Raw genomic sequence first — 56,497 nt, 5'->3', positions numbered from 1 at the left:
GGGCGCGATGCTCCAGGACGCCGGCTGGGCGTCCAGCGCGACCGTCCGCGAGGTCGTCGACCTGGCTCGGGCGCTCTACCCGCGAACGATGGCCACCGACCAGGTGCTGGCGCTGGCCGGGCTGACCGAGCGTGCCGGCCGCCGCCTCGACAAACTCTCCGGCGGCGAGGCGCAGCGCGCCCGGTTCGCGTTCGCGCTGGCCGGCGACCCGGACCTGCTGGTCCTCGACGAACCCACCGCCGCGCTGGACGTTGCCGCCCGGCAGGCGTTCTGGGCGGCCATCGACCGGTACACCACCGACGGGCACACCGTCCTGTTCAGCACCCACCACCTGCACGAGGCGGACGAGTTCGCCGACCGGGTCGTGGTACTCGCCGCGGGGCGGGTCGTGGCCGACGGGCCGCCCGCCCAGATCCGCGCGCTGGCCGGCGGCCGTACCGTCTCCTTCGACCTCGACGGCGGTCCGGTCGACGGCCTCGACGCGCTTCCCGGGGTCCGGTCGGTGCAGGTCCGGGGCGGCCGGGTCGCGCTCACCACCGACGACGCCGACGCCACCGTCCTCGCCCTGGCCGGCACGCGTGGCTTCCAGGGCCTGGAGGTCACCACCGCCGCCCTGGACGCCGCCTTCCTCGCCCTCACCGCGACACCGACGACCCGCACCGCGACACCGACGGAGCACTGACATGCGCGCGTACCTGCGATTCGAACTGCGCCGACTGGCCCGCGACCCACGGCTGCTGCTGTTCACCGTCCTCGCGCCGGTGGTCACGTACCTCATCTTCTCCGGGGTTGGTCCGGACGGCGACCGGGTGGAGGGCGTCGACGCGGCGGTGGCCCTCATGGTCGGCCTGGCCGGCTACGGCGCGGTGGCGGGCGTGCTCTCGGTCGGGTCCGCGGTCTCGCAGGAGCGGGCGTCGGGCTGGCTGCGCCAGCTCCGCGTCACCCCGCTGCCCGCCTGGCGGGCGGTGACCGCGAAGGCCCTCGTCTGCACGCTCAGCGGGGTGCCGTCGGCGGTCGCCGTCGGCTGCGCCGGACGCCTCGCGCACCACGTCGAGCTGGGGGCCGCGCGGTGGGTCGCGCTGCTGCTGCTGATGTGGGTCGGCACGGTGCCGTTCGCGCTGCTCGGGCTCGCCATCGGGTACGGCCTCAGCCCGCAGCTCGCCCAGCCGGTCAACTTCCTCGCCTTCCTCGGCCTGTCGGTGCTGGGCGGCCTGCTGGTGCCCGTCGCCTACTTCCCCGCCGTGCTGCGTCACCTGGCACACGCCCTGCCGACGTACCGGTTCGCGGAACTCGGCTGGCGCTCGGCCGCCGGGCTGACGCCCACCCCGTCGGGACTCGCCGTGCTCGCCGGGTGGACGGTGGCGTTCACGGCCCTGGCGGCGTGGGCGTACCGGCGGTCCACCATTCACCGGTGACCCCCGATACGGTGTCCACCATGTCGTCCGGTACGGCTGCTCCCCGCCGGAGGCGGCAAGGGTTCGTGCTCGTCGCCGCGCACACTCTCTGGCTCTGGCTGCTGCTGACGCCCGCCGCCGCGATCGCACACGGGCAGGTGCGCCCCGCCCTGCCGGCGGCGGTGGGGCTGGTCGTCTTCGCGCTGCTCTACCTCGCCCTGGTGGCCGTACCCGTGGCCGACCTGACCGTCCGACCGGCCGTGCACCACGGCGGGCTCGTGGTGTTCGCGCTGCTCGCGGTCGGGCTCGCCGCCGCGTACGCCGGCGGGCCGGAGGGCTGGCTGGTCCTGTTCCTGTACGTCGCCACGGCCGGCGCGGTCGCCTTCGTACGTCCGGCCTGGGGGTTCGGGTGGGTCGGCGGATCGGTCGCCGCCATCGTGGTCATCGGTGCGGCGCATCGGCTGCCGGCCACCGAGACCGCCCAGATGGCGCTGATCACCGTGCTCGGGGGCACGCTGACGTTGGCGTTCGCCCGCACGGCCCGGCTGGTGGAGGAGCTGCGGCGTACCCAACGGGAGCTGGCCCGCACGGCGGTGGAGCAGGAGCGGCTGCGTTTCGCGCGGGACCTGCACGACCTGCTGGGCCATACGCTGTCGCTGGTGGTGGTCAAGGCGGAGGTGGTGCGCCGGCTCGCCCCGACCGATCCGCGGCGGGTCGTCGCCGAGGCGACGGACATCGAGCGGATCGGTCGTACGGCGCTCGCCGAGGTGCGCGAGGCGGTCACCGGCTACCGGGAACGCAGCTTCGCCCGGGAACTCGACGGCGTCCGTACGGTCCTGGCCGACGTCGGGATCACCGTCAGCGTCAGGGGCGCTGACCGGCAGCTCGGGGTGGAGGCCGACGACGCGTTCGGTTGGGTGCTGCGGGAAGGGGTGACGAACGTCGTGCGGCACAGCCGGGCGTCGCGGTGCGACATCGAGGTCACCGCCGACACCGACGAGGCGGTGCTGACCATCCGCGACGACGGGGTGGGTGGCCGGCCGCGGTACGGCAACGGCCTGCGTGGCCTCACCGAACGGTTGGCGCAGGCCGGCGGGACGCTGCACGTCGGCCCGGCGCGCGACGGCGGCCTGCTGCTCACCGCCCGACTCCCCCACGCCCCCACCGGACGGTGGGCGTCGTGATCCGGCTCCTGCTCGCCGAGGACCAGGGCATGATGCGCGGCGCGCTGGCCCTGCTGTTGAACCTCGAACCCGACATCGAGGTCGTGGCCGAGGCCGCGACCGGGGCGCAGGCCACGCGCGAGGCTCTTCGGGTACGCCCCGACGTGGCGCTGCTGGACATCGAGATGCCCGACGGCAGTGGCCTCGACACGGCCGCCGCGCTGCGCGACCAGTTACCGTCCTGCCGGGTGCTGATCCTGACCACCTTCGGCCGCCCCGGCTACCTGCGCCGGGCCATGGAGGCCGGCGCCCACGGCTTCCTGGTCAAGGACGGGCCGGTGCAGGAGCTGGCGGTGGCCGTCCGACGGGTGCTGGCCGGCGAGCGGGTGATCGACCCGACGCTGGCCGCCGCCGCCCTCGCGGCCGGCCCGAACCCGCTCACCGACCGGGAGCGCGAGGTGCTGGTCGCCGCCGTGGACGGCGCCACGGTCGCCGACATGGCCGCCGCGCTGCACCTGTCCGAGAGCACCGTGCGCAACTACCTGTCCGCGGCCATCGGCAAGACCGCCACCCGCAACCGCATCGAGGCGGCCCGCACCGCGCGCGCCAACGGCTGGCTCTGAGGCGGCACGGCCCGCGCGGTCCGCTCCGCACGGACCGGCCGGGTCAGCGCGGTGGGCGGGCGCTGTCGCGCACGACGAGTTCGGTGGCGAGTTCGATGCGCGGGCTCTCGGTCTTCTCGCCTCCGGCGAGCCGCAGTACCGTCCGGGCCGCCAGCATGCCCATCTCCGCGAGGGGTTGGCGGACGGTGGTCAGCGGTGGGGAGCACCAGCGGACCTCGGGCAGGTCGTCGAAGCCGATCACGCTGATGTCGTCGGGCACCCGCAGGCCACGTTTGCGGACCGCCTCGTAGACGCCGAGGGCCATCTGGTCGCTGGAGGCGAAGATGGCGGTGGGTGGGTCGGGCAGGGCCAGGAGCTGCGTACCCGAGGTGAAGCCGGACTCGTGGTAGAAGTTGCCGGGCCGGATGAGGGCGTCGTCGACGGCGATGCCGGCGGCCCCCAGAGCCGCGCGGTAGCCGTCCATCCGGGCTCGGCTGCACATCAGGTGCGGCGGCCCGGCGATGAAGCCGATACGGCGGTGACCGAGGCCGATCAGATACTGGTTGGCGCTCAGGCTGCCCGCCCAGTTGGTCGCGCCGATGGTGGGTGACTCCTGCGGGTCGACGCCAGCGGGGTCGATGATGACCACGGGAAGGTGCAGCCGGCGCAGCTCCGCCTGAAGTGGTGGGTTCACCATCGAGGTCACGAAGATGACGCCCTCGGTGGATCGGGTACGCATGTTGTCGAGCCACTGCTTGGCCGAGGAGATGCGCCAGTGGATGGCGGAGACGACGGTGCCGACGCCGCTGGCGCGGGCGACGTCCTCCACCCCGCGGATGATCTCCACCGCCCACGGGCTGTCCAGGTCGTTGAAGACCAGGTCGATCAGCGCGGCCTCGGTGCGCCTGGCCTGGGTGCGTCGGCGGTAGCCGTGCTGGTTGAGCAGGGCCTCGACGCGCTCCCGGGTATCGGGAGCGACGTCGGTGCGACCGTTGATGACCCGCGAGACCGTGGGCACGGAGACACCGGCCAGTCGCGCGATCATCGCGATGGTGACGTTTCGGCCGTTGTCGGAGCCCACGGTCCGCTCCTTCGTGTGGCGGGGCGTTTCAGGTCGGTCGGTGATCCGGTGTCGTCACCCCTTGACGCTGCCGGTGAGGCCGCCGATCAGTTGACGTTCGGCCACGGCGTAGAAGCCCAGCGCGGGAAGCATGGACAGCACGACGTAGGCGAGCACCCGGGCGGTGTCGTCGGCGTACTGCCCCTGGAACGCCTGGACCCCGACGGGCAGGGTCCACCAGCTCTGATCGCTGAAGACGACCAGCGGGAGCATGAAGTTGTTCCAGCTGGTGACGACGGCCAGGACCGAGACGGTGGCCAACGCGGGGCGGGCCATCGGCAGCAGGACCCGCCAGAAGAACCCGAAGGAGCTACAGCCGTCGAGGACGGCGGCCTCCTCCACCTCGGCGGGGATGGTCCGGAAGAACTGACGCAGGATGATGATGGTGATCGGCAGCCCGAAGGCGGCCTGGGGAAGGATGACGCCGAGCGGGTTGTCCAGCAGGCCGATGGAGCGCAGCAGGACGAACAGCGGCAGGATCGCCACCGCGAACGGGAACATCAGGCCGATCGCGAACAGGGTCACCAGGAACTCGCGGCCCCGGAAGGCGTACCGGGCGAAGACGAACGCGGCCATCGCCGCCGCGGCGACCACGATGAACGTGCTGCTGATGGCGATGAGCAGGCTGTTGCCGAGCTGCCGCCAGAACACGCCGGAGGCGAACAGATCGGTGTAGTTCGACGGCACCCAGGGGTCGGGCAGGCCCAGCGGGTTGGTCGACAGCTGGCCGTTGTCCTTGAAACCACCGATCACACCGAACCAGACCGGCACGACGATGAGCGCGCCGACGCCGATGCAGACGAGGTGCAGCACGATGCTGCGGGTCCGCTGGGCGCCACTGGTCTTGGCGGTCATCGCTGGCCTCCCTGGTTGGTGATCGCGCCCGCGGTGTCCCGACGCAGGACGACGCGCTGGTAGAACAGGGCGAAGACGAGGCTCAGCAGGAACATGACCATGCTGATCGCGCTGGCGTAGCCGACCTCGAACCGACGGAAACCGAACTGGTACATGGTGACGGCCATGGTCTCCGAGGAGTGGATCGGACCGCCGCCGGTGAGCACCCAGACCATGTCGAACAATTGGATGGTGCCGATGACCGACAGGAAGATGCTGATCCGGATCGTCGGCCCGAGCAGCGGCAGAGTGACGTGGCGGAAGGCCTGCCACGCGGTGGCGCCGTCGGTGACCGCGGCCTCGGACAGCTCCTTCGGGATGCCCTGCCGGGCCGCCAGGAAGAGCATCATGTAGAGGCCGAAGTACTTCCAGGACACCACCAGGAAGACGGCGTACAGCACGGTGGACGGGTCGGCGAAGACCGCGCCCGCCTCCGCGCCGAGGAACTTCGAGACCGACTCGCCCAGACCCCGGTTGGGCGAGAACACCAGGGTGAACAGGACCGCCGTGGTGACCTCGGAGAGCACGTACGGCGCGAAGAAGATCAGCCGGTAGGCGGCTCGGCCGCGCAGCGGCTGGTTGAGCAGCATCGCCAGGGCCAGCGCGGCGGGCAGCTGCACGGTCAGCGACAGCAGCACCAGCACGAGGCCGCGCCACAGGTCGCCGCGGAAGGTCGGGTCACCGAAGGCGCGGGTGTAGTTGTCCAGCCCGATGAAGTTCTCCGGCAGCCCGAAGCCGTTCCACTTGTAGAGACTGGCGTAGGCGGCCACCAGGATGGGCGTGATGACCAGCAGCAGGAACAGGGTCAGGGCGGGCGTCAGGAAGACGGCAAGGACGCCACCCCGCCCCGGCCGGGGCTGGCGGCCGCGCCGTCGCGCGGTGCCCGGCCCCGGTGCCGGCGGATCTGTCGCCGTGTCGCCGCGTCCTGGGTACGACACGGTCGATGGCCTGGTCATGCCTGCTCCACTCGGTTTCTATCGCCGGCTACGGATGGGTACGGGGTCACGATCAGACGGTCTTCGCCACCTGCGTGATGTCCTTGAGGATCGCGGCGGGCGCCTTCTTGCCCGCGATGATCTCGGCGACGCTGTCGTTGATCTGCTGCCCGAGCGCGGGCGCGTACGCCTGGTCGAGGTAGAGCTGGAAGCCGGTGTTCTTGGCCAGCGTCTCCGCGACGACCTTGTTGTTCGGGTCGCTGATGGCGTCGGTGGCGTCCTTGACCGTGGGCAGAACCGCGCCGGTCTTCGCGGACCGGCGCTGGTTGTCGACGCTGAGCAGGAACTTCAGGAAGTCGATGGTGGCGGGCGGGGCGTCCTTGCCGACGGCGAAGCCGTTGCCGCCGCCGAACACCTCGGTGGCGGTGCCCTTGCCGCCATCGACGGCGGGGAACGGGAAGAAGCCGAGCTTGTCGCCGATGCCCTTCTTGCTGGTCGAGCTGGATGCCTGTACCGCCGGCGCCCACTGACCCATCAGCTCCATGGCCGCGCCGCCGTTGCCCATGGTGGCGGCCTGCCCGTCCGGGGAGCCGTACTCGGCGCCGAGGAAGCCCTTCTGGAAGGGTTGCAGGTCGACGAGCTCCTTGAGCCGCTCACCCGCGGCGGTCAGGTCGGGGGTGTCGAAGTTCTTGTCGTCGACGGCCTTCTGCAGCGCGCCGACGCCGCCGATGCGCATCGCCAGGTACGACCAGTAGAAGTGGGCTGGCCACTTGTCCTTGCCGGCGATGGCGACCGGGGTGATGCCGGCGGTCTTGAGCTTGCGGACCGCGTCGAGCAGGGCGGTCCAGGTGGTGGGGGGCTCGGTGATGCCGGCGCGGGTGAAGAGGTCCTTGTTGTACCAGAACCCGACCATGCCGATGTCGAACGGGATGCCGTAGATCTTCCCGTCGATCGTGTACGGCCCCATGGCGGCCGGCAGGATGCCGCTGACCAGGTCCTTCACGTCGTCGGTGAGGTCCTTGACCAGACCCGCGTCGACCTGCTGCTTGAGCACGCCGCCGCCCCACGACTGGAAGAGGTCCGGCGGGTCGCCGGCCTGCGTGGCGGTGGTGAGCTTGGCCTTGAACGCCTCGTTCTCCAGCGGCTGGATGGTGAACGTGACGTTGCTGTGCGCGGTCTTGTACTCGTTGGCCATCGCGGCCCAGACCGGCAGCATCGGCTCGGTGTTCTGGATGTGCCACCAGTTGATCGTCTGCGCCGCGTTCGGGTCGCTGGACTTGTCGTCGCCGCTACAGGCGCTGAGCAGGTAGGCGCCGGCGCCGGCGCCGGCGATGCCGAGCAGCGATCGGCGGGAAAGGTGCGCTGTCATGATCCATCCCTTCGGGGACTCACGGTGTGCTCGGACGCCGGCCGAGCCGGCAAGGGTTCGAACCTGGATCTCCGGAACTTTCATTGCTTCGTCGGTATTACCGATCGATGGCCGGGACGCTACGAGCAGTTCCCCCAGCGGTCAAGACCCCTGTCCTATCGCGATAAGACCGGCTACCGTACGAGGGGCTTCCAGTGATCTGGTCCCGCAAGTTTCCGGAAGTTTCACAGCCGCACCGCACAGAGGAGCCCCCGTGTCGACCGACACCGCTGACGTGGCGACCGCTGCCTGGTCGATCCGCAACCCCGTCCTCGCCGGGTTCCACCCGGATCCGTCGATCCTGCGCGTCGGCGATGACTTCTACCTGGCCACCTCGACCTTCGAGTGGTATCCCGGGGTACGCGTGCACCACTCGCGCGACCTCGTGAACTGGCGCCCACTGGGTGGGATCATCACCGACCGCCGCCTGCTGGATCTGCGCGGCTGCGGCGACTCCAACGGGGTGTGGGCGCCCGACCTGACGTACCACGACGGGCAGTTCCACCTCGTCTACAGTGACGTGGCCAGCTTCGCCAGCGGTTACTGGGATCCGCAGAACTTCCTGATCACCGCGCCCGACATCGCCGGGCCCTGGTCCGACCCGGTGAAGCTGCACGGGCGTGGCTTCGATGCCGCCCTGTTCCACGACGACGACGGCACCAGCTGGCTGCTGAGCATGAGCGCGGACTGGCGTCCGGGCCGGGACCGCTTCGGCGGCATCGAGATCCAGCAGTACGACCGGGCGGCGCGGCGCCTCGTCGGCCGACCCCGCATCCTGTTCACCGGCACACCGGTCGGGGTGACCGAGGGGCCGCACCTGTACCGCCACGACGGCTGGTACTGGCTGATCACCGCCGAGGGCGGCACGAGCTGGGAGCACCAGGTCACCGTGGCGCGCTCGCGGGAGTTGTTCGGCCCGTACGAGGTGGACCCGGACGGGCCACTGCTCACCTCGGTGGGCCGCCCCGACCTGCGCCTGCAGAAGGCCGGGCACGGCAGTCTGGTCCAGACCCCCGACGGTGGGTGGTACCTGGCCCACCTGGTCGGTCGCCCCTACTCACCCCTGGGCAACTGTGTGCTCGGGCGGGAGACCGCGATCCAGCGGGTCGAGTGGCCGGACGGTGGCTGGCCCCGCATCCCCGGAGGGGTCCCGGCCGAGGAGGTCGTCGCTCCGGACCTGTCTCCGCACCCGTGGCCCGAGGAGCCCGCCACCGACGGCTTCGACGCCGCCGAGCTGGAATCCTGCTGGTCGACGCTGCGCCGGCCGGCCACCCCGGACTGGGTCGACCTGCGCTCCCGTCCCTCGCACCTGCGCGTGCACGGTGGACAGTCGCCGGTGGGTCGCCAGGCGCCGAGCCTGGTCGCGCGACGGGTCGGGGCGACGCACTGCTCGCTGGAGACGGTCGTCGAGTTCGACCCGATCGACCACCGGCAGCTCGCCGGGATCACCGCGTACTACAACACCCTGAACTGGCACCACCTCTACCTGACCCGTGCCGACGACGGCCGTACGGTGTTGGAGCTGCTCAGCTCCGACAACGGCCGGCGCACCCCGTACCCGGAGCTGACCGTCGACGCCAGTGGTGTCACCCGGGTCGGTCTGCGGGCGGTGTTCGACGGGCCGGTGGTCCGCTTCGACTACGACCTCGGGGCCGGGTGGCAGCGTCTGCCCGTCGACCTGGACGCGACCATCCTGTCCGACGAGCACGCCGCGTTGATCATCGACGGGGAGCCGGCGGCGTGGGGCTTCACCGGCGCCTTCGTCGGGTTGTGGGTGCAGGATCTCGGCGGTGACGGGGTGTACGCCGACTTCGACCACGCCACCTACCGGGAGCACTGACCTGGCGAGGCGCCTCACGGCCGTTGGGCGACCGCGCGCAACTCGCCGAGGGTGGTGCGCAAGCCGTTGCCCGACGCCGTCGCGTCCTCGGTGCGCAGGCCGGTGACGGCCATGGCCGGCGAGCGGGTGGCCGCGACGGCGTCGTCGCCGGACCCGGTGACGTCGAAGATGCCGAAGTCGCCGCTGAGCGTCCGGTACGTCGGCGTCGCGGTCCCCGCGTCCTGGGACAGGTAGAGGACCACGTGCTGACCCACGTCGAGGGTCGACATGTGGGCCATGTCGGCCACCCCGGCGTCGAGGCTGGCGAGCGTGATCGACGCTCCGGGGCGTACCCCGGAATCGGTCCTGGCCCGCAGCACCTCGTCCACCCGGAAGCCGGCGGACGTGACCTGGCCGCGTACCACCAGGTCGGCGGCCTCGGTGAGCTGCTGCACCGTGCCGTACCCGCGCAGCTTTCCGCGGGCCGGCGCGGGCGGCGCGCTCGCCGTCGGCGCGACCGCGCCGCCGGTGGTGGGCGCGGCGGCCGGCTCGGCGCCGTCGGCGCTGCCGCAGGCCGACAGCGCCGCGACGGCGAGCACGGCGGTCGCGGCGGCCCACCAGGGCAGGGTACGGCGGAGATCGACTGCCATGGAACGCTCCTCGCGGTCGGTGGCGCTGCTGACGAACCCGGGTCGGTGCGCTCGCAGGCACCCTCGGGGCCCGCGCGCGGGCTGACGATAGCGACCGACGCGCACGGCCGCGCAACGGCCGGATGAACAAATGATCTTCGTCTCCGACGTGTCGCATCGCGGTCTCACGGCCTGGCCGGACCGGTCACGCCGGATCGCTTGCCAAGCCGTCCAGGCGACGCAGCGCCCGCCGGGCGGTGTCCTGGTCGGCGGGCAGCAGCGGCAGTCGGACCGCCGGGGTCGGAATGCGTCCCCGCGCGTGCAGCACCGCCTTGATGACGGTCGGGTTGGGTCCGGCGAACAGCGCGGCCGACAGGCCCGCGAGTCGATGACCGAGCGACCGCCCACGGACGACGTCACCCGCCTGCCAGTGGGTGACCAACCGGACGAACTCGGCCGCCGCGACCTGGGCCGAGGCCGCGATGGCACCGTGCGCGCCGAGGGCCAGCAGCGGCGAGAGGAGCGGATCTTCACCACCGAGTACGGCGAAGCCGGGCGGAAGGTCGGCGAGGAGGTCGATCGCGTCCGCGTCGATCCCACCCGTGGCGTACTTGACGCCGACGACGCCCGGCACCTCGGCGAGCCGGCGGAGATCGTCGGCGTCGAGTTGCTGCCCGGTCCGGTACGGGACGTGGTAGACGACCAGCGGCACCGGGCTTTCCTCGGCGAGGTGGGCGAAGTGGGCGAGCACTCCGGCAGCGCCCGGCCGCAGGAACGGGGGTACCAGGCTCAGGGCCGCCGTCACCTCGGGCCGCTCCCTGAGGGCGCGTACCGCCGCGACGCTGTTGGCGCCGACGAGCAGGCGCGCGCCGCGTTCCCGGCACACCGCGGCCAGGACGTCGAGGACCACGCTCTGCTCCTCGTCGCTGAGGGCGGCCGGCTCGCCCGTCGTGCCCAACGCGACCACGCCGGCCGCGCCGGCGTCGAGCGCGTCGAAGGCCAGGGTGGTCAGCGCGTCGACGGCGACGGCTCCGGACCTGTCGAACGGGGTGATCAGGGGCACGTACAGGCCGGTCAGGGTCATGCCTTCACTCTCGACGGACCGAACCAGGTAGGTCCAGTTCCGATTACTCACGCAATACCTAAGCTGAGCTGATGCTTGACGTCCGTCGCCTCGTTCTGCTGCGGGACCTGGCCCGTCTCGGCACCATCGCCTCAGTCGCGCGGGCACACGCCTACACGCCGTCCGCCGTGTCGCAGCAACTGGCCGCTCTGCAACGGGAGGCCGGCACCCGGCTGCTGGAGCGCACCGGCCGCCGGGTCACCCTCACGCCGACGGCGACCGCGCTCGTACGGCACAGCGAGGTCATCCTGGCCGCGCTGGAAGCCGCCGACGCGACCCTCGCGGCCGCCCGAACGGGACTGCGCGGGAGCGTACGCATCGGCGCCTTTCCCAGCGCCGTCCGCACCCTGCTCCCGGCGGCGCTGGTCACCCTGGCCCGCGACCATCCGGCGCTCGACCTGATGATCACCGAGTTGGACCCGGTCGACGTGCCGGCCGCCCTGCGGGGCCGGCAGCTCGACGTCGCGCTGCTGCACGACTACGACATCGCGCCGGTCGCGCCCGATCCGGCGCTGGACTCCATCGCGCTGCTGGAGGAGACCGTCTACCTCGCCGTACCCCCTGGGGTCGTGCCGGACGGCGGCGGCGCCGATCCGGTCGGCGAGGCGCGCGACGCGCAGTGGATCGTCGGCACGCCCGGGACGCTCTGCCACTCGGTCGCGCTGCACGTCTGCCAGCTGGCGGGCTTCGCCCCGGCGGTACGGCACCACGTCGACGACTTCACCGCCATGCTCGCCCTGGTCGCGGCGGGTGAGGGGGTCGGGCTCGTGCCACAGCTCGCCATCACGCGGCCCTCCGCGCAGGTTCACCTCCTCCCGCTGGCCCTGCGCCGTCGCACGAGAGTCGCCTACCGCAGGGGTGCGGGTGAGCACCCCGCGGTGCTGGCGTGCGTCTCCGCGCTACACAGAGCCACCACCGCCCTGCCCAGCGGAGTTCCGATTGACAGTTGATCGACGTACTGCTATCTGTTAATACAGTTTCCTGATATTCGGGGTGCCCCGGCGCCCTCCCCCACGCCGGGCACCCGACCGGTCGGCGGCCTGCCGCCCCTTTCCCCCGAGGAACACCATGGTGCGTAAGAGAACAGCCGCCTACGCCGTGGGCACCCTGCTGATCGGCGTCGCGGCGGTCGGCTACGGCCTGCCGTCGGCCAGCGCCGCGACCGCCGGCCCGATCACCGGCCTGGCCGGCAAGTGCGTCGACGTGGCCGGCGCGAACTCGGCCAACGGCACAGCGGTGCAGCTCTACGACTGCAACGGCAGCGCGGCCCAGACCTGGACGGTGGGCAACAGCGACAGCTCGATCCGCGCGCTCGGCAAGTGCCTCGACGTCACCGCCGCGTCGACCACCAACGGCGCCAAGATCCAGCTGTACGACTGCAACAACACCGGCGCCCAGAAGTGGACCGCCGGCAGCGGTGGCGCCCTCGTCAACACCGCCTCCGGCAAGTGCCTCGACGTGACCGACCGGAGCACCGCGAACGGCGCCCGGCTACAGATCTGGACCTGCGGCGGCACCACCAACCAGCAGTGGACCCTGCCCGGCGGCGGCACCCCCACCCCCACGCCGACCGCCAGCGGCTCCACCGGCACCAACCTGGACGACCCGGCGAAGAAGGACGTCGCCATGCAGCTCGTCTCGGCGGCGGAGAACTCCTCGCTCGACTGGCGCGCCCAGTTCTCCTACATCGAGGACATCGGCGACGGTCGCGGCTACACCGCCGGCATCATCGGCTTCTGCTCCGGCACCGGCGACATGCTCGAACTCGTCCAGGCGTACACGAACACCAAGCCCGGCAACGTGCTCGCTGGCTACCTGCCGGCGCTGCGCGCCGTCAACGGCACCGCGTCGCACTCGGGCCTCGACCCGAACTTCACCCGCGACTGGCGCACCGCCGCCAACGACTCCGTGTTCCGGGCCGCGCAGGAGGCCGAGCGGGACCGGGTCTACTTCAACCCGTCGGTCCGCGACGGCAAGAACGACGGGGTACGCGCACTCGGCCAGTTCGCCTACTACGACGCGGCGGTCATGCACGGGTACGAGGGCATGCGTCAGATCCGCAGCCGCGCCCTCACCCGCGCGAAGCCCCCGGCGCAGGGCGGCGACGAGCGGACCTGGCTCAACTCGTTCCTTGACGAGCGGGTCATCGAGATGAAGAAGGAGGAGGCCCACTCGGACACCTCCCGCGTGGACACCGCCCAGCGGGTGTTCCTCAACAACGGCAACTTCAACCTGAACACGCCGTTGACCTTCGCCGTCTACGGCCAGCAGTTCCGCATCAACTGACCCGCCGGCGGCGCATCGCGCGGTGACGACATCGATCGCGCCGCCACCCCTGCCTCGAAGGGGCACGGGTGGCGGCGCGATCATCGTCCGGGCCGCCGGCCCCATGCAGCGCTACGGTGCCACGGTGGTGGTCAACACGGTGGAGAAGTTCGGCGCGGACGATCTCCTCGAACGTGCGTGGGATCTGCCGACAGCGGTCAGCGAATCGCTTCGTCCGCTCGTTCAGATGACGCCTGAGGGCTGGGTCGTGGACGCGTGGCCCATGACGGCGCAGCTTGCTGCGATCGTGCAACCGTGGGTGGACGAACCCGTCGATGTGGAGTCAGGCTGCTGGTTCGTCAGCTCCGCGCGGCATTGACGCGATGCCGGCAGCACGCCGCCAGCGGCCACTTGACGCTCCTGCGAGCCGTCCGTCGCCGGCTGCCGAGGATCGGCACCGTCCGGACATCCAATCGATCATGATTACTGGGGTTGTCGTACGTCTGTTCTAATGTCAGGTCATGGTCGAGGAGCTGACGCAGGCAGACGCGGCGGTCGCCGCCTGCCTCGACGCGTCCGCCTGGAGCCTCGCCGAGCACGAACTCGTCGCCGCGCTCGACGCCGCGCACCGCCTCGCGCAACGGCTCGCCGCGCTCCAACTGACCCTCGTTCGCGAGCTGGACGGTCGGGGCATCGCCCGCGCCCACGGCGCGTCCGGCACCGCCGTCTGGCTCCGCGAACGCCTACGCCTCACGATTCCGGCGGCCCGACGGCTCGTCGACCTCGCCGCCGCCCTCGACAACGGCCACAACGGCGGAGTCCGGCAGGCGTTGGCCGACGGGAACATCACCGCCGAGCAGGCCCGCGTCATCACCGACACCGTCACCACGGTGCACGACAGCGCCGGCTCGACAGCCGCCGACAAGGCCGTCGGCGTCCTCATCGAATGGGCCGGGCAGTTCGACCCGACCCTGCTGCGCAGGTTGAGCACGCGCATCCTCGACCACGTCGCCCCCGACGTCGCCGAGGCCGCCGCGAAGGCCGCGCTGGAGGCCGACGCCCGCCGCGCCGACCGCGATCGGCACCTGACCGTTTCCGAGCAGACCGACGGTCGGCTGAGACTCGCCGGCACCCTCGACGTCGAGACCGCCGGACTGCTCCGCGCCGCCATCGACCCGCTCAGCGGTCCCAGCGGCCCAGACGACACCCGTACGCCGGGCCAACGCCGCCACGACGCCCTCGCGGACGTCTGCCGACTCGCCCTCCGCACGGGCGACCTACCGGCGAACGGCGGTGAGCCCGCCCAGATCGTCGTCACCACCGGCTACGACGCCCTGAGTCAGCAGCTCGGCGCCGGCACGCTCGACACCGGGCTCTCCCTGACCCCGCAGACGGTACGTCGGCTCGCCTGCGACGCCGCCATCCTCCCCGCCGTTCTGGGCGGCAATGGCCAACCACTCGATGTCGGCCGGCAACGCCGCCTCATCACCGGTCCCCTGCGGCGCGCCCTCGTGCTTCGCGACCGTGGCTGCGCCTTCCCCGGCTGCGACCGGCCACCGCGCTGGTGCGACGCCCACCACGTCCGTCACTGGGCCGATGGCGGCGACACCTGTCTCACCAACGCCGTCCTGCTCTGCGGCCACCACCATCGCCACGTACACAAGGGAGAATGGACGGTCCGGCTCGGCAGCGACGGCCGACCGATGTTCGTTCCGCCAGCCTGGCTGGACCCCGACCAGCTACCCCGCCGCAACCGCTACCACCGACGCAACTAGACCCGTGTCTGATGATGATCGCTTTGCTGGTTGGCGGAGCGCCAGAGCAGCGTTCCACGACGTCGCCTGCTGGTCCGCCCGTGCGTCGAAGGCGGGCGGGCTGCCCCGCGCGGGAGCCCTGGCGGAGCCGGTTGGCCTGCTGGTCCCGCCGCGCGGCCGTCGACGGCCAGGTGGACCTTGGTCGTCGACAGGCGAAATGGGCGCCGTCTCAGAGCCCCGAAGATCATTTGTCAGATGCGGCCGAGGCCGACAGCGACATCCCCGGGGCCCTCTCAGCGGTGGCCAGGAACGGGGGGCGTGGGCTGGCCGAGGACCGCTTGCGACTCGTCGACGAGTCCGGTCAGGCGCGCGACCTCGGTGTCGGTCAATTGTTCGGCAACTTCGGAGGCTGCGATGTTGGACCGCAGGTGGTCGGTGCTGCTCGTGCCGGGGATGACGACGATGGAGGGCGAACGGCGCAGCAGCCAGGCCAGTGCGATCTGGGCCGGTGTGGCACCCAGGCGCTCTGCCGGGCCGGTCAGCTGCTGGTGGCCGCTGAGCCGTCCGGCGGCCAGCGGGAAGTAGGGGATGAAGAGGATGCCCTGGGTCTCGCAGTCGGCGAGGACCTGGACGCCGCTGCGGTCAAGCAGGTTGAAGCGGTTCTGCACCGCCGCGATGGGGGTCATCTGCTGGGCGCGGGCCAGCATCTGCGGGGACGCGCCGGACAGGCCGATGCGGCGGATCAGCCCCTGGTCTCGCAGCTGGACGAGTGCGCCGAGCGACTCCTCCAGCGGTACGTCCTGGTGCGCGCCGGGGGTGTCGCCGACGAGTCGGAGGTAGGTCAGCTCGCTCGCGTCCGTTCCCAGGTCGGCAAGGGACTCGTGAACCTGCCGCCGGACCGTCTCCGGGCGACCGTCGACGACCCAGGACTTGTCCGGGCCGCGCTCTGCGCCGACCTTGTTGCCCACGATCACGCCCTCGGGGATCGGTCCCAGCGCCTGCCCGATCAGCTGGTTCACCGTTCGTGGCCCGTAGGCGTTCGCGGTGTCGAAGAAGGTCACGCCCAGCTCGACAGCCAGGCGCAACAGCCGCCGTGCCGCCTCCGGGTCGTCCGGGAACCCCCAGACCTTAGGGCCCGCAAGCTGCATGGCGCCGTATCCCACACGATTCATCGACCTCTCCCGCCGTATCACTGATACGGTATATCCCGTATCGCTGACCGAACCAGTGATACGCCTTATGCCGTAGCATTGCAACCGTGGATGACGCGAAGACCCGCAGTCGCCGGCAGATCCTGGAAGTCGCAGCCGAGCTTCTGGAACGCGAGGGCGCCCACGCGCTCTCCACCCGCGCCGTCGCAGCGGCGGCAGGCATCCGTGCCGCCTCCTTGTACCAGCTCTTCGGCGACAAGGACGGGCTCCTTTCGGCGCTGGCCATCCACGGCTTCGACCTGTACCTGGCGCAGAAGCACACCTTGTCGTCGAGCGGCAACCCGGTCGACGACATGCGCCGCGGATGGGACATGCATGTCGACTTCGGCCTGAAACACCCCGCCTTCTACCTGCTGATGTACGGCACCGACCGCCCCGGCCGGCGCCCACCTGCCGCGCGGGAGGCTCAGGAACTCCTCATGACGTTCCTCGGCCGCGCCGCCTCCGACGGCCGCCTACGGGTGCCGCCCGTCCTGGCCGCCCACCTCACGCTGGCAGCGGTAACCGGCACCACGCTCTCCCTGATCGGCATCCCCGAGGGCGAACGCGACCCGGAGGTCTCACCGCGCATGCGGGAAGCACTCATCGAAGCCCTGACCACCGACACGAGCCCAGCCCCGGACTCCACCCTCGCCGCTCGCGCCCTCGCGCTCGATGCCACCCTCGGCGGGGCGGATCCAGCCATCGTCCCGCTCCGCCCCGTCGAGACCGCACTCCTGCGGGACTGGCTCCAGCATCTCGCCCACTAGGGGCTGTTTCATAAGGGCGGTCGAGCCGAGGCGGAGTCCGGGCGGCGATCCGGCAAGGCGCGGTTTCGTCCGGATACCGGTGTTGTATCCGGACGAAACCGCAACGCCGCCGGTCGTCGTCCGGGCCCGCCGCAGGCCGGCCAGTTCTTATGAAACAGGCCCTTAGCTACGCAGCGTCCACTGCTGGTTGGCGCCGCCGTTGCACGACCAGAGGATGATCTTCGTGCCGTTGGCGCTGGCCGCGCCGTTGGCATCGAGACAGAGCCCGGACTGGCCGTTCGTGATGGTGCCGTTGCTGTTGATGTTCCACTGCTGGTTCGCGCCGCCGTGGCAGTCCCAGATGATGACCTGGGTGCCGTTGGCCGTGCCCGCCCCGGACGCGTCCAGGCACTTGTTGCCGTACACCATCAGCTGCTTGCTGGACGTGGCGGTCCACCGCTGGTTGGTGCCGCTGCCGCAGTCCCAGAGCTGCGCCTGGGTGCCGTTGGTGGTCGAGGAGTTGGGGACCTCGACGCAGCGGCCGGACTGGCCGCCCACGAGCTGGCCGCCCTGCTGGGTGCCGCCGCCACTCTGCTGCCGGACGAGGGAGATCGACTCCGCCGACCGGTTGCCCTGGGCGTCGACGACGTAGAGGCGGTACTCGCCCTGGGTCGACGGCACGGCGATGGACGTGGCGTTACCGGCCGCCCGGGTCATCGTCGCCCCGGCCGTGAAGGTGGTCGTGCCCAACGGGGCCAGCCAGACCGACTTGCCGGCGTCGCCGGTGCTCCGGATCGGGATCGTCGCCGTGGCGCTGGTGACGTACGTGCTGGCCGGCAGCACGTAGTTGGACACCGAGAACCTGCTGGCCGGGATGATGTCCCGGTAGGCGTCCTCAAGACCGGAGCTGGCCGCGATGCCGTACGCCGCCGCCGGCCAGACGTAGTCGGAGGAGACGAGGATGTCGGCGACCGTGCTGTTCGGCAGGTTCTTGTTCGACACCTTGTTGATCGGGCCGTAGATCTGCGTGATGCTCAGATCGTGCTTCCGACCGAAGTCGTCGGAGTTGATCATCCAGGTGACGTTCTTGTCGATGCTCAGGACGTTGTCCCGGAAGGTGATGTACGCCGAGCCCTCGTCGGGGTGGAGTCCGTACTTGTGGCCCGAGGGCACACCCTGGAAATAGTTGTTGGTGATCGTGGTCCCGGGCTGGCTGCCCAGCGTGTAGATGGGCGCCGTGTCGCTGAGGCGCTGGACCGTGTCGATGATGTGGTTGTAGCTGATGGTGTTGTTCCGCGCCGTCGTGGTCGGCCGGTTGGGCGCGATCGAGCCGGATGACCCGTCGAAGTTCCACCAGCCCCAGCCCATCGTGATGCCCGACCAGGGGGCCTTCTCGATCCGGTTGCGCTGGATCGTCAGGGTGTCGACGAAGTACGCCGAGATGGGGCTGTGCCCGTTGAACAGCACCGCGCTGTCGTACAGGTAGTTGTTCTTGATCTCGATGTTCTTCGGCAACCCCTCGACCTGCGGGAGGTACTTCTCCCGGTTGCTCGACGTGCCGTCTCCGATGTAGACGTGCTGGGGATGGCCGACGTCGATGGCGGAGCCGGCGACGTCGTTCGTGTAGTTCCCGATCAACTGCGAGTTCTGCACGTCGTTGACCATGCTGATGCCGTCGGCGCCGGTGTGCTGGACCCGGTTGCGTTGCAGGAGGATCCCGTCGGCGTTCTGCACCTGGACGATGCCGGGCGTGACGTCCACGTTGCGGTAGTAGTAGACGTGGAAGTTGCCCTTCGCGTACGCCTGCGCGCCGAGGTTGCCCTGCTGCGCCTGCTTGAAGGACGAGCCGGCGACGTTGAACAGGTTCCAGTCGGAGTGCTGCACGGTCAGGCCGGAGAACGTGATGTTGCGCGCGTGGCTGGTGGTCGAGGTGCCGGCGACCCGCAGCACGGTGGTGACGTTGTTCGGCGCGTACACCGACGCGTTCGTCATGTCCTCGGAGCTGGCCTTGTAGTAGTAGACCGTCTTGGTGCCCTTGTCGAAGTAGAACTCACCGGGGGCGTCCAGGAACTCGTACGCGTTCATGAGTTTGTGGCTGCCGCCGACCTGGGCGTTGCCGTTGAACGCGCCCTGCGCGATGGCCGCGCCCGGCTGCTGGAACAGGGCGACCCGGTTCGAGCCGTCGGTGGTCACCTGGCGGACCCCGACGATGGCGGTGGTCCAGGTCGTGCCCGTCTCGATCTCGATGTCGTCCTGGTTGCGGGGGATGGCGGGGAAGTCGTTCTGGCTGTACTTCGCGCCGTCGCACTGGGAGCCCGACTCCCACGCCCAGGACGCCTGACCGGCGGTGACGTTGTACGTCCCGTAGCACCCGCCCGAGCTGACGGTCTTGGTCGCCATCTGCGCCCGCTTGTCGTTGACGTACAGCGTGCGCAGCTTGGTGCTGCGATCCAGCGGCGCCTTCCAGATGTTGCCGCTGTGCTGGGTCCAGCCGGTGACCGGGACGCCGCCGTCGAGGATGGGGGTCTCGCCGGGATAGGCGGCGTAGCTGATCCGGTACCCGTTGGTGCCGGAGTCGCTGGCGCCGAACTCGACGGTGCTGGTGACCGGGTATCTGCCGCCACGCAGGTAGACGTTGATGTCGCCGGACATGTTCGCGTTAACAGTACGGACGACGTCCCGCGCGCGTTGCACCGTCTTGAACGGTGACGCCTGCGTGCCTGCGTTGGAGTCGTTACCGTCCGGGGCGACGTAGTACGTCTCCTGAACCGCGGCCGAGGCGGGCGATTGACTGATCACCACGGCCGGCAGCGTGGCGGCGACGAGCGCCGCCGCGAGCAGTGCCGTGCGGGTGGTGGATGCGGCTGGTCTCACGTGCTGTCCTCTCTCACTTGTCGTCGACGTTGGTGCCTGGGACGTGCATCGAGCGACAAGCAGGGAACAGCGACGCCACCAAGGATCGGCGGGGGGCGCGTGGTGCGGCCCGACCACACTCTTTTGCCAATCGCTACGAAGTCTTGGGCGGAGCGTATGTCAGACGTGTGACGAATGCAATACGAGATTGGGTCCCATCTATGTCTAAATGCCTATCAAAAGCGCAAAGCAGACGAGCAGCACAATGCTTGATCGTCGATCATCCGATGAATTCGGAATCGGCTCGGGCCGAGGGACACCAACACCCCGGCCCGAGCCGTCCGGATCAGCGCAGCGAGAAGTCCGCCAGCCGCAGTGGAGAGTCGAACACCAGGTAGACGTCGTGGGTCCCGGCAACCCGGGCAACCTCGGCACTGACGCTGACGTACCGGTAGTCGTCGCCGGTGCTCGGCACGGTGGCCGTACCGAGCAGTCGACCGGTGGGCGAACCCAGCCGAACCTGGATCGTGCCGGTGCCCGCCGTGGCCTTGGCGACCCGCGCCGTGAAGGTGTGGCCGCCCGGGCGCAGGGCGGACTTCCCGAAGGAGATCCACTGACCGGCTGCGGTGGCGCCCACGGCCGTACCGCGTACCTTCGTCTCGTCGACGAGCCGGACCCCCGCGTACCCGTCGAAATTCTCGGCGCGGGTCGTCCGGGTCAGGTCCCGGGCCGGGATCGTCTCACCGCGGACCATGACCGCCGTGCGGCCCCGGACATCCGTGGCGCTCGCGCCGACCATCAGGTCGTACGCGGACGACTCGACCACCCACCGACTCCGGGTGACGTCCCAGTTCGCGAGGTCGGCGGCGCGCACCCGTAGCGTGACGGTGCGGGTCTGCCCGGGGGCGAGGTCCACCCGCTGGAACGACCTGAGCGCCCGGATCGGCGTCTTCACCCGCGAGGTGCGTTGGTGGCTGTAGAGCTGGACGACCTCGGAGCCGGCCCGGCTACCGGTGTTGGTCACGTCGACGCGGGCCGTGATGGTGCCGTCCGCCGCGACCGAACGGCCGTCCGCGCGGAGCTGGCCGTACCGGAACCCGGTGTACGACAGCCCGTGGCCGAACGGGTAGAGCGGCTTGGCGGCGCTGTACAGGTAGGTCTGCCCGGACGAGATGATGTCGTACTCCAGCAGGTCCGGCGGTAGTTGCCGGTCCGAGCGGTACCAGGTCTGGGTGAGCTTGCCGGACGGGTTGCGGTCGCCGAACAGGACGTCGGCAACGGCGTGACCCGTCTCCGCGCCCGCGTGGGTGGTCCACACGATCGCCGGCACGTGCTCCTGCTCCCACCCGATCGTGACCGGGTAGCTGGTCTGCAACACCAGCACCGTCCGCGGGTTGGCCTTGGTCACGGCCTTGACCAGCGCCTCCTGGCTGGCGCTCAACGCCATCGAGGTGCGGTCGTGCGCCTCTCGCCCGTTGATGAACGGGTTGCTGCCGACGACCAGGACGGCGGTGTCGGCCGCCTTCGCCGCCGCGACGGCACGGTCGACTCCGCTACTGATCACCTCACGCTGGAAGTGGGTCGCCTCCGCCGCGCTGGACGCCCCGAGCTTGAGCGCGCCGTCGTCGCCGACCGTGACGTACGTGTTGACGCCGAACCAGCTCTCCGTCGTCTCGTAGCCGGCGTAGCGCAACGCGACCGTCCCGTCGGCCTGCGGCTCCAGCGTGAACTGCTGCTGGACGTACCAACCGTTCGGCTGCTCGTCCCGGGTGACGAACGGCCCCCAGTTGTAGCCGAGGTAACGGCCGTTCGCGGCGTTGCGCAGGGTCACCACGTTCTGTCCCCAGTCGACGCTGTCGAACTGGGCCGCGAGCGACGCGTCGGCGCCGGTGGCGGCGACCGGGTCCGCGTCGGTGGTGCCGGTGGCCGTCACGTACCGGCCGGTGGACGGGTCCTTCAGGGCGATCCGGTCCGCCCCGTCGAGCCCGTCGACGCTCGCCGAACTGCCCAACCGCTCGCGGATGCCATCCAGCGCGGTCACCTGGTACGGCAGGTCGGCGCCGTACCAGTCGGTGTAGAGGGTGTCGGCGAGCGGGCCGAGCACGGCCACCTTGCGGGTCCGGGCCGGGTTCAGCGGTAGCGCCTGCCGCGAGTTCTTGAGCAGCACCATCGCCTCGCCGGCGGCCTGACGGGCCAGCCGTTGGTGTTCCGGGCTGTTGATGACGTCCGGGGTGATGCCGCCGTACCGGCCGCCGCCCGGGTCGAACTCACCGAGGCGAAAGCGCAGGTTCAGGATCTCGGCGATCCGGGCGTCGATGTCCGCCTCGGTGAGCAGGCCGTCGGCGAGGGCCTGCTTGATGGCGCTGACGGTCGGCTGGGCGTTGGTGTCGTCGGTGATGAAGCTGTTGAGGCCGGCCTTGACGATCGCGGCGTTCCCCTGCGCCTGGGTCGGGTAGTAGCCCTGCGAGGCGACGAGGTTGTTCGGCGCCCAGGCGTCCGTGACGTTCATCAGGGGCTGGTCGGTCCAGCTCCGTACCACCGTCGCCAGGTCCGGATCCACGGTCGCCGGGCGGCCGTTGACCAGGTTGTACGAGGCCATCACGCCGGTCGCCGCGTCGGCCGCGATGGCCGGCTTGAAGGCGGCCCGGTCGTACTCGTTGAGCACCCGCGGCGGGACGTTCGACGAGGTGACGTCGCGCCGGACCTCGTTGTTGTAGGCCAGGTAGTGCTTGAGGGTCGGCGCGCTCTTGAGGTGGTCCGGGTCGCCCCCGGTCATCCCCGAGCCGTACGCGGTGGAGATCTTCGCGGTGAGCAGCGGGTCCTCGGAGTAGCCCTCCTCGTTGCGACCCCAGCGCGGGTCGCGGAGCAGGTTGACCACCGGCGCCCAGAGGTTGAGACCCCAGACCCGCGGGTTCTGCGCGTGGTAGCCGCGCGCCTCGTCGCCCACGGCCGACCCGACCCGCTGGATCAGGTCGGGGTTCCAGGTGCTCGCCATGCCCACCGGCTGCGGGAAGGACGTGCCGCGGGCCTTGACCACCGCGCCGTTGTTGTCGATGTCGGTCGACCAGGCGACGCCGTGCAGCGCCTCGGTGCCGGTCTTGAACAGGCCGATGCCCAACCGGGGAACGGCCGGCTGGTACTGGTGCAGCCAGGAGATCTTCTCGTCCAGCGTGAGCCGGCCGAGCAGGTCGTCGACCCGGACCTGGACGGGCAGGCTGGGGTCACGGAACGGGTAGGTGGGGTCGGCGTGTGCCGCGCCGGGGACGGTCGGCAGGGCGAGCAGGGCGAGCGCGAGCGCGGTGATTCCGCGCCGAAGGCGCCACTTCCGCATGCGATTCTCCTCATGTCGTACGACAGGCGCGATTCAGCGCCAAGACCGGCGTGGCCAGGCTCGACACCCGGCTGACGGGCCTGAACGACGAATCGTCGAAGCGCTTCGACGACCCGGCCGCGTAACCACGGCCATGAATGTGGTGATCGCGCAACTATAGAAGCGCACCAATTGATGGGCAAGGCCGGACGCTCGCGCGCCGAGTCCACGACGATTCCGTACGGTCCGGTGCCGGGTAGGGTCGACCCCGAGACCCACGCGCCGATCCGGGGGGACGTCACCAGGTGAGCGCCCATTCGATGGTGTTGTTCGTGCTCGCCGCCGTGGCGGTCATCGTCGCCGTCCGGTGGGTGGCGTCCCGTACCGGCCTGCCGGCGGCCGCGCTGCTGCCGCTCATCGGGATCGTGTACGCGCTGCTACCCGGCCCCAACATCGGCCTCGACCCGGAGCTGGTGCTCATGGTCGTGCTGCCGCCGCTGCTCTACAGCGCGGCGTTGGACTCCTCACTGCTGGACATCCGCCGGAACCTGCGCATCGTGGTCAGCCTCTCGGTGATGCTGGTGCTCCTCACCGGGCTGCTCGTCGGCCTCGGGTTCCACCTGTTCGTCGCGGGCGCGACCCTGGCCGCCGGCATCGCGGTCGGCGCCGCCATCGCCCCGCCCGACCCGGTGGCCGCCCTCGCGGTGGGCCGCCGGGTCAACCTGCCGCCGAAGATGGTCACGATCATCCAGGGCGAGGGGCTGCTCAACGACGCGACAGCGCTGACGATGCTCAGCGTCGCGGTGGCCGCCGCCGTCGGTGGCACGTTCTCGTTCCCCGCCGCCGTGGCCCAGTTCGTGCTGGCGGCGGTCGGCGGGGTCGCCGTCGGCGTCGCCGTCGCCTGGGCGAAACGACTGGCCCGCCCGCTCACCGCGGACCCGCTGCTGTCCAACGCGATCTCGCTCGCGACACCGTTCGTGGCCTACCTGCTGGGCGAGGCGTTGCACGTCTCCGGCGTACTCGCCGTGGTGATCGCCGGGCTGATCGTCGGCCACCAGACGCCCCAGGTCGGGTCCGGGGCCGCCCGGCTCCAGACCAGCGCGGTGTGGCGGCTCGTCGACTTCCTCCTCGAAGGCTTCGTCTTCCTGCTGATCGGCCAGCAGCTCCCCGAGGTCGTCAAGGGACTGCGCCAGTACGACACGTCGACGATCGTCATCGCCGTCGCGGTTTCCGTGGGTGTGGTGCTGCTCCTGCGTCCCGGGTGGCTGGTGCTGACCCAGTCGCTCCCCCGGTCCCTGCACACCCGCCTCGGCGGCATCTCCGAGCAGGACGACGCCGACGAGCCGAACACCGCCCGACAGGTCGCGCGGGCGGACCGCAACGCCCGCCGACTCACCTCCCGCGAGGTGGTGGCGCTGAGCTGGTCCGGCACGCGCGGCGTCATCAGCCTGGCCGCGATCTTCACCCTGCCGCTGACCACCGACGACGGGTCGCCCTTTCCCGACCGCGACCTGCTGCTGTTCTGCACCTTCGTGGTCGTGCTCGTGACGCTGGTCGGTCAGGGTCTGACCTTCGCACCGCTCGTGCGGATGCTCGGCCTGCGCGCCAACGAAACCGACCAGGCCCGGGTACGCAACGAGGCCCGCTCCGCGGCGGTCGAGGCGGCTCTGGCCCGTCTCGACGAGGTCGCCGCCGCCGAACCGGACAGCGCGGTGGCCGTCAACACCACGCGTACCCAGTTGCTGGCCCGCCTCGCGCGTTACCGCGGCCGGCTCGACCTGCTCGAACAGAGTGGATCGTCGGAGATCCCCACGTCACCGCAGTACGAGACGGCGCTGCGGGTCCGCCGTACCGCGCTCGACGCCCAGCGCGAGGAGTTGGTGCGCTGGCGTGACTCCGGGCGGCTCCCGGACGAGGAGCTGCGGGTCCTGGAGCGGGAACTCGACCACGAGGAGTTGCTGCTCCCCAAGCGGCAGTAGGTTCGCACCGATGGGGGCGCACCGGTGGTCGGCCAACGGATCCGGACCTCGCCCGGCCGGTCCGACTACGAGCCGGCACCGACCGGTGGCATCGGCCGCACGGACGCCTCGGTGGCCAGCCGCGCGGCCAACCGCTCATCGAGGTACGCCGTCACCCGCGCGTCCTCAGCCGGCGTCAGTGTTGTCCGGCACAGGTAGCGGGGCTGCTGGTCTGCGCAGTCCAGACGGTACGCCTCCCGCATCCGAACGGCGTGCCTGATCGCCGTCCACGGCAACCGCAACGTCGCATGGGCGGCGTGCCACTCGATGGCCTCCGCGGTGAACACGTACCGCACCGGCGCGCTCAACTCGGCGTGGCCTCGCAGGTACGCCGAGCCGTTGATCAGCCCCACGACGAACCAGACCACCCCGAACGGGAGGCCGAACAGCCCGGCGAGGAGCCAGCCACCATCGGCCGAGAACGTACCGAGACTCGTGATCGACAACAGCAGCCCCGAGATGACGAACAGCAAACTCATCCGCCGCAGATCCCGTCGCCGCAACCGCGTGTACCGGACGTCGGGGGTGACCAGCAGGTCGAACCCGTCCCTGATGCCCGCATCGTCGAGCTTCTCGTCGCCCACCCCGTACCCCCGTCGTCGATACCAACCGGGAAGAACCTAGACCCGGGCCGCCCGAGGGGTCGATCGGTGGCTGCTCAGCAGCGCGCCGCCCGGCGTGTGGTGTCGCCCAGCCGCCACCGATCACCGCATCACCGCAGCGTCAACGTGACCTGCCCGGTCGCGACCCCGGACGGGTCCACCACCACCGTGTACGTGCCGGCGGCCGGCAGCGTCGTCCGGTCGATGTCACCAGCCCCATTGATCACACATCCGCTGGTGATCGGGCTGCCGTCGGGGGCGCGTAGCTCCAGCACACCGCACTGGTCGGGCAGGTCGGAGGCGGTCGCGGTCAGACTCACCGACGTCCCGGCGGCGGCGGTGAACCGGTAGCTCGTCACCGCCCCCGGCCGGTCCACGGTGGCGACGACCGGCGGACCGCCAACGGTGATCGTCGCCGCCCGGTCGCGGCTGCTGACCAGCCGCAGTGTGGTCGTGCCGGTGGTGCGTCCGGTCGGATCGACCACCACCGTGTACGTCCCGTCGGCGGGCAACAGCGTGCCGTCGATCTCGCCAACGCCGTTGATCACGCAGCCGCTGCTCAGCAGCCGGTCTTCGGTGTCGCGCAGTTCCAGCGGGGTGCACTGGTTGGGCAGTGTGCTCGTGGGCGCCTCGACGAAGACGCGCTCGCCCTGCTGCCCGGCGAACCGGTACCGGGCCCACGCGCCGGGCTGCTCCAGGGTCGCGGTGACCTCCGGGCCGTTCGCCTGCAGCGTGCCGTCGACGTCCCGGGCCACGTACACCCGGACGACGGCTCGTCCGGTGTCGCCGGCGGCGGCGGTGACCCGCACGGCGTACGTGCCGGTGGTGGTGAGGTCGACGCGGTCGATGTACCCGACGCCGCCGATGGCGCAGCCGGCTCCGATCAGCCGGTCGGTCGGGTCGGTGAGCACGTACGGCGAGCAGCGGTCGGCCATCCCCGGCGCGGTGACGTCGACGAAGACGGCGTCCCCGGTGCGCCCGTTGAACGTCAGCGGCTCGCCGCCCGGGGTGAGGCTGGCCGTGGCGATCGGCACGGCGCTGATCGGCGGGGCGATCGGCGGGGCGATCCGTTCGGTGGTGGCCCCGGCGACGGCGAACTCACCACGCCCGCTGACGGCGACGTCGAAGACGCAGTCAGCGAGCGGGCCCGCCGCGGTGACGCCGGCCCACCGGCAGATCCGTTCGGCGGCGGCACGCCGGGCCGGGTCGAGGTCGGCGACGGTCACCTCCCGCTCGGGGAAGGTCCGGTCGGTGAACGTGCCGGTGTCCTCGCCGTCGCCGTACGGGAACAGCGAACGGTCCTGGGTGAGCCGCCAACTGTCCGCGTACGACGGGTAGAGCGTGGCGAACGGCACGGGCTGGGCGAGGGCCGCGCTGCCGGCGGGGGCGATGTCGTCGGCCGGGTCGCCGTCGAAGTCGCCGAGCAGGCCGCGTACCTTCCCGGCCCGGCCGTCGGCGAGCCGGACGAGCACCCGGTAGCCGTAACGGCCGATCTGGTCCACCGCCGCCGCCGAGCCGTCCGGCCACGTCACGTCGTACCCGTCGGTCTCGCCGGTGTCGGACGGGCGGCGGGTGAGGTTGCCGCCGGCCAGGTCGGTCCGCTCCGGTGGCGCGGCGACCGGCGTGCCGTCGACGTGCACCCGGGTGGCGCCGTCGGTGAGGGTGAGCGCGACGCGGTGGACGCCGATCCGGAACGCGACCGCCGAGTTGACCGAGGCGGACCGGGAGCCCGTCATCGGCGACTGCCGGACCTGGACCTCCAGCGGGTCACCTTCGGTCGCGGCGACCAGGGTGAACTCGCCGACGGCCTGGAAGTCGTAGGCGACCCGGTCGAACGTGACCAGGTGCGGGTCGCCGTTGCTGCCGCCGCAGTCGGCGCCGTCCTCACACATCTTCACCGGCCCCTTCGGCGGGGGCGTCTTCTTCGGCGGCTTCTTGCACTCGTCCAGGCTCTTCGGCAGCGGCTTGCCCTTGTAGTCCTTGCGCGGCGGCAGGCCCTTCGCCGCCCGGTAACGGTTCTCCGCCAACGTCGCCCGCACCTCGGCGGTGGGAATGCCCGTGCTTCCGCACTCGCCCGGTGGCACCGCGTCGCGGGAGATGTCGTCGGCGTGGTTCAGCTCGTGGTAGAGCGCGGCGCACGGATCGCGGGCCACGCCGTCCTCGTACGGGTCGGTGGAGGTCGGATTCCAGGTGACGGTGGACGAGCCCTTGCCGTCGGGGCTGTCCGGCGTCTCGAACGCGCCGGAGCCGCCCGGGGTGGGGATGATCCGCACCTTCGGGCTCTTCTTGTCCTTCAGCCGGGGCAGGATGCCGGACGGGTCCCCGCCCGGCGCGGCGAACCCGCTCAGACAGCCGTCCACGGCGGCCTGGAAGTCGACGCCCTTGATCGGCACACCGGAGGTCGGGTCGACCGAGTAGTCGGCCCGCGCCGGGCGGGCCCCGCCGCCGACCAGCGCACCGACGGCCACCAGCAGCAGGACCACGGTCGCGGCGGTCGGCCGGCGGCGTACCCGCAGCAGGATCACCAGCGCGGCCAGGAGCAGCACCAGCAGCAGTACGCCGGCCGCCGGCCAGAGCCAGCGGCGACCGGACGCACCGCCGTCGCCGACCGTGAACGTGGTGCTCCGCAGGGCCGTCGCGCCCGTGCAGGGGTCGACCGCGCCGGTGACCGGCAGTGGCACGTAGCCGGCCGTCACCTCGTACCGGCCGGGAGCGCCGACCGGCCAGAGCGAGTCGAGACCGCCGCCGTCCCCGGTGGCCGCCACCGAGCGGAGCACGACCTCGCCGGGAGCGTCACCCAGCCGGATCCCGGTGAGCGTCACGGTCGCCGTCGCCGCGGGCTCGACAGTGGTCAGACCGGCGGTGGCCGCCGCGGCGATCCCGTCGTCGTGGAAGCTGCGGGCGAGCGTGGGCGTGAGATCGCGCCCGTCCCGGCGTACCCCGGTTATCTGGACGGTGCCGACGGCCGTGGTGGGCAGCGCGCACGCCGACCCGGTCGAGTTCGTGACGGTGAGGTCCAGGTGGACCTGGTCACCGGCGCGGTAGTCCGCCTGCCCGGGCCGCAGGGCCAGGCCGAGGCCGTCGCCGTCGGGCGCCGCGGCGGCGCTCGCCGCCCCGGCCACCAGGGCCGTCACGAGTACGGCGAGTCCGGTAGCCGATCGAAGCGTCCACCTCATGGTGGGGACTGTAGGGGCGCGGCGACGGGATTCCCGCGCTCTGTCGGGGACCGGTCGCCGCGGAGGTAGGGCCTGCCCCACCGGCGACAGTCCCGCTCACCGGCTGTCACCTGGACCGGCCGCCTCATAGCCTGCGAAAAGGTTCTCTGTCGCTTACGGGGGTAGTCGTGAAATTCTCCAGCAAAGACCCGCCAGTCGTGCTCGCCGAGCTGCCCGGGACGTCCTCCCGGATCGCCGACGTCGACGCCCTGCGCGCCGTGGCGCTGCTGCTCATCCTGCTCGTCAACATCGCCTTCTTCGCCTCCGGCTACCCCTTCCACCTGGTTCCCGATCCCGCCCACGACTCATGGGGTGACCAGGCGGCACTGTGGTCGGTCGAGCTGCTGTTCGCGATGAAGGCGTATCTGCTCTTCGCCTTCCTGTTCGGCTACAGCTTCACCCTCCAACTCGACTCCGCCGCCCGGCGCGGCGTCGACATCGTCCCCCGGTTCCGGCGACGGTTGGCCGGACTCTTCGTCCTCGGCGTCCTGCACGCGGTGCTGCTGTTCCAGGGCGACATCCTGACCACGTACGCGCTTCTCGGCCTGGTGCTGCTCGCCATGCGACGAGTCGCGGTCGGGACCGCGCTGCGCGCAGCCGTACTGCTGACCGCCGGGATCGGTTTCGTCCTCGCGCTCGCGGCCGTCGGCGGAACCGAACTGGTCACCGACCCGGCGGCGGCGCTCGCCGCGGGGCAGCGGTCCACCGAGGCGCTACAGGGCGGGCTCGGATCGGTGATCGCCGAGCACGTACGCCAACTGCCGGCGATGGTCGGCACGCTCCTCGTGCAGGGGCCGCTCGCCCTCTCGGCGTTCCTCTTCGGGTACGCGGCGGGGCGTCGCCGGCTCCTCACCGACATCGCCGGGAACCGGCAGCTCCTACGCCGGGTACAGCGCGTGGGCTATCCGGTCGGCCTGGCCGGCGCCGTGGTCTTCGCCTCGGGTGGAGGCACCGGCAACCTGACCGGAGTGACGGTGGGCGTCCTGACCGCGCCGCTGCTCGCGGCCGCGTACGCCGCCACGCTCCTGGAGTTCTTCGCGACCGACCGGGGACGACGGATCGTGACCGTGCTCGCGCCGGCCGGACGGATGTCCCTGTCCAACTACCTGGGTCAGTCGGTGCTCTGCGTACTGGTCTTCACCGGCGTCGGCCTGGGCCTCGCCGGTGCCGTCGCACCCCCGGTCGTGCTCCTCGTCGCGGTCGCGATCTATGGCGTGCAGGTCGCAGCCAGCGTGGCGTGGATGGCACGGTTCCGGTACGGGCCGGCGGAGTGGCTGTTGCGGGCCTGGACCGAGCAGCAGTGGCCACGGTTGCGAGTCGCCGACCACGTATGACGGACGGTACTCGCGCCTTGCTTGGTCACTTCGCAGCCGATCCGCGGGCGTCAAAGCGCGTCGCCGGCTCGCCGACCCGAGGTTGCGGAGGCGGCACCAGCAGATCGACCGCCGCCTGTCGCATCATCTCGACCGCAGACGTCATCCCGTAGCGGCGGTCGAGAATTTCCAAGATGTCCTCTTCGGCCTGAACCCGACCCAGTCTGCCGGAGCGTTTGGCTATGGCAGCCACGGCAGCGCAGGCTCTAACCGGATCAAGGGAGACGGTATTGGCTGCGAACTCTTTGGGCGAGAGCACCTGCAACCCGCGAGGCAACTTACCCGGAGGCAGGTCTCGCACGTTAAGCGTAATGACAGCGCCGGCGTTGGCGACAACCGCGGCAGCAACGAGATGCTCATCGTCGGGGTCGGGCAGGCCGTAGGTACCTTCCAGACCCTCCCACCCACCGACCTCCGCATCGTCGAAATGCTGTCTGATCTGCTCGATGAGGTGCTGTGCTCGCTTGGCGGCCTCGTCAGCTTCATGCCCTCGCTCGATCAACTTTGCTCTCTGCTCGTATTCCAACTCCTCGAGCACGACCGAATTCCACACAGGCCGATACAAGCCCTCGATCGCAAGGGATAGAAGAAAGTCGCGTTGCAGGTCTGGCCAGAGAACACAGGTGTCGAGAAGGGCCGTGAACACTGGCCTATTCTGTCAGGCCCTTGCGGCGTCGTGCGACTGCGCGACGCGTTTCGCGCAGTCGCCGCGTCAACGCGTCGAGGTCTTCCTCGTCATCAATGTCCACTGAGGTTGCTTCAAGCGCGGCGTACTGGTCAGCCCTGCGCTGCGCCCGGTACGCAAGCAGGTCGGGGAGAAGGATGCGTCGGTGAGTCCCCAATCGCTCAAACGGAACCTTGCCCTCGTCAAGCAACTTGACGACCGTCGGTCGACTGACTCCGAGCAGGTCGGCGGCTTGCTGGGTTGTCAGCTTCAGCGTCCGCGGAGCCACAGTCACCGCAAACCCCTGCTGGAGCGCCTCGACAACCTGGCGAAGCATCCCGTAGACCTCGGCTGGAAGCTCGACGCGGTCACCTGGGGTGGCTCCGGCCAGGAAGTAACGTGGTGCGACCGGCCCCCGTCCCGTCCGCTCGTGGGCCTGGATGAAGTCGTGGACCTGGGCAACCTGCCCATCAGCTTCTGGCAGGTACGTCTCTTCCTTCAGTGCAGCCGCAGTCATGACGCCTCCTAGTCGAAATCATCGTAACCACCTTCGTTTCTTTCGTCCACGAAACGGATGAGACAGGCCGAGGGCAACCCGCGATGGACTAGCGCCAGATCCGCCGAACATGAGACTGTCTATGTAACTCAGTGCGTTCCTATAGCTACATCTAGCGATGTAGGTGGTTTCGATGGAACAGCTTCCGTTGTGGGGACCGAGCACCGACGACGAGCCAAAGCCAGTCCTGGCACGACCAGCAAGACTTCGCCTCCTGATCACAGTGAAGGCGGCCCCCAACCCCTCCGCCCGGTACGGGGAGACGGTTTGCGTCGGGGCACTGGGCCTGGACCCGCCCTGGACGGGGTGGATCCGCCTCTATCCCGTGCACTACCGGGATCTCGACGACGACAGCAAGTTCCACAAGTACGACGTCATCCACGTTGAGGCGCTGCCAGCCAGGCAAGACCAGCGGCGCGAGAGCTGGAAGCCGATCGTGGACACGATCACGACCGAGCGGCATCTTGCCAGTCGGCAATCGCGTCGGAGTCTCCTCGATCCACTCGTCGAAGACTCCATGTGCCGGCTCAACAAGCAGATCCGTGAGGATCCGAGCGGACGATCGATCGCGTTGATTCGCGCGGTTGACATCTCAGCTCTACAGGTCAAGCGACATCCCGGCTGGTCAGCGGAGGACCGCAAGAAGATCGAGGGCTACCTCAACCAGCTCGATCTGCTGGAACCGACCAAGCGCAGCGCACTTCAAGCACCACGCTTCACTGGTGCGTACCGCTACCGTTGCGCGGACCGCCATTGCCGCGGCCACCAGCAGACCCTCTGGGACTGGGAGTTCGTCGCCCTACAACGCAGGCTGGACCGACTCACCGACGCGGAGGCTGCGGAGCAGCTGAGAGACAAGTTCCTCACCCAACTCTGCGGGGCTGACCGCGACGTCGCCTTCTACGTAGGCAACCAGGCGGCACGACCGCAATCCTTCAGCATCGGCGGTGTCTACGCACCGAGACGGCCCGCAGCTCGACACCGATCGCACGTCAACCGATGAGTTCGGCCAGCACGTCGGCATGGCACGGGTCCTCAGTGCGGCACCAGCACGCCAACTGCTTCCCCGTGAGTTCCCGCCGCGCTCGATCAACAAGAGCAGGCTGCCCCACAAGCCATTGCCGATAGAGGCGTAACGCCTCCGCCCGATCATGCTGCCGCAGGCTGAACGGATTGGCCCACGGAGAACGTCGCAACCCGAACCCCTGCCGTCCGACGTACACGGCGCCAGGCGGCACAACCGGGTGGTAGAGGTCTCCCCGCACGCGAACCCGCCGACGTCCCCCCACGCCACCACCGTAATCGTCGACACCCGGCCCTCGCGAGAATGCTCGAGGAAAGTCGGTCGCTCCGGTCCTTCGACTTTTCGACCCGTGCCCACCGCCCGTCGCACGCGAAAAAGGCCCCGACCCGGTAAATCAACCCGGTCAGGGCCTTGCTCGTTTGGTGCGCCGCCAGGGACTCGAACCCCGAACCCGCGGATTAAGAGTCCGCTGCTCTGCCAGTTGAGCTAGCGGCGCTCGTTCGGCAACGGAGAGAACATTAGCACCCCGCCAAGGCGGGCTCCAATCCGGTTACCCGACTCCCCCCTTCGGTCGAGCTTAACGGGCATACAGCCACAAACCAGCCCTCGGGCCTGGGACGGGGGCGTGGGTCGGGCCACTGATACGGCACGATGTCCGCCAGGTACGCGAGAACAGAGGTGGGGATGGCACGGTTCACGCGAGCCGGGGCGGTGGTGGGCGCTCTGACTCTGGCGGCGTCGCTGGCACTGACCGGGTGCGGCGACGAGCAGAAGAAACCGGAATTCGTCGGCGGGACGTCGGCGGATGCGGGTACCGCACCCGACTCGGCCGCCCCGTCGACGAGCGGCGAGCCCAGCGCGCCCAGTGGGCCGGCGCTGACGCTGAGCCCGGCCGACGGCACGAAGAACAAGCCCGTGAGTACGGAGATCAGCGCCAAGCTGCCGAGCGGCGGGAAGGTGTCCGCGGTCACCCTGACCGCGGCCGGCGGCGCGACCGTGGAGGGCAAGCTCCGCGCCGACGGCTCGGCCTGGGTGCCGTCCGCGCCCCTGAAGTGGGGTACGAAGTACACGGCCACGGTGACGGCGAGCACGCCGGACGGCACGAGCAGCCAGGGCACCAGCTCCTTCACCACGATGGCCAAGCCGAAGTCGACCATCGGGTCCGGCCTGTACCTCTTCGACGACAAGAGCTACGGCGTCGCGATGCCGGTGGTGACCGAGTTCCACCCAGGCATCCCCAAGAAGGACCGGGCGGCGGTGCAGAAGCGGATGTTCGTCAAGACCGACCCGCCGCAGCCGGGCGCCTGGCACTGGGTCGACAACGGCACGCAGGCGTACTACCGGGCGCCGGAGTACTGGAAGCCGGGCACCACCATCAGCGTCCGGATCGCGTTGGCCGGGGTGCCGCTGAGCAACGGCAGGTACGGCGACATCGACCGCAAGGCGACCGCCAAGATCGGCCGGTCGTTGGTGATGAAGGTCGACAACGCCACGAAGAAGATGTCGGTGTACGAGAACGGCGCGCTGACGCGCACCATCCCGGTGAGCCTGGGCAAGAAGAGCACCCCGTCGTCCAGCGGCACGATGGTCGTGATGGAGAAGAAGGAAGCCACGGTCTTCGACACCCGTGACGATCCCGATCCGGCCAACCGCTACGTCACCGACATCCAGTTCGCCCAGCGGCTCACCTGGGGCGGCGAGTACATCCACGCCGCACCCTGGTCGGAGCACGTGCAGGGACGGCAGAACGTCTCGCACGGCTGCGTGAACGTGTCGACGGCCAACGCCAGGTGGCTGTTCGACAAGACGCGGATCGGTGACCCGATCACCATCAAGGGCACCGAGCGCAAGATCGCCGCCGGCAACGGCTGGACGGCGTGGAGTCTGAGCTGGTCGGAGTTCATCAAGGGCAGCGCGCTGCCGGTACCCAAGGGTGGATCCGGCCCGGCGCTCTGAGCGTCCGGCGTCGTCGCGCCGGCCCTGCCGATGGCACGGGCCGGCGCGTACCCTTGCACTGCCCGCGACGTGACGGCGGCGGCGACCCTTCGGCTTCGACAGGAAGACGAACCCTAATCACGAAACGCCGGATAGTAACAAAAATCCGACATCGTGCGCGGCGTGTTCCTGCCCACCCGCGGCAACCAGGACCGGTTCTGACACGTCTTTAGGAGACGATGGGTCAGCGACCACGACTGTGAGGACATCATGCGAGCTAGCCAGGACCAGCTGATCCCGCCCCGCGGGCGACGCCGCGTGCTCGCGGCGGGACTCCTCGCCGTGGCGTTGGCCTTCACCGCCGCCTGCACCGACGGCGACGGCGGTGGCGGCAAGCCGTCCTCGTGGCAGGGCGGGGCCGAAACACCCGCGCCCAAGGCGTCGGCGACCATCGCCGAACCGGCGGCCGACGCCAAGGACGTACCCGCCTCCACCGGCATCACCTTCACCACGCAGGATGCCCAGGAGACCGCCGTCGAGCTCAAGGACGCGGCCGGCAAGGCGGTCAAGGGGACCCTCGCGGCGGACGGTAAGTCGTGGTTGCCGAGCGAAGCCCTGGCGTACGGCACCAGCTACACCGCCACGGTCACGGCCACCGGCGACGACGGTCGGCCGGCCACCGCGACCAGCACCTTCACCACGATGGCCAAGCCCGACAAGCAGGTCCGGGTGAGCAGCTTCCTCGGCGACAACCAGCAGGTCGGTGTCGGGATGCCGCTGATCGTGAAGTTCAGCCGGGACATCCCGGAGGATTACCGCGACGACGTGCAGCGCCGCATGACGGTGACCTCGACGCCGGCCCAGCCGGGCATCTGGCACTGGGTCAGCCCGACCGAGGTCCGGTACCGGCCGAAGGAGTTCTGGAAGGCGAACAGCAAGGTCTCGTACCGCGTCCAGGCGGGTGGCCTGCCGATGGGCGACGGCTACTACGGCCGCGCGGACCTGTCGGTCGACATCAAGATCGGCCCCAAGCTGATCATGACGGTCGACAACAAGACCAAGCGGATGACGGTGACCCGCGACGGCAAGGTGATCAAGACGATCCCGGTCAGCCTGGGCAAGAAGAGCACCCCCTCGTCCAGCGGCACCATGATCGTGATCGAGAAGCTGCGCAAGACGGTCTTCGACACGTTCGAGGAGCTGGGCCCCGAGGACGGCTACCGCACCAAGATTGACTTCGCGCAGCGCCTCACCTGGGGCGGCGAGTTCATCCACGCGGCCCCCTGGTCCGAGGGTCAGCAGGGCAGCGTCAACGTCTCGCACGGGTGCGTGAACGTGTCGATGGCGAACGGCGACTGGCTGTTCAAGAACACCGAGGTCGGTGACCCGATCACCGTCAAGGGGACCGAGCGCAAGCTCCAGAACGGCAACGGCTGGACGGACTGGAACATGAGCTGGGACGAGTACGTCAAGGGCAGTGCCCTGCCGTACGACCCGGACGCCCCGGCGGCCCCGGACGCCGCCGGCACCCCATCGCCGACGCCGACGAGCTGAGCCGAGAGGCTGATCCACTCCAGGTCGGCGATGTCGGGGTGTCCGGGCGGCTGGATACCCGCAGATCGGCGACCTGGAGTGGATCAGCCAGGCGCGCGGCCCGCACAAACAGCTCAGGCCCCCTCCGAGGAGGGGGCCTGACTATTGGGGTGACTGATGGGAATTGAACCCACGACAACCGGGACCACAACCCGGTGCTCTGCCAACTGAGCTACAGCCACCATGCCTCCGACACTCGGTCTGTCGCCCCGGGCGTCGTGCGGACCAATAATAGCCCCACCACCGCGCACGGCGTCCAGCGGGTTCCCCGCCGGCCGAGCGGCGCCGGATCAGAGCTCGGCGGCGATGCCCTTGGCGGTCTCGACGTCCGGGCCGGGCAGCGGCACGAAGATGGTGCGCCGGTAGTACTCCAGCTCGCGGATGCTCTCGCGGATGTCGGCGAGCGCCCGGTGCGCCAGGCCCTTCTGCGGCTGGCCGAAGTACACACGGGGGTACCAGCGGCGGCAGAGTTCCTTGATCGACGACACGTCGATCATGCGGTAGTGCAGGTGCGCGTCGAGGCGGGGCATGTCCCGGGCGATGAAGCCGCGGTCGGTGGCGATCGAGTTGCCGCACAGCGGCGCGGTACGCGGGTCCTTCACGAAGGTGCTCACGTACTCCAGCACCCGGTCCTCGGCCTCGGCCAGGGTGACCGCCGACCGACGGACCTCCTCGGTGAGGCCCGACTTGGCGTGCATCGTCTGGACGATCTCCGGCATCGCCTCCAGCGCCGCCTCGTCGGCGTGGATCACCACGTCGACACCATCACCGAGCACGTTGAGGTCGGGGTCGGTGACCAGTGCCGCGACCTCGATCAGCTTGTCACTGCCGAGGTCCAACCCGGTCATCTCACAGTCGATCCAGACGAGGAGGTCAGCCACCGGGACAGCCTACGCGCAGCCCACGCCCCGCTGCTGCGCGCTCTTCAGGGGGTGGACCGCTAGGGTTTCTCAAGTGCCAGCCGAACCCATCGCACCGCCCGCCGTCACCGACGACGATCCCGGTGGCCGTACGGTCCGTCGGCTGGTCGCGATCGTGGCGCTGGTCGCCGTGCTGCCCGCGCTCTACCTGCGCAACCTGGTGCACAACTTCTTCGATCTGAAGATCTACATGTCGGCGATGGACTGGTGGACGGCCGGTCACCCGCTCTACGACTACGTCCAGCCGGACCGGGTGCAGGGTGAGTTGTACTTCACGTACCCGCCGTTCAGCGCCCTGTTGTTGTGGCCGTTCGGACTGCTCCGGCTCGGCGTCACCGTGACGATCTTCACGGTGCTCACGGTGGCGGCGGTGGTGCTGACCACCCGGTGGCTGGTGATGCCCGTGATCGTCCGCCATGACCTGCCCCGCACGTTCACCGTGACGGCCGCCGTGCTGCTGGTGCTGGCGGTGGAGATCACCCGCGAGACGATCACCCTCGGGCAGATCAACATGCTGCTGGTCGTGCTGATCCTGGCGGACCTGTTGTTCGCCGTACCGCAGGCGCGGCGCTGGGCCGGGGTCGGCATCGGGCTGGCGACGGCGCTCAAGCTCTTCCCGGGCATCTTCATCGTGTACCTGGTGGCCACCCGCCGGTGGCGGGCCGCCGCGGTGGCGAGCGTGACGGCGGCGGCGGCGACCCTGCTGGCGGCGGCGGTCGCGCCCGGCGACTCCTGGCGGTTCTGGACGCAGGAGCTGTGGGACACCGACCGGGTGGGACGCACCGACTATGTCGGCAACCAGTCGGTCTTCGGTCTGCTGAGCCGGTTCACCGCGCCGGAGAAGCCGGACCGGCTGCTGTGGTTGGTGATCGTGGCGGCGGTGGCCGGCTACGGACTGTGGCGGGCTGCCCGGGCCGCGCGGGCTGGTCACGCGTTGACCGGCCTGACCCTGACCGGCCTGGTCGGTGCTCTGATCAGTCCGATCACCTGGACCCACCACATCTACTGGTTCGTGCCGGCGGTGGTGCTGCTCGCCGACGCCGCGCTCAGCGCGAAACGCCCGGACGAGGCACGCCAGCGGTGGTGGTCCGCCGCGCTCGCCGTGGGCACCACCGCCGTGATCGTCTACGGCGTGGTGACGTTCCAGAAATGGGGTACGGCGCCGGTCCGCACCCACGATCCGGTCGACTTCGTCCTGCAGAACCCCTACGTCCTGCTCAGTCTGCTGCTGCTGGTGGCGCTGCCGGTGCGCGTGTACCGCCCGGTCCGCACGGAGGAAAATTCGCGCCAAATGGACACAAGTCCCCAGTAATGTCCATCGCCGCTAATCTGAACCCATCTACCTCAAGCGTCGCTCGGGTAGCACCGCTCCCCCGGTGAGAGTGGCCCTTCGCGTCGGCAGCGCGAAGGGCCACTTGCCACGTCAGTCCTCCGGCGTCGGCCGGGCCGGCTCCGCGCCGATCGCCGACCGGGACCACTCGGACACGCCGGAGCCGACCGGGGCGAGCTGTCGTACGGCCGGCACCGACCGGACGGGATGGGGATCGCGGACGCCCAGGCCGCTGAGCGACGTGACCCCGAGCCGGCCGGCGAGGACGGGCACCTGGTCCGGTTCGACCACGAAGACCACCTCACGCGGACGCGGTGGGCGCAGCAGGAGCAGCACCGCGCACGCCACCAGCAACACCCCCGCCACCAGCAGTCCCCAGGCGACCGGGCCGACCCAGCCGGCCCGCAGCTCGGCGCGCAGCTCCAGCGTCAGGTCGGCACGGCCGTCCGGGCGCATCACCACCAGGCTCATCGGCTCGCCCGCGAGGTCGTCGGCGCTCCACTCGACGGTGCCGATGCCCTCGCGTACCCAGAACGGAAGGCCCAGCGGCGGGCGGACCGCATCGACGGCCGGGGCCACGGGTGGGACCGCGGCTTCCAGACGGACCGGCAGCGGCCCCCGGGCCAGCGCCACCCGGCGGACCGAGGCGTACGGCACGGACTCCAGCCAGTGGCGCACCTCGGCGGTCGGCGCGAGCCCCACGAACGCCGGGCCATCGGGCGTCCGGGCGTCGAGCCGCAGACGGGTCTGCGTGCCGCGCGCGAAGGGCGCCTCCCGCCGCAGCAGCCGGTCGAGGTCGGTGACCACGACCGCGTGGCCCGGTGTGCGGACGGTTTCGAACCGGGCGGCGTAGGCCCCACCGGGATCGGTGTGCCGGGCGACCAGCCACAGTCCGCCGCCGGCGAGCAGCGCCGGAATCCCGATGACCAACAGCAGCATTCCGGCGATCACCCGCACGAACCGCATTCGCACTGTCCCCCTCCGTAGCCAGATACCCGGCCGACCTTACCGACGTACGCCCGCTGATCAGGGGATATCCACGGCACGGCCGCTCCCGGCCCGGGACGCACGCTGGCCCGCCGGATTTCCGGCGGGCCAGCGGGTGAGCGACGGGATCAGGACTTGGCGGCCGGCTCCCGGCGGGTCCGGGCAAACGCCAGGCCGCCCAGTGCCAGGCCGGCCAGGCCGGCGACGAGACCCGCGACGCCGAGGCCGAGGGCGACGCCGTCGCCCTCGTCGTCGTCGTCCTTGTCGGCGACGGCCACGGCGGACGGCGCGGCGGCCGACGCCGTCGGCGCGGCAGCCGTGAGGGTGAGCACCGGGGCGGGCTTCTCCGGCTCCTCGCCGCCCGGCTGCGGCTCGTCGATCCAGCGCGAGACGTTGCCGTCGGAGTACGTCTGGAGGGTCTTGAAGACCATCGTGTCGACCTTCGGCAGCGGCCCCATCGAGACGCCGAACTCCTGGAACTGCCCCGGCTTGACGGCCGCGTCACCCGTGGCCGTCCAAGTGATCTTGGAGACCGCCTCGGTGAGCTGGCTGCCGTGCACCTCGATCGGCGGCTCCACCTTGCGCTTCTCCGTCGCCACCGTCCAGCCCGGCACCGGGATGGTCGACACCGAGCCGACCGGGGCGTTCTCCGGCAGCACCACCTCGAGCTTGGTGGTCGAGGCGGTGTCGCTCTCATTGGGCACCCGGAACGCCACCCGGGCGTAGCCGCCCTGGGTCGCCTCCTTCGGGTTCACCGTGACGTGGGCGGAGGCCGGACCGGCGAAGCCGAGCACGGCGGTGGCGACGGCGGTCAGCGCCAGGGCGGCAGCGGCGGATGCGGTACGCCGGAGTCGGGTCATGGGTGTCGTGGACCTCTCTAACGGATGGGCACGGTGGCGGTCACCGTGGCCTGGTCGATGTCGGTCGTGCGAGCGGTGATCTTCAACTGCCACTCGCCGGCGGCCGGCAGGCTGATGTCGCCGTACGCGTGGTTGTCGGTCAACGGCAGCAGCGGCACGTCGATCGGCTCGATACCGGCCGACGGCAGCGCGGCGGTCGCCCGCCACTCCACCACCGGCAGCGGCAGGTTGTCCTTGCTGTACGCGTACAGGTGCACCGAGTTGTTGCCCCGCTCGGCCGGGCTCAACTCGACCTGCATCGAGAAGAGCGAGCTGTTCAGGGTGGTGGAGAAGAGGCCCGCCTCGACGCCGGAGGAGTCGGCCGCCGCCGTCCGCGCGGGCGCGGTCTGCACCAGGGTCGCGGACACGGCCAGCACCACGGCGGTGACGGCCAACTCCACCAGGACCGCCCGGCGCACCGGCGCCGGTCGCTGCGCGGCCACCCGCCGACGGACCAACTGCCGGGAGTACGCGGCCACGGCGATCACGATCGCGAACAGCCCGATCTTGGCGAGCAGCAGCCGCCCGTAGGTGGTGCTGAAGAGCGCGTCGAGGGTCGCCACCTCGATCAGCGCCTGCACGGTGCCGGCCAGCAGCAGGGCCGCGACGGCGAGCGCGGCCCAGCGCGACCAGATGGGCAGGATCGCGCCCAACTCCCGCTCGTCGGCCTGGCGCAGCAGGAAGACCGCGAGCATGAGCAGGCCGCCCAACCAGACCGCCATGCTGCCCAGGTGGACCGCGTCGACCACCACGGACACCGCCGGCGCCGGGGAGGCGGCCGGGTGCCCGGCCAGCGGCCAGGTCAGCAGGGCCGCCCCGCCGAGCAGCGCCAGGATGATCGCGTCGGTACGGCCGGCCGGACGTTCCAGCAGCGGCCGCAGCAGGAACGCCGCCGCGGCCAGCAGGCCGAGCCGGACCAGGTGGGCCGCGCCGAAGGTACTGCCGAAGACGCTGCCGAACCCCGCGCCGGTCACGTCGAAGAGGCCACCACCGGCGGTGTAGGGCACCTGCAACCACAGGTCGGCGAGAGTGGCCAGCGCCGTCAGGCCGAGACCGGCCCAGGCCAGCCGGGCGGGCCCCCGCCGGGAGAGCCGCCGGGGCCAGAGCGCGGCGAGCACCAGGACCGGCCCGACCAGCAGCACCAGACCGGCGTACCCGAGGAACCGGGCCACCTTCACGGCGGTGCCCACCACCGGGTTGGCGCGGCTGTCGTTGCCGGAGTCAACCGGCGGCGTCGAGGGCGCGCCGACCGAATAGGTGAACGCGCCGGAGACCGGGTGGCTGTCGGCGGAGATCACCCGGAAGCTCACCAGGTAGGTGCCGCGCCCGGCGGCCGGATCCACCGGAATGGTCACCACCGCGCCCGCGAACGACGGCTCACCCCGGTCGGCCCGGGAGCCGTCCGGAGCGATCACCCGAACCTTGTCGGGGACCTTGCGGACCGACTCGCTGAAGGTGAGCACCACCTCGGATGGGCCGTTCGGCACCACCGAGGAGGCGGCCGGGCTGCTGCTGGACAGCACCGCGTGGGCGCTGGCCGGGGTGGCTGGCGCGATCAACAGGGCGACGACGGTGACCAGGAGGCCGGCGGCGGCAGCCAACCGGGCGGCCCAGCGGCGGGGGGCGACAGTCATGCCTGCCATGGTCGCCGACCCCAGTGGATCTCGGCGAACCGAGTCGGGCGAACGGCTCAATTCCGCTCAGCCGCCATCGCCGCGCGGGAGAGGTCGCGTGTCATGAGCAGGTAGTCGGCTGACGACGGGGAAAAGTTCCCGACGTGTCGCAGACCATCCAAGGGCCGAAGGACCCTGACGCCGCACCCGACGCCGCGTAACCTGGTTTGTCGTGATCCCCGTCCCGCGCGACACCGGCCCCGCCGGCCCCACCGGTCCGTCCGGTGACGCCGGCCCGGACCCGGCGACCGAGTCGGCCCTGACCGCGCGCGACGGCGACCCCACCGCCCAGGCGGTGTTCGTGCGGTTGACCCAGGCCGAGGTCTGGCGCTTCACCGCCGCCCTGGTCGGCCCGGACAGCGCCGACGACCTCGCCCAGGAGACGTACCTGCGGGCGTTCAAGGCCCTGCCGGCGTTCGAGGGCCGGTCCAGCGCCCGCACCTGGCTGCTCGGCATCGCCCGGCGCGCCTGCGCCGACCACCTGCGCACGGTGGTCCGCCGACGTCGCCTCGACGAGCGACTGGTCGCGAACGCCCACACCGACCGTCCGCACCCCGACCACGCCGGGCAGCTCGGCGCCGACGACCTCGTGCGGCGGCTGAGCCCCGAGCGACGGGCGGCGTTCGTGCTCACCCAACTGCTCGGTCTCTCGTACGCCGAGGCCGCCGCCGTCGAGGGAGTGCCCGTGGGCACCATCCGCTCCCGGGTCGCCCGAGCCCGCGACGAGCTGGTCGCGGCGGTCGACGACGCCCGCACCGGCTGAGCCGGGAACTTCCGGCTGAGACGGAACGACAAATGAGCGTGACTGCACCCCCCACGCGGGTCGGCCGTTGGGCGGCTGTCCGGCCCTGGCTCGGCACGGCGGCCCGCCTCGGCCTCGCCGCCGTCTGGCTCGTCGCCGGGGCGTCGAAGGTCGGTGACCTGGCCGCCTCGGGTCGGGCCGTGAACGCGTACCAGGTGCTGCCGTACGACGCCGCGACCGTGATCGGCGCGGCGCTGCCCTTCGTCGAGCTGGCCCTGGGCGTGCTCCTGCTGCTCGGTCTGGCCTCCCGGCTCACCGCGGCGATCTCGACCGCCCTGCTGCTGGTCTTCATCGCGGGAATCTCCTCGGCCTGGGCGCGTGGCCTGGCCATCGACTGCGGCTGCTTCGGCAGCGGCGGGCAGCTCGCCGAGGGGCAGGCCCCGAGTTACCTCCCGGAGATCCTGCGGGACCTGGGATTCTTGGTACTGGCCGGATTTCTGGTGGTGTGGCCGCGTACGCCCGTATCAGTGGACGGCTGGCTGTCCGCCGAACCCGCCATGGAGGACGAGGATGAGTAGTCGCAAGGGTCAGCGGGACGCGGCCCGGGTGGTCCGCGAGCAACTGGCCCGCGAACGACGTCGCCGCCGCACGATCTGGGTGTCCGCCGCCGCCGTCGCGGTACTGGTCATCGCCGGACTGATCGGCTGGGGCGTCTGGTCCAACCAGCGCTCGGACAGCTTCACCACGCCGCCCGGCGCCAACGGGCCCGGCACCGGCATCGTCACCGGCGGCGGCCCGGTCACCGTCGACGTCTACGAGGACTTCCTCTGCCCGGTCTGCAACCAGTTCGAGCAGAGCAGCGGCGCGACGTTGGAGCAGTTGGCGTCCGAGAACAAGGCGAAGGTGGTGTACCACCCGGTCGCCTACCTCAACCGCTTCTCCAGCACCGAGTACTCCACCCGCTCGTCGGCCGCGTCCGGCTGCGCGGCGGCCGGCGGCAAGTTCCGCGAGTACGCCAAAGCGCTCTTCGCCAAGCAGCCACCCGAGGACAGCGCCGGGCTCAGCGACGACGAACTGATCGACATCGGCGTCGGCGTGGGGCTGGACCGGGGCTCGTTCGGCGGCTGCGTGAAGGACGGCACGTACAAGACGTGGACCGAGCACGTCACCGAGGAGGCCAGCCGCAGCGACGTCACCGGCACGCCCACCATCCTCGTCAACGGTCAGCCACTCGCCGACCGCACCCCGCAGGGCCTCACCGCAGCCGTGGCGGCGGCCGGCAAGTGATCCGTACCGTCCTGGCGCGCGCCGGCCTGATCGCCGCCGCCGCGTGCGCGGCGACGCTGCTCGGCGCGGCGCCCGCCGCCGCACACGGCGCGGACGCCCCGGACGGCACCGACTACCGCGCCCGCGTCAGCGGCGTCACGCCGGCCCGGCCCGGTCTGACGGTCCGGGTCATCGAGGCGGGCGCACGCCTGGAGCTGACCAACCGCACCGGCCGGGCGGTCGAGGTGATCGGCTACTCCGGCGAGCCGTACCTGCGGATCGGTCCCGACGGTGTCTTCGAGAACACCCGCTCCCCCGCCACGTACCTCAACCGCACCCTCGCCGGCGACACCGCGCTTCCGGCCGACGCCGACCCGGCCGCCGCACCGTCCTGGCGGCGCATCGCCGACGGGACCACGGCACGCTGGCACGACCAACGGGCACTGTGGCCGGAGTCGACGCCGCCAGCGGAGGTACGCGCCGCGCCGGAGCGCGAGCACCGGGTCCGGGACTGGACGGTGCCGCTGCGCGACGGCACCGACCCGCTGACGATCGGCGGCACCCTGGACTGGGTGCCGCCGCCGGACGCGTACACCTGGTGGGCGGTGAGCATCGTCGGCCTGCTCGCGGTGGGTGCGCTCGGCCTGTTCGCCGCCGCCTCCACCGCCGGTGCGCGGGCGCTGGCCGTACTCGGCGCGTTGCTCGTCGTCGGCGGCGCGGTAGCGGTCGGCTATCCGGTGGGACGGGAGATCGACGCGGGCGCCCAGGGCGTCGGTGGGGTGCTGTCCGGGCTGCTGTCCGGGCAGATCTGGTCGCTGCTCACCGGCCTCGGCGCGGTCGCCGCCGGCTGGTACGCGCTGCGCAGCCGCCCCGCGGCTGACTTCGCGGTGGCGCTGGCCGGGGCCTGCCTGGCGCTCTTCGCCGGGGTGGCGAACGCCGCCGTGTTCGCCCGGTCCGTCGCCCCGGTGCCCTGGTCGCCCGGGGTCGCTCGGGTCATGGTGGCGGCGTTCCTGATCACCGGCGTCGGCGCAACAGCCGCCGGCGTCCTACGCCTACACGCGGCCTCCCGGGCCGCCGCCCTCACCCCCACCCCCTGACCTCCCGCGATCTTGCAGTTTGTGTCGCCGAAGTACCGGCATTCGCGGCATCTGTCGGGACAGCAAGTGCAAGATCGCGGGACCGGGGTGCGGGGGTCAGAGGTGTGGGGTGAAGCCGTACGGGAGCTCCAGGCGGTGCTTCGCCAGTAGGGGGGCGTCACCGAGCAGCGTGCGGGTTGGGGCGTCCGCCGCGATCCGGCCGCCGTCCAGGATCACCGAGCGCTCGCACAGCTCCGCCGCGTACGGCAGGTCGTGGGTGACCATCAGCAGGGTCACCGGCAGGCCCCGCAGGATCTCGGCCAGCTCACGGCGGGCCGCCGGGTCCAGGTTCGACGACGGCTCGTCCAGCACCAGGATCTCCGGGTGCATGGCCAGCACGGTCGCCACCGCCACCCGTCGGCGCTGCCCGAACGAGAGGTGCTGCGGGGCTCGGGCGCGGTGCTCGCTCATCCCCACGGCGGCCAGCGCCTCGTCGACCCGGGCCGCCAACTCCGCCCCGCGCAACCCCAGGTTGGCGGGCCCGAACGCCACATCCTCCGCCACCGTGGGCAGGAAGAGTTGGTCGTCCGGGTCCTGAAAGACGATGCCCACCCGGCGGCGTACCTCGGCCAGCGTCGCCCGGTCCGGAGTGACCGTCAGCCCGCCGACGCTCACGCTGCCCTCGGTGGGCGTGAGGATGCCGTTGAGGTGCAGCACCAGCGTGGTCTTGCCGGCGCCGTTGGGACCGAGCAGCGCCACCCGGTCGCCGCGCGGCACCGCCAGGTCCACGCCGTGCAGCGCCACGTGCCCGTCCGGGTACGCGTACCGAACACCACGAACGTCCAGCGAGAGGGCGGTCTGCACGACTCCGATCATGTCAGCACGACGGCGGTCGCGGCGATGGAGGCCGCCACCACCGGCACGGTCGCCGCGACCAGCCACTGACCGGCGGTCGCCGCGCCGTCGCCCTGCCACACGGCGGGCATCCGCCCGGTGTAGCCCCGCGACAGCATCGCCAGGTAGACCCGCTCACCGCGTTCGAAAGCGCGCAGGAACAGCGCGCCGATGCCGGCGGCGAAGCCACGCAACTGCCACAGGAAGCGCGGGTCGTCGCCCCGCGAGATGCGCGCCACCCGCATCCGCCGCGCCTCGCCGACCAACACGTCGAGGTAGCGCAGCATGAACGTGGCGATCTGGGTGAGGATCTGCGGGCAGTGCAACCGGTCCAGCCCGACGATCAGGTCGCGGGTGGTGGTGGTCGCGGCCAGCAGCAGCGAGGCGAGGACGCCGAGGGTGCCCTTGGCCAGGATGTTCCACGCGCCGTGCAGGCCGTCCTCGGACAGCCGCAGACCCAGCACCTCGACCCGCTCGCCCGCACCGAGGAACGGCAGCGCGACCGCGAACAGCACGAACGGCACCTCGATCAACGCGCGGCTGAGCAGCCAGCGCGGCCCCACCCGGGCCAGCGCCGCCACCAGCGCCACCAACAGGGCGTACGCCCCGAAGGCCCAGAACGCCTCGCGCGGAGTGGCCACCACGGCGATCGTGAAGACCACCATCGCCACGATCTTGACCTCGGGTGGGAGCCGGTGCACCGGCGAGGCCGACTCGCGGTACAGCACGTGCCCGTGACCGGCGCCCATCGCGTACCCCCTGCTCAGTCGCTCGTGCCGGTGCGGCCGTGCCCAACGGCGACCGCCGCGCCCTCGGCGGACGTGCCCCCGTCGCCCGTGGCCGGCGCGGTGTCCCGGCGGCGCAGCAGCCAGAAGCCGCCGAGGCCGATCGCGAAGGTCACTAACACGCCGAGCACCCCGGAGAGACCGGTCGAGAGGAAGCTGTTCTCCACCCCCCGTACGCCGTAGTCGGCCAGCGGGCTGTCGCCCAACTCGTGGTCCCTGGCCTGCTGCGCCGGGCAGCTGCCACCGACGATGTTGTCGTCGGCGTCGACGGTGCAGCCCTTGAGCAGGGAGGAGTCCAGCCCGTCCGGGTGCGACGAGGCGTAGTTGCTCACCACGCCGGCGAGCAGCAGGGCGACCAGCAGGCCACCGGCCAGAAAGGCCCAGGAACGGTTCTTCATCGGACACCTCCGGTGACCGGGACGGCGGGGGTGGTGGTCGGGGTACGCAGGGAACGCAGCGCGTACACCAGGTCGGGGCGGACCTTCGCGACGGTGAGCACGGTCGTCGCGGTGATCAGGCCCTCGCCGATGCCGATCAGCACGTGGACGCCGGCCATCGTGCCGGCCAGACCGGCCAGGTTGTTGCCCAGGTCGGTGGTGCCGCCCAGCCAGTACTCCACGACGAAGCCCTGGGACGCGACCACCACGCTGACCAGGGCCGCGACGAACGCGGTCACCGCCAGGCCCGCCCGCGTGCGGGGCAGCACCCGCAGCAGGACCGAGATCAACAGGTACGCGGCGGCGGTGCCGAGCAGCGCCATGTTGGTGATGTTGAGGCCGAGCATCGCCACCCCACCGTCACCGAAGATCAGGGCCTGTACGACGAGGACCACGGCCACGCAGAGCGCACCGACCCACGGGCCGACCAGCATCGCGGCGAGCGCGCCACCGAGCAGGTGACCACTCACGCCCGCCGTGAAGATCGGAAAGTTGAGCATCTGCACGGCGAAGATGAACGCCGCCACCAGGCCGGCCATCGGGGCGAGCCGGTCGTCCAGGTCCCGCCGGCCACGCAGGACGCAGTAGGTGAGCGCGACGAGCGCGAGCGCAGCGAAGATCGCCGCCACGGGACCGTCGATGATCCCGTTCGAGATGTGCATCGCCAGTGTTTCCACGCGACCTCCCACGCGTCAGCGGACCCGTCCGGACCCGGCGGGGGTCAGCCTATTTCCTACGACTTGTTGTTGCCAGACTCTGGCAACAACGCATGGTCTTGATCACTTCGGTCGACCCCGGTTTCCCTGATGTCGCGGTGTCCGCGGCTCGGGGACACCGCGCTTTCCAGGAACACGAGCCGGCGCGCGCCGGCGACGCGGGGCGCGCACGCCCGGCGGTAGGGTCAGGGCCATGACCGCGCCCGATCGTCTCTCCCCCGGTGACCCCGCGCCCGAGTGGACCCTGCCCACCGACACCGGCGACCAGCTCTCCCTGGCCGACCTGCGCGGCCGCAAAGTGGTCCTGTACGCCTACCCGGCCGCGATGACCCCCGGCTGCACCAAGCAGGCCTGCGACTTCCGCGACTCGCTCGCCTCGCTCCAGGCGGCCGGCTACGAGGTGGTCGGCGTATCCCCCGACAAGCCGGCGAAGCTGGCCAAGTTCCGCGACCGCGACGCGATCACGTTCCCGCTGGTGTCCGACGCGGACAAGGCGGTGCTCACCGCGTACGGCGCGTACGGCGAGAAGCAGCTGTACGGCAAGACCGTCACCGGCGTGATCCGCTCCACGTTCGTCATCGACGGCGACGGCAAGATCGAGCGGGCGCTCTACAACGTCAAGGCCACCGGGCACGTCGCCAAGCTCCGCCGCGACCTCGGGCTCGACTGAGACTGTCCCACCGGACCGCTACCGTGCGTCAATGGTCCGATACAAATACACACCGGAGCTGCTCGCCGAGGCGGCCGCCGCCGCCCGCAACATCACCGAGGTGATGCGGATGCTCGGCGTACGCGTCAGCGGCGGCTCGCACGCGCACATCAGCCGCCAGTTGAAGAAGTTCGGCATCGACACGTCGCACTTCACGGGCCAGGCGCACAACCGAGGCGTGCGGTGGCGGCGGCTGTCCCCCGTCGAGCTGATGGTCGTACTACCCGATGGCTCTCGCCGGATCCCTGGGTTCCGCCTCAAGCGCGCCCTGGCGACAATCGGCCTTCCCGAGACCTGCGAGATGTGCGGGACAGGATCGTCATGGCAGGGACGACCACTGACACTGCACGTCGATCACATCAACGGCGACTTCCTCGACAACCGGCCCTGCAACCTGCGGCTGCTATGCCCGAACTGCCACAGCCAGACCTCCACCTACGCTGGGCAACGACGGGCTGCACCCATCGCGCCCGAGGTGGTCTACGATCCTGAGGCGGTTACTCCAACGGGTTTTCGGATAGGCCGACGACTACCTCGTCGACCAGAATGGCCGTGGACGCCGGTGGAGTTCAGTTTCAAGGGGCCGTAGCCCAACGGCAGGAGGCATGCGGTTTAGGTCCGCACCAGTGCGGGTTCGAATCCCGTCGGCCCCACAACAGATCGGTTGTCGACCGCGTCACGGTGGTGGGCCACGAGCCCGGTCGACCGGTCAGGATGGGCGCCGTGACTCTGCGCTTCGTCCTGGATCCCGAGCTGACCCCTCGGCTGCGCGCCGAGATCGTCGCCCTCTGGGTGGACGTCAGCAACGCCGGCGGCGCGGTGGGTTTCGTGCCACCGGTGACCGCCACCGACGTCCGTACGATCGCCGACCCGACGTTCGCGGGCGTCGCCGACGGGCCGGACCGGCTCCTGGTCGGATACGACGGTGACCGGCCCGTCGCGGTGCTGGTCTTCCGCGACAACCGGTTCGGGCTCAAGGCGCACTGGTGTGTGCTGAAACGGGTGATGGTCCACCCGGACCAGCAGGGCACGGGCTGCGGGTCGGCGCTGATGCGCGAGGCCGCGCGGCTGGGCCGCGAGATGGGCCACGAGGCGCTGCACGTGACGGTGCGCGACGGGTTGGGGTTGGACGGGTTCTACCGCCGCCTCGGATACCGGGAGATCGGCCGACTGCCGGGCGCGCTGCGGGTGGCGCCGGGCGACGACCGGGACGAGATCCTCATGTGGCTGGACCTGACCCCGACCGACTGAGGGACCGGAGCGCCGCGCAGGGCTCAGCCGCACCAGCGGGCGGTCGCCCCGGCGGGTCGCGTGGAGGGCCCGTCGGCGGCCGGGGTGGCCGGCGCGTTCGCCACGGCCACCTTGTCGGCGCGGCGGGCCGGTGTCGGCGTGCCGTTGGGTCGGGCGACCGGCGGACGGGTCGTCGTAGGCGGACGCGTGGTCGCGGCGACGACGCCGCGCTCGTACATTCGCACCACGCTCGTCTGCACCTGGCCCGGCGTCATGCGGATGCCGGACACGGTGACCCGGTGTCCGTACACGTCGCTGACCCGCACGCTGTACGGGCCGGGGCCCGCGCCGGAGGCCAGCAGCCAGTAGTTGTAGTCCTGCCGGGCGGTTGCCCGCCACGGGCCGCTGGTGCCCTGGCGCACCTCGACGGCGCGCAGCGGGTTGCCGTGGTTGCCGATCCGGACGGCGAACCAGAACTGCGACGCGCCCTCCTTGATGCGGAAGGTCAGCGGGCCGGGCAGCGGCGGGTTGACGGCCGCGCGGTAGGTGACCTGGACGAGCCCCTGGACCGGGTCGGCGATCCGGGCGAACGCCTCCCGGGACAGGTCGAGGTGTCCGGGCTCGCACTCCGGGCACTGGTCCATGATCAGGACCCGGACGGCGCCCTTCGGGCCGGTGACGTCGAGGAAACCGCCGCAGGCGGCGCCTGCGGCGTACTCGGTGGGGCCGAGGGCGACGTAGAGCCGGTTGGCCGGCGCGGCCGGGTTCGAGCAGTTGCCGCCGGCGCCCTTGGAGTCGTAGAAGGTGGCCTTGCCGCTGTGGGTGGCGGTGCCGGTGGGTGGCGCGGCGGCGAGGGTCCGCCCGGCGGCGCAGGCCGGGGTGGAGCCGGACCGCAGGGTCAGGGTGAGTCCGAGGGCCGCCGCGAGCACGGTGACGCCGGTGGCGACCAGCCAGGGCATCGGGCCGGACGAGGACGCGGGCCGGTCGTCCGGAACGCGGTCCAGGTCGAGGTCGATGTCGACGTCCTTGACGGCGAGGGCGGGATCCTCGACGCCGCCGGGAGCGCTTCCGTCGGTCACGTCGCGATGCTGCCGGAACGGCGTACGGCCGGACAAGGCGGCTAAGCGAAAGCTAAGAGAGCATCGACGGACGGTGACGAGCCCGCCGCTGGCCGGTCAGGGTTCGACGACGAGCGGGTCGCCGATCCGTATCGGTCCACTGTCGACGGGCACCACGTTCAGTCCGAACAGGAGCTTCTGGCGGATGTTGCGGTGGCGGCCGAGGGTGCGTAGGGGCTCCTTGGCGCGTACCCCGGTCTCCTGGTCGGTGGTGGTGACCACGCAGCGGTCGCACGGCCCGGCGGCGCGCAGCCGCACGTCGCCGACGCGCAGCGACCGGCCCGCCCACCCGTCCTCGGCCCAGGCCGGCGCTCCGTCGACGACCAGGTTGGGCCGGAATCGGGTCATCGGCACCGGCTCCTCCCCCGCGTCGGCGAGCCAGCCGTTGAGGGCGTCGAGGGAGCCGGTGCTGGTCAGCAGCAGCGGGTAGGCATCGGCGAAGCTGACCTGGTCGCCGGTGTCGTATTCGCGCCCGGCGGCGGGCAGGTGTCGCGTCGGACTGGCCATCCAGACCAGCCGGACGGGACGGCCGAGGAGCGCGCCGAGCCAGGCGTCAGCGGCCGGGCCGGCGTGCAGCGCGGGGACGGAGGTCGTCCGGCTGCGGAAGGTCCGCACCCGCACCGGCTCGCCGCCGGCCGGTTCCGGCACGTCGAGGTCGGGCCTGCCGTCGGCGCGCAACACCAGGCCGCCGGGGCGCACGCTGGCCCGCAGGCCGACCAGGCGGGTCGTGTCCCGCTGGGTGACGCCGACGCCGTCGGCGTCCACCACCATCCAGCGTCGGTCGCCGGCCAGGCCCCACGGCTGCACGAACGCGCCGTCGTGGTCGAGCCGGTGACAACCCTTGACGGGGTACGTGTGGATCGAGGTCAGCCGCACCCGGTAACCATGACATGCCGATGCCGTCGCCGGGATGCCGGTGGTCGGAGGGGCTCTCGCAGGCGATGGCCCGTCGGAGCTTCGTTGCGTCCACGGCTGCTTCGCACCAGGTTGGGCCACTGCCTGTCGAGAAAAAACTTTCAGTCGCCAAACGGACCCGGATAGGCACCATTGGGGGTACATGGCTGGAACGTGAAATCAGTAGCATCGCGCCCATGCAGTATCGCCAGGAGTACGCGGAACCCGAGACTCAGCAGATCGCGGCGCAGTCACCCACCGAGCCGACTGAGCCGACGGAAGAGGCGCGTCCGAAGCGTCGCAGGTGGAAGAAGATCGCCCTGATCACGCTCGTGGTTCTGGCGCTTGTCGTCGGTGGCGGCGCGGTCGCCGGAGGCCTCTACTACCGATCGATCAACAACGGGATCGAACGGGTCGACGCGTTCGACGGTGTGCCCGAGGCCGAGCGTCCCCAGGTGGCCGAGAAGGCCAAGGGCGCCATGAACATCATGATCCTCGGCAGCGACTCGCGTGACCCGGAGAGCGACGACGGCTCCCGCACCGACACGATCATCCTGGCCCACCTTCCGAAGGACCGGTCCAGCGCGCAGCTCATCTCCATTCCTCGCGACACGTGGGTGAGCATCCCGAAGTCGGCGCAGGGGCGGGGCGGCCGCGACGCGAAGATCAACGCCTCGTTCGCCTGGGGTGGCGTTCCGCTGATGGTGCAGACGGTGGAGAAGTTCACAGGCGTACGGGTCGATCACGTGACGATGGTCGACTTCGGTGGCTTCAAGGAGATCGTGGACGCCCTCGGCGGCATCGACGTGGACGTGGAGAAGGGCTTCACGACGCTCTACGCGCTCAACGGCAGCCGTACGTTCAAGGCGGGCCGGCAGCGGATGGACGGTGCCGCGGCGCTCGACTACGCACGAGAACGCCACGCCTTCGCCGACGGCGACTTCGCCCGGATCCGGCACCAGCAGCAGGTCATCAAGGCGATCCTGGACAAGGCGGCATCCGGCGGGACGCTGGCCAACCCGGCCAAGCTCAACTCGTTCGTCAAGGCCACGGCGGACGCGGTGGCGGTGGACAAGTCGCTGAACCTGCTCGACCTGGCATCCGAGCTGCGCGATCTGCGCAGCGGCAACCTGACGTTCCTGACCTGTCCCACGAAGGGCACCGGCATGATCGGCAGCGAGAGCGTGGTGCTGGCCGACAAGGAGAAGGCCGCAAGGGTCTTCGGGGCGGTGCGCAGCGACAACGTGCCGGAGATCCTGTCCTCGGCACAGTAGGACATCGACGTTCATCTGCCGACCATGGTGGCGCGTCCCGACCGATCGTAGATTTCGGTCGCCGTTCTGGTCGTGGGAAGTGACTGGGGCGTTCACGGGGGAGGTCCACAGTGTCAGGCCAACCGGCGACAAGCCGTACGCCAACGCCGCCGGTCGCCGAGGGGCCGCTCGAGTTGCCGGGCGACGGCGCCCGGCTCTTCGGCGCCCCGCCAGTCCCGCACACCCGCGAGCCGGAGGCAACCGGGTCGAGCACCACCGCTGTGCTGCCCTACGCCCGGTCCCGGACGTCGTCGCGCATCCGATGGGCGCGCGCGTGGATGATGACGGCGCCGGTGGATGCCGTGGCGCTCGTCGCACCGCTGTTGCTGAGCCACACCTATTGGCGCGGGACGCTCGCCAACGCCGTCCTGACGGTGGCCTTCTTCGCCGCCGGCGGCCTCTACCGACCCCGGCGGCACGTGAGCATCCTCGACGAGCTGCCCGGCCTGTGCGGGCGGCTACTGGCCTCCGCGGCCGTGGTGGCGATCATCGCGGCGGAGCGCCACTCCTCGGTGGCGTACGTGGGCGGCTTCATGCGGGGCGTCGCGCTGTCGGCGGGGCTCGTTATCCTCGGGCGCGCGACCAGCCGGGCGTTCATCGTCCTGTCGCGCAGCCGTCGTTGGATCGAGCACAACGCGATAATCGTCGGCGGCGGGCCGATCGGTGTCGAGCTCGCTCGGCTGCTGCGCCGCTACCCGCAGTACGGTCTGCGGTTCGTCGGCTGCGTCGACGCGCCGTCGCGTGCGGGCAGCGGGGTGCTTCCGTTGAGTGGCACGCTCTCGGACCTCGATCACCTCGTCCGGTTGTTGGAGTGCGAGGTGCTGGTCATCGCCGACCCGGACTGTCCGGAGTCCACGCTCATGGAGACGCTGTTGCGTCCCCGTAGTTCCCGTTGTGACCTCTGGGCGGTGCCGCGCCTGTGGGGATCGCGATCGCACAGCGGCTATCCGGACCACATCGGCGCGTTCCCGATCGTCAAGATCGCGGACATCTCCCTCACTGGTCCCCGCTGGGCGATCAAGCGCGCATCGGACATACTGTTCGCCGCGGTCGCCCTGCTCCTGTTGAGCCCGCTGCTGCTGCTCTGCACCATCGCCACGTTCGTCGACGGCGGCCCGGGGATCTTCTTCCACCAGGAGCGGATCGGCCGGTACGGCAAGCCGTTCAAGGTCATCAAGTTTCGGTCCATGCGACCGGTGGACGAGCAGGAGTCGCAGACCAACTGGTCGATCGCCCACGACCAGCGGGTCGGGCCGATCGGTCGGTTCATGCGCCGAACCTCGCTCGACGAACTGCCGCAGCTGTGGAACATCCTGCGCGGCGACATGAGCGTGGTGGGTCCCCGGCCCGAGCGGCCGCACTTCGTCGAGAAGTTCTCCGCCGAGTACCCGACGTACGCGGCACGCCACCGCGTCCCCGTGGGCCTCACCGGACTCGCGCAGGTCAGTGGCCTGCGCGGAGACACGCCGATCTCTGACCGGGCGCGGTTCGACAACTACTACATCGAGAACTGGTCGCTCTGGTTGGACGTCAAGGTGGTGCTGCGGACGGTCGCGGAGGTGTTCCGTGGCGGCGGTAGGTGATCTGCCGAGCCTGACGCCGGAGGGTCTCCGGTCGACGCCGGTACGGCGGTTGCGGGTGCCGAACCGTTCGGGTAGACAATGCCAGCGGCGTGGACCTCGTCGTACCCGCCTGCGCGGCACACCGTTCTGGGGAGACGAGTGAAAAGCGTTTCGTCGTTTCACGCCGAGCGGTCGTCGCCGAACGACCCCGACCCGGAACGCTCCCCCAACGTACCCGCACCCGGCTTGCTCCGGCGGCTGTTCGCACCGGAGCGCCTCTACATCGCGGCACTGGGGCTCACGGGCCTGGCGGCGGTCGTGTCGGTGGCGCTACCCGCCGCCGAGCGCGGCGAACTCTCCGCCAACATGGTGAGCGCAACGTTGGGCGCGGCCGTCGGCGGGCTGTCGCTGGACACCTTCCTGCTGTCCCGTCCGGCCGGGTGGGTCCTCTCCCGTGGCCGCGTTTGGGTCCTCGCGATGCTCGTCATCTCGGTGCTTCTCTCCGCTGTCGCCGCCGCGCTGCTGACGGCTCTGGGCGGAATCGGCAGCTACCTGATCGGCGTGGGCTCCGCCGCGGCTCTGACCGTGTTCAACACGGTCTCGTCGATCGCGTTGCGACAGAAGGGCTTCCTTGTCGTCTACTCGATGCGGGCGGCAAGCGGGGCGGTCCTGGTCGGCGGTTACCTCGCGCTCTACGCCGCCGGGCGCCTCGACGGCGACCTGTGGAGCATGGTCTGGCTCGCGGTCCAGTGGGTCGGCGCGCTCGCCGTGTGCGTCCTGGTGCTGGGGATGGTCCGGCGCGTCGGCCCCGCGCCGGCACCGACGGCTGACGCTCTGGACTACCGCTCCGACCTGCGCGCGGTCGGCAACCTGCACACCGGAATCTTCGCGCAGATGATGACGCTGCGGTTCAACCAGATCCTGGTGGCCAGGTTCGTCGGTGCCGGTCCGCTCGGCGTGTACGCCCTGGCCGTCGCGGCGTTGGAGTTCGCACAGGCCGGTGCGGTGGTGCGCGCCCAGCGGATCCTCGCCGAGCGGGACGTCGACGCGACGACACACCGGGCCGGCCCCGTTGTCCGGGCGGCGGTCCCGGTGGCCTTGGCGGCCGTGGCCGCGCTGGCCGTGTTGGGTTTCCTGCGGCCGGAGTACCGGTACGCCTGGATCCTGGGGCTCTGCCTCCTGCCGGGGACGCTGGCCGCCGCGGCCGGCAAGACCTGGAGTTCCCTGCTGTTGAAGAAGCGTGGCGAGAAGGCGACGACGGTCGCGGCGGTCAGCACGCTGGCCGTCGCGATCACCGCCTACTTCGGGGTCATCCCCTGGGGTGGCGTGGTGGGAGCCGCGCTCGCCTCATCGCTCGCCTACGGCGTGCACGCCTTCATCTCTCGTGCGAGCCTGCGCCGGTCGCGGCCGCGAAGTCCTGGGACGGTTTGAGTTGGATGTCTCCATTGTGGTCCTCGCCTGGGAAGACTACGACCGCACACGTGCCTGCGTGCTGTCTCTGCCCCGCGAGGCGGAGATCGTCGTCGTCGACAACGGAAGCTCCGAGGGTATCCGACAGGCGCTGAGCGAGTTCTGCGCGCAAAAGGGCGTCCGCTACGTGCAATCCGGCAGCAACCTCGGCTACGCGAGAGGGATGAACCTGGGCGTCCGGCACACCACCAGGACGAACGTCATCCTGTCGAACAACGACATCATCGTGCACGAGGGCGCCGTCGAGCGCCTGCTGGAGGCGTTGGACGATCCAGCCGTGGGTGCGGC

51 protein-coding genes and 3 tRNA genes (2 of these 54 running past the window's edge) are annotated in these 56,497 nt (G+C 70.8%); 28 read left to right on the top strand and 26 right to left on the bottom strand.

The window, feature by feature from the left end:
* The 4 genes in view from ACIBTX_RS16920 to ACIBTX_RS16905 are tightly spaced (at most 1 nt apart) and all read left to right on the top strand, a layout consistent with a single transcriptional unit that may run on beyond the window.
* Window positions 1-682, top strand: the 3' portion of a protein-coding gene (locus ACIBTX_RS16920; protein WP_396832690.1) for an ABC transporter ATP-binding protein. The gene continues 233 nt to the left of window position 1, outside the view; only the last 682 of its 915 coding nucleotides appear in the window; its start codon lies beyond the left edge, outside the window; the stop codon is at window positions 680-682.
* A 1-nt stretch (window position 683) separates the two neighbouring features.
* Complete coding sequence (locus tag ACIBTX_RS16915) at window positions 684-1,415, top strand: ABC transporter permease (protein WP_396832689.1); 732 nt, start codon at window positions 684-686, stop codon at window positions 1,413-1,415.
* Window positions 1,412-2,578, top strand: a complete 1,167-nt coding sequence (locus ACIBTX_RS16910) for a sensor histidine kinase (RefSeq protein ID WP_396832688.1) — start codon at window positions 1,412-1,414, stop codon at window positions 2,576-2,578. The genes ACIBTX_RS16915 and ACIBTX_RS16910 overlap by 4 nt, the downstream gene beginning before the upstream one ends.
* A complete protein-coding gene (locus ACIBTX_RS16905) occupies window positions 2,575-3,180 on the top strand; it encodes a response regulator transcription factor (protein WP_396832687.1) in 606 nt (201 codons plus the stop codon). The genes ACIBTX_RS16910 and ACIBTX_RS16905 overlap by 4 nt, the downstream gene beginning before the upstream one ends.
* A gap of 43 nt (window positions 3,181-3,223) precedes the next feature.
* Here ACIBTX_RS16905 and ACIBTX_RS16900 read toward each other — a convergent pair whose 3' ends face one another.
* The 4 genes from ACIBTX_RS16900 to ACIBTX_RS16885 form a co-directional block, all read right to left on the bottom strand.
* A complete protein-coding gene (locus ACIBTX_RS16900; protein ID WP_396832715.1) occupies window positions 3,224-4,204 on the bottom strand; it encodes a LacI family DNA-binding transcriptional regulator in 981 nt (326 codons plus the stop codon).
* 90 nt (window positions 4,205-4,294) lie between these two features.
* Complete coding sequence (locus ACIBTX_RS16895; protein WP_357133006.1) at window positions 4,295-5,134, bottom strand: carbohydrate ABC transporter permease; 840 nt, start codon at window positions 5,132-5,134, stop codon at window positions 4,295-4,297.
* Window positions 5,131-6,129, bottom strand: a complete 999-nt coding sequence (locus ACIBTX_RS16890; protein ID WP_396832686.1) for a carbohydrate ABC transporter permease — start codon at window positions 6,127-6,129, stop codon at window positions 5,131-5,133. Before ACIBTX_RS16890 ends, ACIBTX_RS16895 begins: the two co-directional genes overlap by 4 nt.
* A gap of 52 nt (window positions 6,130-6,181) precedes the next feature.
* Window positions 6,182-7,477 carry an extracellular solute-binding protein gene (locus tag ACIBTX_RS16885; RefSeq protein ID WP_357133002.1) on the bottom strand — a complete coding sequence of 432 codons (1,296 nt, stop codon included), beginning with the start codon at window positions 7,475-7,477 and terminating at the stop codon, window positions 6,182-6,184.
* Window positions 7,478-7,730: 253 nt separating this feature from the next.
* On the opposite strand from ACIBTX_RS16885, the gene ACIBTX_RS16880 reads away from it, so the two are divergent.
* On the top strand, window positions 7,731-9,356 hold the full coding sequence (locus ACIBTX_RS16880) for a glycoside hydrolase family 43 protein (RefSeq protein WP_357133000.1): 1,626 nt from the start codon (window positions 7,731-7,733) through the stop codon (window positions 9,354-9,356).
* Between the two features lie 14 nt (window positions 9,357-9,370).
* Here the strand turns inward: ACIBTX_RS16880 and ACIBTX_RS16875 are convergent, their stop codons facing one another.
* Window positions 9,371-9,985 (bottom strand): hypothetical protein, encoded by a 615-nt coding sequence (locus ACIBTX_RS16875; RefSeq protein WP_357132998.1) that lies wholly within the window; start codon window positions 9,983-9,985, stop codon window positions 9,371-9,373.
* Window positions 9,986-10,169: 184 nt separating this feature from the next.
* Entirely contained in the window at window positions 10,170-11,048 is an 879-nt protein-coding gene (locus ACIBTX_RS16870; RefSeq protein WP_357132996.1) for a dihydrodipicolinate synthase family protein, read from the bottom strand.
* A 71-nt stretch (window positions 11,049-11,119) separates the two neighbouring features.
* Between ACIBTX_RS16870 and ACIBTX_RS16865 the strand changes: the two genes are divergently transcribed.
* The 4 genes from ACIBTX_RS16865 to ACIBTX_RS16850 all read left to right on the top strand — a co-directional run bounded on the left by ACIBTX_RS16865 (window position 11,120) and on the right by ACIBTX_RS16850 (window position 15,127).
* Window positions 11,120-12,037 (top strand): LysR family transcriptional regulator, encoded by a 918-nt coding sequence (locus ACIBTX_RS16865; protein ID WP_357399276.1) that lies wholly within the window; start codon window positions 11,120-11,122, stop codon window positions 12,035-12,037.
* Window positions 12,038-12,155: 118 nt separating this feature from the next.
* Window positions 12,156-13,373 carry a chitosanase gene (locus ACIBTX_RS16860; RefSeq protein WP_396832685.1) on the top strand — a complete coding sequence of 406 codons (1,218 nt, stop codon included), beginning with the start codon at window positions 12,156-12,158 and terminating at the stop codon, window positions 13,371-13,373.
* Window positions 13,374-13,395: 22 nt separating this feature from the next.
* Entirely contained in the window at window positions 13,396-13,731 is a 336-nt protein-coding gene (locus ACIBTX_RS16855; RefSeq protein ID WP_357169285.1) for a hypothetical protein, read from the top strand.
* Window positions 13,732-13,873: 142 nt separating this feature from the next.
* Window positions 13,874-15,127, top strand: a complete 1,254-nt coding sequence (locus ACIBTX_RS16850; protein WP_357132990.1) for a DUF222 domain-containing protein — start codon at window positions 13,874-13,876, stop codon at window positions 15,125-15,127.
* Window positions 15,128-15,399: 272 nt separating this feature from the next.
* Here the strand turns inward: ACIBTX_RS16850 and ACIBTX_RS16845 are convergent, their stop codons facing one another.
* The gene (locus ACIBTX_RS16845) at window positions 15,400-16,278 is read right to left on the bottom strand and encodes an aldo/keto reductase (RefSeq protein ID WP_396832684.1); all 879 of its coding nucleotides are present in this window, start codon (window positions 16,276-16,278) and stop codon (window positions 15,400-15,402) included.
* 86 nt (window positions 16,279-16,364) lie between these two features.
* On the opposite strand from ACIBTX_RS16845, the gene ACIBTX_RS16840 reads away from it, so the two are divergent.
* Window positions 16,365-17,066 (top strand): TetR/AcrR family transcriptional regulator, encoded by a 702-nt coding sequence (locus ACIBTX_RS16840; RefSeq protein ID WP_357399279.1) that lies wholly within the window; start codon window positions 16,365-16,367, stop codon window positions 17,064-17,066.
* 162 nt (window positions 17,067-17,228) lie between these two features.
* Here ACIBTX_RS16840 and ACIBTX_RS16835 read toward each other — a convergent pair whose 3' ends face one another.
* Together ACIBTX_RS16835 and ACIBTX_RS16830 are read right to left on the bottom strand one after the other, a co-directional pair.
* Entirely contained in the window at window positions 17,229-19,919 is a 2,691-nt protein-coding gene (locus tag ACIBTX_RS16835; RefSeq protein WP_357173109.1) for an RICIN domain-containing protein, read from the bottom strand.
* 325 nt (window positions 19,920-20,244) lie between these two features.
* A complete protein-coding gene (locus ACIBTX_RS16830; RefSeq protein ID WP_396832683.1) occupies window positions 20,245-23,229 on the bottom strand; it encodes a glycoside hydrolase family 3 C-terminal domain-containing protein in 2,985 nt (994 codons plus the stop codon).
* 299 nt (window positions 23,230-23,528) lie between these two features.
* Between ACIBTX_RS16830 and ACIBTX_RS16825 the strand changes: the two genes are divergently transcribed.
* On the top strand, window positions 23,529-25,187 hold the full coding sequence (locus ACIBTX_RS16825; RefSeq protein ID WP_357128026.1) for a Na+/H+ antiporter: 1,659 nt from the start codon (window positions 23,529-23,531) through the stop codon (window positions 25,185-25,187).
* Window positions 25,188-25,252: 65 nt separating this feature from the next.
* On the opposite strand, the gene ACIBTX_RS16820 is transcribed toward ACIBTX_RS16825, so the two are convergent.
* Both ACIBTX_RS16820 and ACIBTX_RS16815 read right to left on the bottom strand, forming a co-directional pair.
* Window positions 25,253-25,810, bottom strand: a complete 558-nt coding sequence (locus ACIBTX_RS16820) for a hypothetical protein (RefSeq protein ID WP_357393688.1) — start codon at window positions 25,808-25,810, stop codon at window positions 25,253-25,255.
* Between the two features lie 128 nt (window positions 25,811-25,938).
* Window positions 25,939-29,004 (bottom strand): VWD domain-containing protein, encoded by a 3,066-nt coding sequence (locus tag ACIBTX_RS16815; protein ID WP_363660994.1) that lies wholly within the window; start codon window positions 29,002-29,004, stop codon window positions 25,939-25,941.
* A gap of 167 nt (window positions 29,005-29,171) precedes the next feature.
* On the opposite strand from ACIBTX_RS16815, the gene ACIBTX_RS16810 reads away from it, so the two are divergent.
* Window positions 29,172-30,377, top strand: coding sequence for a DUF418 domain-containing protein (locus ACIBTX_RS16810; RefSeq protein WP_363660993.1), 1,206 nt, complete (start codon window positions 29,172-29,174; stop codon window positions 30,375-30,377).
* Between the two features lie 25 nt (window positions 30,378-30,402).
* Here the strand turns inward: ACIBTX_RS16810 and ACIBTX_RS16805 are convergent, their stop codons facing one another.
* A complete protein-coding gene (locus tag ACIBTX_RS16805) occupies window positions 30,403-31,062 on the bottom strand; it encodes a PIN domain-containing protein (RefSeq protein ID WP_357127569.1) in 660 nt (219 codons plus the stop codon).
* 4 nt (window positions 31,063-31,066) lie between these two features.
* Window positions 31,067-31,597: a helix-turn-helix domain-containing protein gene (locus ACIBTX_RS16800; RefSeq protein ID WP_363660992.1), complete on the bottom strand. Its 531-nt coding sequence runs from the start codon at window positions 31,595-31,597 to the stop codon at window positions 31,067-31,069.
* 172 nt (window positions 31,598-31,769) lie between these two features.
* Here ACIBTX_RS16800 and ACIBTX_RS16795 point away from each other — a divergent pair, with 172 nt between their 5' ends.
* Window positions 31,770-32,639, top strand: coding sequence for a hypothetical protein (locus ACIBTX_RS16795; protein ID WP_357127572.1), 870 nt, complete (start codon window positions 31,770-31,772; stop codon window positions 32,637-32,639).
* Here ACIBTX_RS16795 and ACIBTX_RS16790 read toward each other — a convergent pair.
* A complete protein-coding gene (locus ACIBTX_RS16790; protein WP_355052179.1) occupies window positions 32,629-32,874 on the bottom strand; it encodes a DUF4326 domain-containing protein in 246 nt (81 codons plus the stop codon). The genes ACIBTX_RS16795 and ACIBTX_RS16790 overlap by 11 nt on opposite strands.
* A 206-nt stretch (window positions 32,875-33,080) precedes the next feature.
* Window positions 33,081-33,156: transfer RNA gene (locus ACIBTX_RS16785), tRNA-Lys, on the bottom strand.
* A gap of 188 nt (window positions 33,157-33,344) precedes the next feature.
* Here ACIBTX_RS16785 and ACIBTX_RS16780 point away from each other — a divergent pair.
* Together ACIBTX_RS16780 and ACIBTX_RS16775 are read left to right on the top strand one after the other, a co-directional pair.
* Entirely contained in the window at window positions 33,345-34,616 is a 1,272-nt protein-coding gene (locus ACIBTX_RS16780) for an Ig-like domain-containing protein (protein WP_363660991.1), read from the top strand.
* A 249-nt stretch (window positions 34,617-34,865) separates the two neighbouring features.
* A complete protein-coding gene (locus ACIBTX_RS16775) occupies window positions 34,866-36,149 on the top strand; it encodes an Ig-like domain-containing protein (RefSeq protein ID WP_363660990.1) in 1,284 nt (427 codons plus the stop codon).
* Between the two features lie 145 nt (window positions 36,150-36,294).
* Here the strand turns inward: ACIBTX_RS16775 and ACIBTX_RS16770 are convergent.
* Window positions 36,295-36,370 (bottom strand) — tRNA-His (locus tag ACIBTX_RS16770).
* Window positions 36,371-36,478: 108 nt separating this feature from the next.
* A complete protein-coding gene (gene orn, locus ACIBTX_RS16765) occupies window positions 36,479-37,069 on the bottom strand; it encodes an oligoribonuclease (protein WP_308195323.1) in 591 nt (196 codons plus the stop codon).
* Between the two features lie 73 nt (window positions 37,070-37,142).
* On the opposite strand from orn, the gene ACIBTX_RS16760 reads away from it, so the two are divergent.
* The gene (locus ACIBTX_RS16760; RefSeq protein ID WP_357127585.1) at window positions 37,143-38,420 is read left to right on the top strand and encodes a glycosyltransferase 87 family protein; all 1,278 of its coding nucleotides are present in this window, start codon (window positions 37,143-37,145) and stop codon (window positions 38,418-38,420) included.
* 111 nt (window positions 38,421-38,531) lie between these two features.
* On the opposite strand, the gene ACIBTX_RS16755 is transcribed toward ACIBTX_RS16760, so the two are convergent.
* The 3 genes from ACIBTX_RS16755 to ACIBTX_RS16745 form a co-directional block, all read right to left on the bottom strand.
* Complete coding sequence (locus ACIBTX_RS16755) at window positions 38,532-39,404, bottom strand: hypothetical protein (protein WP_396832714.1); 873 nt, start codon at window positions 39,402-39,404, stop codon at window positions 38,532-38,534.
* A gap of 149 nt (window positions 39,405-39,553) precedes the next feature.
* Window positions 39,554-40,285 (bottom strand): YcnI family protein, encoded by a 732-nt coding sequence (locus ACIBTX_RS16750; RefSeq protein ID WP_357173085.1) that lies wholly within the window; start codon window positions 40,283-40,285, stop codon window positions 39,554-39,556.
* A 17-nt stretch (window positions 40,286-40,302) separates the two neighbouring features.
* Window positions 40,303-41,967: a copper resistance protein CopC gene (locus tag ACIBTX_RS16745; protein WP_357173082.1), complete on the bottom strand. Its 1,665-nt coding sequence runs from the start codon at window positions 41,965-41,967 to the stop codon at window positions 40,303-40,305.
* A 202-nt stretch (window positions 41,968-42,169) separates the two neighbouring features.
* Here ACIBTX_RS16745 and ACIBTX_RS16740 point away from each other — a divergent pair, with 202 nt between their 5' ends.
* From ACIBTX_RS16740 to ACIBTX_RS16725, 4 genes are read left to right on the top strand one after another with little or no spacing between them, the layout of a single operon-like run.
* Window positions 42,170-42,760 (top strand): sigma-70 family RNA polymerase sigma factor, encoded by a 591-nt coding sequence (locus tag ACIBTX_RS16740; RefSeq protein ID WP_357127593.1) that lies wholly within the window; start codon window positions 42,170-42,172, stop codon window positions 42,758-42,760.
* 32 nt (window positions 42,761-42,792) lie between these two features.
* Window positions 42,793-43,317 (top strand): MauE/DoxX family redox-associated membrane protein, encoded by a 525-nt coding sequence (locus ACIBTX_RS16735; RefSeq protein ID WP_357173079.1) that lies wholly within the window; start codon window positions 42,793-42,795, stop codon window positions 43,315-43,317.
* Window positions 43,310-44,026 carry a thioredoxin domain-containing protein gene (locus tag ACIBTX_RS16730; RefSeq protein ID WP_357127599.1) on the top strand — a complete coding sequence of 239 codons (717 nt, stop codon included), beginning with the start codon at window positions 43,310-43,312 and terminating at the stop codon, window positions 44,024-44,026. Before ACIBTX_RS16735 ends, ACIBTX_RS16730 begins: the two co-directional genes overlap by 8 nt.
* Window positions 44,023-45,102 carry a hypothetical protein gene (locus tag ACIBTX_RS16725; protein WP_357173076.1) on the top strand — a complete coding sequence of 360 codons (1,080 nt, stop codon included), beginning with the start codon at window positions 44,023-44,025 and terminating at the stop codon, window positions 45,100-45,102. The genes ACIBTX_RS16730 and ACIBTX_RS16725 overlap by 4 nt, the downstream gene beginning before the upstream one ends.
* A gap of 96 nt (window positions 45,103-45,198) precedes the next feature.
* On the opposite strand, the gene ACIBTX_RS16720 is transcribed toward ACIBTX_RS16725, so the two are convergent.
* From ACIBTX_RS16720 to ACIBTX_RS16705, 4 genes are read right to left on the bottom strand one after another with little or no spacing between them, the layout of a single operon-like run.
* Window positions 45,199-45,957 carry an ABC transporter ATP-binding protein gene (locus tag ACIBTX_RS16720; protein ID WP_357127605.1) on the bottom strand — a complete coding sequence of 253 codons (759 nt, stop codon included), beginning with the start codon at window positions 45,955-45,957 and terminating at the stop codon, window positions 45,199-45,201.
* Complete coding sequence (gene cbiQ, locus ACIBTX_RS16715; RefSeq protein ID WP_357127607.1) at window positions 45,954-46,724, bottom strand: cobalt ECF transporter T component CbiQ; 771 nt, start codon at window positions 46,722-46,724, stop codon at window positions 45,954-45,956. Before cbiQ ends, ACIBTX_RS16720 begins: the two co-directional genes overlap by 4 nt.
* 14 nt (window positions 46,725-46,738) lie before the next feature.
* Window positions 46,739-47,158 (bottom strand): PDGLE domain-containing protein, encoded by a 420-nt coding sequence (locus tag ACIBTX_RS16710; RefSeq protein WP_357127610.1) that lies wholly within the window; start codon window positions 47,156-47,158, stop codon window positions 46,739-46,741.
* The gene (locus tag ACIBTX_RS16705; protein ID WP_357127613.1) at window positions 47,155-47,874 is read right to left on the bottom strand and encodes an energy-coupling factor ABC transporter permease; all 720 of its coding nucleotides are present in this window, start codon (window positions 47,872-47,874) and stop codon (window positions 47,155-47,157) included. Before ACIBTX_RS16705 ends, ACIBTX_RS16710 begins: the two co-directional genes overlap by 4 nt.
* 232 nt (window positions 47,875-48,106) lie before the next feature.
* On the opposite strand from ACIBTX_RS16705, the gene bcp reads away from it, so the two are divergent.
* The 4 genes from bcp to ACIBTX_RS16685 all read left to right on the top strand — a co-directional run bounded on the left by bcp (window position 48,107) and on the right by ACIBTX_RS16685 (window position 49,873).
* On the top strand, window positions 48,107-48,583 hold the full coding sequence (bcp, locus tag ACIBTX_RS16700; protein WP_357173073.1) for a thioredoxin-dependent thiol peroxidase: 477 nt from the start codon (window positions 48,107-48,109) through the stop codon (window positions 48,581-48,583).
* Window positions 48,584-48,614: 31 nt separating this feature from the next.
* On the top strand, window positions 48,615-49,211 hold the full coding sequence (locus ACIBTX_RS16695; protein WP_357127619.1) for an HNH endonuclease signature motif containing protein: 597 nt from the start codon (window positions 48,615-48,617) through the stop codon (window positions 49,209-49,211).
* Window positions 49,202-49,275: transfer RNA gene (locus ACIBTX_RS16690), tRNA-Leu, on the top strand. Before ACIBTX_RS16695 ends, ACIBTX_RS16690 begins: the two co-directional genes overlap by 10 nt.
* A 61-nt stretch (window positions 49,276-49,336) precedes the next feature.
* Window positions 49,337-49,873 carry a GNAT family N-acetyltransferase gene (locus tag ACIBTX_RS16685; protein WP_396832682.1) on the top strand — a complete coding sequence of 179 codons (537 nt, stop codon included), beginning with the start codon at window positions 49,337-49,339 and terminating at the stop codon, window positions 49,871-49,873.
* A gap of 23 nt (window positions 49,874-49,896) precedes the next feature.
* Here the strand turns inward: ACIBTX_RS16685 and ACIBTX_RS16680 are convergent, their stop codons facing one another.
* Complete coding sequence (locus ACIBTX_RS16680; RefSeq protein WP_357127625.1) at window positions 49,897-50,931, bottom strand: expansin EXLX1 family cellulose-binding protein; 1,035 nt, start codon at window positions 50,929-50,931, stop codon at window positions 49,897-49,899.
* A gap of 96 nt (window positions 50,932-51,027) precedes the next feature.
* A complete protein-coding gene (locus ACIBTX_RS16675) occupies window positions 51,028-51,846 on the bottom strand; it encodes an MOSC domain-containing protein (RefSeq protein ID WP_357173067.1) in 819 nt (272 codons plus the stop codon).
* Window positions 51,847-52,061: 215 nt separating this feature from the next.
* Between ACIBTX_RS16675 and ACIBTX_RS16670 the strand changes: the two genes are divergently transcribed.
* The 4 genes from ACIBTX_RS16670 to ACIBTX_RS16655 form a co-directional block, all read left to right on the top strand.
* Window positions 52,062-53,138, top strand: a complete 1,077-nt coding sequence (locus tag ACIBTX_RS16670; RefSeq protein ID WP_357173064.1) for an LCP family protein — start codon at window positions 52,062-52,064, stop codon at window positions 53,136-53,138.
* A 317-nt stretch (window positions 53,139-53,455) separates the two neighbouring features.
* Window positions 53,456-54,760 (top strand): sugar transferase, encoded by a 1,305-nt coding sequence (locus ACIBTX_RS16665; RefSeq protein WP_357128029.1) that lies wholly within the window; start codon window positions 53,456-53,458, stop codon window positions 54,758-54,760.
* Window positions 54,761-54,898: 138 nt separating this feature from the next.
* A complete protein-coding gene (locus ACIBTX_RS16660) occupies window positions 54,899-56,170 on the top strand; it encodes a hypothetical protein (RefSeq protein WP_357127634.1) in 1,272 nt (423 codons plus the stop codon).
* A protein-coding gene (locus ACIBTX_RS16655) for a glycosyltransferase (RefSeq protein WP_396832681.1) crosses the window boundary here: on the top strand, window positions 56,124-56,497 show its beginning. The gene runs 526 nt beyond the window's last position; 374 of the gene's 900 nt are visible here — the first part of the coding sequence; it begins with the start codon at window positions 56,124-56,126; the stop codon falls past the right edge of the window. Before ACIBTX_RS16660 ends, ACIBTX_RS16655 begins: the two co-directional genes overlap by 47 nt.

Source organism: Micromonospora sp. NPDC049359, from assembly GCF_044466585.1.
Classification (GTDB): domain Bacteria; phylum Actinomycetota; class Actinomycetes; order Mycobacteriales; family Micromonosporaceae; genus Micromonospora.
The sequence above is the reverse complement of the archived record's forward strand: the minus strand, read 5'-3'. Positions and strand labels throughout refer to the sequence as shown.

Excerpts from the sequence above, each read along its gene's own strand:
- ACIBTX_RS16825 (WP_357128026.1), top strand. The coding sequence starts at position 23,529 with ATGGTGTTGTTCGTGCTCGCCGCCGTGGCGGTCATCGTCGCCGTCCGG.
- ACIBTX_RS16845 (WP_396832684.1), bottom strand. The coding sequence starts at position 16,278 with ATGAATCGTGTGGGATACGGCGCCATGCAGCTTGCGGGCCCTAAGGTC.
- ACIBTX_RS16795 (WP_357127572.1), top strand. The coding sequence starts at position 31,770 with ATGGAACAGCTTCCGTTGTGGGGACCGAGCACCGACGACGAGCCAAAG.
- ACIBTX_RS16815 (WP_363660994.1), bottom strand. The coding sequence starts at position 29,004 with ATGAGGTGGACGCTTCGATCGGCTACCGGACTCGCCGTACTCGTGACG.
- ACIBTX_RS16865 (WP_357399276.1), top strand. The coding sequence starts at position 11,120 with ATGCTTGACGTCCGTCGCCTCGTTCTGCTGCGGGACCTGGCCCGTCTC.
- ACIBTX_RS16745 (WP_357173082.1), bottom strand. The coding sequence starts at position 41,967 with ATGGCAGGCATGACTGTCGCCCCCCGCCGCTGGGCCGCCCGGTTGGCT.
- ACIBTX_RS16665 (WP_357128029.1), top strand. The coding sequence starts at position 53,456 with ATGATGACGGCGCCGGTGGATGCCGTGGCGCTCGTCGCACCGCTGTTG.
- cbiQ (WP_357127607.1), bottom strand. The coding sequence starts at position 46,724 with ATGGGCGCCGGTCACGGGCACGTGCTGTACCGCGAGTCGGCCTCGCCG.
- ACIBTX_RS16890 (WP_396832686.1), bottom strand. The coding sequence starts at position 6,129 with ATGACCAGGCCATCGACCGTGTCGTACCCAGGACGCGGCGACACGGCG.
- ACIBTX_RS16775 (WP_363660990.1), top strand. The coding sequence starts at position 34,866 with ATGCGAGCTAGCCAGGACCAGCTGATCCCGCCCCGCGGGCGACGCCGC.
- ACIBTX_RS16750 (WP_357173085.1), bottom strand. The coding sequence starts at position 40,285 with ATGACCCGACTCCGGCGTACCGCATCCGCCGCTGCCGCCCTGGCGCTG.
- bcp (WP_357173073.1), top strand. The coding sequence starts at position 48,107 with ATGACCGCGCCCGATCGTCTCTCCCCCGGTGACCCCGCGCCCGAGTGG.
- ACIBTX_RS16915 (WP_396832689.1), top strand. The coding sequence starts at position 684 with ATGCGCGCGTACCTGCGATTCGAACTGCGCCGACTGGCCCGCGACCCA.
- ACIBTX_RS16900 (WP_396832715.1), bottom strand. The coding sequence starts at position 4,204 with ATGATCGCGCGACTGGCCGGTGTCTCCGTGCCCACGGTCTCGCGGGTC.
- ACIBTX_RS16670 (WP_357173064.1), top strand. The coding sequence starts at position 52,062 with ATGCAGTATCGCCAGGAGTACGCGGAACCCGAGACTCAGCAGATCGCG.
- ACIBTX_RS16695 (WP_357127619.1), top strand. The coding sequence starts at position 48,615 with ATGGTCCGATACAAATACACACCGGAGCTGCTCGCCGAGGCGGCCGCC.
- ACIBTX_RS16780 (WP_363660991.1), top strand. The coding sequence starts at position 33,345 with ATGGCACGGTTCACGCGAGCCGGGGCGGTGGTGGGCGCTCTGACTCTG.
- ACIBTX_RS16800 (WP_363660992.1), bottom strand. The coding sequence starts at position 31,597 with ATGACTGCGGCTGCACTGAAGGAAGAGACGTACCTGCCAGAAGCTGAT.
- ACIBTX_RS16850 (WP_357132990.1), top strand. The coding sequence starts at position 13,874 with ATGGTCGAGGAGCTGACGCAGGCAGACGCGGCGGTCGCCGCCTGCCTC.
- ACIBTX_RS16730 (WP_357127599.1), top strand. The coding sequence starts at position 43,310 with ATGAGTAGTCGCAAGGGTCAGCGGGACGCGGCCCGGGTGGTCCGCGAG.
- ACIBTX_RS16830 (WP_396832683.1), bottom strand. The coding sequence starts at position 23,229 with ATGCGGAAGTGGCGCCTTCGGCGCGGAATCACCGCGCTCGCGCTCGCC.
- ACIBTX_RS16895 (WP_357133006.1), bottom strand. The coding sequence starts at position 5,134 with ATGACCGCCAAGACCAGTGGCGCCCAGCGGACCCGCAGCATCGTGCTG.
- ACIBTX_RS16685 (WP_396832682.1), top strand. The coding sequence starts at position 49,337 with ATGGGCGCCGTGACTCTGCGCTTCGTCCTGGATCCCGAGCTGACCCCT.
- ACIBTX_RS16885 (WP_357133002.1), bottom strand. The coding sequence starts at position 7,477 with ATGACAGCGCACCTTTCCCGCCGATCGCTGCTCGGCATCGCCGGCGCC.
- ACIBTX_RS16875 (WP_357132998.1), bottom strand. The coding sequence starts at position 9,985 with ATGGCAGTCGATCTCCGCCGTACCCTGCCCTGGTGGGCCGCCGCGACC.
- ACIBTX_RS16755 (WP_396832714.1), bottom strand. The coding sequence starts at position 39,404 with ATGCGGTTCGTGCGGGTGATCGCCGGAATGCTGCTGTTGGTCATCGGG.
- ACIBTX_RS16860 (WP_396832685.1), top strand. The coding sequence starts at position 12,156 with ATGGTGCGTAAGAGAACAGCCGCCTACGCCGTGGGCACCCTGCTGATC.
- ACIBTX_RS16720 (WP_357127605.1), bottom strand. The coding sequence starts at position 45,957 with ATGATCGGAGTCGTGCAGACCGCCCTCTCGCTGGACGTTCGTGGTGTT.
- ACIBTX_RS16870 (WP_357132996.1), bottom strand. The coding sequence starts at position 11,048 with ATGACCCTGACCGGCCTGTACGTGCCCCTGATCACCCCGTTCGACAGG.
- ACIBTX_RS16735 (WP_357173079.1), top strand. The coding sequence starts at position 42,793 with ATGAGCGTGACTGCACCCCCCACGCGGGTCGGCCGTTGGGCGGCTGTC.
- ACIBTX_RS16710 (WP_357127610.1), bottom strand. The coding sequence starts at position 47,158 with ATGAAGAACCGTTCCTGGGCCTTTCTGGCCGGTGGCCTGCTGGTCGCC.